51 protein-coding genes and 4 pseudogenes (2 of these 55 cut by a window edge) are annotated in these 57,671 nt (G+C 54.8%); 35 read left to right on the top strand and 20 right to left on the bottom strand.

Annotated features, from left to right (window positions below; genetic code table 11):
- Positions 1–445, top strand: a pseudogene (locus ACL2XG_RS02570) (tyrosine-type recombinase/integrase); its annotated part reaches 353 nt to the left of the window's first position; the annotation flags it as partial.
- 120 nt (positions 446–565) lie between these two features.
- On the opposite strand, the gene ACL2XG_RS02565 reads toward ACL2XG_RS02570, so the two are convergent.
- Positions 566–1,489, bottom strand: a complete 924-nt coding sequence (locus ACL2XG_RS02565; RefSeq protein ID WP_410014836.1) for a LysR family transcriptional regulator — start codon at positions 1,487–1,489, stop codon at positions 566–568.
- 243 nt (positions 1,490–1,732) lie between these two features.
- Between ACL2XG_RS02565 and ACL2XG_RS02560 the strand changes: the two genes are divergently transcribed.
- The 17 genes and pseudogenes from ACL2XG_RS02560 to ACL2XG_RS02480 all read left to right on the top strand — a co-directional run bounded on the left by ACL2XG_RS02560 (position 1,733) and on the right by ACL2XG_RS02480 (position 16,069).
- A complete protein-coding gene (locus tag ACL2XG_RS02560) occupies positions 1,733–2,620 on the top strand; it encodes an NmrA family NAD(P)-binding protein (protein ID WP_413722953.1) in 888 nt (295 codons plus the stop codon).
- On the top strand, positions 2,617–3,309 hold the full coding sequence (locus tag ACL2XG_RS02555; protein ID WP_413722954.1) for an SDR family NAD(P)-dependent oxidoreductase: 693 nt from the start codon (positions 2,617–2,619) through the stop codon (positions 3,307–3,309). The genes ACL2XG_RS02560 and ACL2XG_RS02555 overlap by 4 nt, the downstream gene beginning before the upstream one ends.
- Before the next feature lie 448 nt (positions 3,310–3,757).
- A pseudogene (gene tnpB / locus ACL2XG_RS02550) lies at positions 3,758–4,033 on the top strand (IS66 family insertion sequence element accessory protein TnpB); the annotation flags it as partial.
- Positions 4,034–4,216 (top strand): annotated as a pseudogene (locus ACL2XG_RS02545) (IS66 family transposase); the annotation flags it as partial.
- Positions 4,214–4,447 carry a TrbM/KikA/MpfK family conjugal transfer protein gene (locus tag ACL2XG_RS02540; RefSeq protein ID WP_413723445.1) on the top strand — a complete coding sequence of 78 codons (234 nt, stop codon included), beginning with the start codon at positions 4,214–4,216 and terminating at the stop codon, positions 4,445–4,447. The pseudogene ACL2XG_RS02545 and the gene ACL2XG_RS02540, both read left to right, overlap by 3 nt.
- Positions 4,448–4,534: 87 nt before the next feature.
- The gene (locus tag ACL2XG_RS02535) at positions 4,535–4,807 is read left to right on the top strand and encodes an antitoxin (protein WP_410014833.1); all 273 of its coding nucleotides are present in this window, start codon (positions 4,535–4,537) and stop codon (positions 4,805–4,807) included.
- The gene (locus ACL2XG_RS02530; protein WP_413722955.1) at positions 4,807–5,181 is read left to right on the top strand and encodes a type II toxin-antitoxin system PemK/MazF family toxin; all 375 of its coding nucleotides are present in this window, start codon (positions 4,807–4,809) and stop codon (positions 5,179–5,181) included. Before ACL2XG_RS02535 ends, ACL2XG_RS02530 begins: the two co-directional genes overlap by 1 nt.
- Positions 5,182–5,607: 426 nt before the next feature.
- Positions 5,608–5,772: an IS66 family insertion sequence element accessory protein TnpA gene (gene tnpA / locus ACL2XG_RS02525; protein ID WP_410014831.1), complete on the top strand. Its 165-nt coding sequence runs from the start codon at positions 5,608–5,610 to the stop codon at positions 5,770–5,772.
- 599 nt (positions 5,773–6,371) lie between these two features.
- Positions 6,372–7,400, top strand: coding sequence for an L-threonine 3-dehydrogenase (tdh, locus tag ACL2XG_RS02520; RefSeq protein WP_410014830.1), 1,029 nt, complete (start codon positions 6,372–6,374; stop codon positions 7,398–7,400).
- 70 nt (positions 7,401–7,470) lie between these two features.
- On the top strand, positions 7,471–9,888 hold the full coding sequence (locus tag ACL2XG_RS02515) for a GNAT family N-acetyltransferase (protein WP_413722956.1): 2,418 nt from the start codon (positions 7,471–7,473) through the stop codon (positions 9,886–9,888).
- A gap of 395 nt (positions 9,889–10,283) precedes the next feature.
- Positions 10,284–11,030 carry a GntR family transcriptional regulator gene (locus tag ACL2XG_RS02510; RefSeq protein WP_410014828.1) on the top strand — a complete coding sequence of 249 codons (747 nt, stop codon included), beginning with the start codon at positions 10,284–10,286 and terminating at the stop codon, positions 11,028–11,030.
- 71 nt (positions 11,031–11,101) lie between these two features.
- Positions 11,102–11,575: a PTS sugar transporter subunit IIA gene (locus tag ACL2XG_RS02505; protein ID WP_410014827.1), complete on the top strand. Its 474-nt coding sequence runs from the start codon at positions 11,102–11,104 to the stop codon at positions 11,573–11,575.
- Positions 11,572–11,859, top strand: a complete 288-nt coding sequence (locus tag ACL2XG_RS02500; RefSeq protein ID WP_410014826.1) for a PTS sugar transporter subunit IIB — start codon at positions 11,572–11,574, stop codon at positions 11,857–11,859. The genes ACL2XG_RS02505 and ACL2XG_RS02500 overlap by 4 nt, the downstream gene beginning before the upstream one ends.
- 75 nt (positions 11,860–11,934) lie before the next feature.
- Positions 11,935–13,293 carry a PTS galactitol transporter subunit IIC gene (locus tag ACL2XG_RS02495; RefSeq protein WP_413722957.1) on the top strand — a complete coding sequence of 453 codons (1,359 nt, stop codon included), beginning with the start codon at positions 11,935–11,937 and terminating at the stop codon, positions 13,291–13,293.
- On the top strand, positions 13,286–14,767 hold the full coding sequence (locus ACL2XG_RS02490; RefSeq protein WP_413722958.1) for an FGGY-family carbohydrate kinase: 1,482 nt from the start codon (positions 13,286–13,288) through the stop codon (positions 14,765–14,767). The genes ACL2XG_RS02495 and ACL2XG_RS02490 overlap by 8 nt, the downstream gene beginning before the upstream one ends.
- A 144-nt stretch (positions 14,768–14,911) precedes the next feature.
- Positions 14,912–15,772 carry a class II aldolase gene (locus ACL2XG_RS02485; protein ID WP_413722959.1) on the top strand — a complete coding sequence of 287 codons (861 nt, stop codon included), beginning with the start codon at positions 14,912–14,914 and terminating at the stop codon, positions 15,770–15,772.
- A 27-nt stretch (positions 15,773–15,799) separates the two neighbouring features.
- Positions 15,800–16,069 carry an HPr family phosphocarrier protein gene (locus ACL2XG_RS02480; protein WP_413722960.1) on the top strand — a complete coding sequence of 90 codons (270 nt, stop codon included), beginning with the start codon at positions 15,800–15,802 and terminating at the stop codon, positions 16,067–16,069.
- A 12-nt stretch (positions 16,070–16,081) separates the two neighbouring features.
- Here ACL2XG_RS02480 and ACL2XG_RS02475 read toward each other — a convergent pair.
- The 3 genes and pseudogenes from ACL2XG_RS02475 to ACL2XG_RS02465 all read right to left on the bottom strand — a co-directional run.
- Positions 16,082–16,288: pseudogene (locus ACL2XG_RS02475) on the bottom strand (integrase core domain-containing protein); the annotation flags it as partial.
- 223 nt (positions 16,289–16,511) lie between these two features.
- Entirely contained in the window at positions 16,512–17,297 is a 786-nt protein-coding gene (locus ACL2XG_RS02470; protein WP_410014821.1) for a class I SAM-dependent methyltransferase, read from the bottom strand.
- A 664-nt stretch (positions 17,298–17,961) separates the two neighbouring features.
- Positions 17,962–19,131 carry an MFS transporter gene (locus ACL2XG_RS02465; protein WP_413723447.1) on the bottom strand — a complete coding sequence of 390 codons (1,170 nt, stop codon included), beginning with the start codon at positions 19,129–19,131 and terminating at the stop codon, positions 17,962–17,964.
- Between the two features lie 142 nt (positions 19,132–19,273).
- Here ACL2XG_RS02465 and ACL2XG_RS02460 point away from each other — a divergent pair, with 142 nt between their 5' ends.
- From ACL2XG_RS02460 to ACL2XG_RS02440, 5 genes are all read left to right on the top strand, one after another.
- A complete protein-coding gene (locus tag ACL2XG_RS02460) occupies positions 19,274–20,272 on the top strand; it encodes an AraC family transcriptional regulator (protein WP_413722961.1) in 999 nt (332 codons plus the stop codon).
- Between the two features lie 484 nt (positions 20,273–20,756).
- The gene (locus tag ACL2XG_RS02455; protein ID WP_413722962.1) at positions 20,757–22,478 is read left to right on the top strand and encodes an IlvD/Edd family dehydratase; all 1,722 of its coding nucleotides are present in this window, start codon (positions 20,757–20,759) and stop codon (positions 22,476–22,478) included.
- Between the two features lie 86 nt (positions 22,479–22,564).
- Positions 22,565–23,257, top strand: a complete 693-nt coding sequence (locus ACL2XG_RS02450) for an RraA family protein (protein WP_410014818.1) — start codon at positions 22,565–22,567, stop codon at positions 23,255–23,257.
- An 89-nt stretch (positions 23,258–23,346) separates the two neighbouring features.
- Complete coding sequence (locus tag ACL2XG_RS02445) at positions 23,347–24,675, top strand: MFS transporter (RefSeq protein ID WP_413722963.1); 1,329 nt, start codon at positions 23,347–23,349, stop codon at positions 24,673–24,675.
- 120 nt (positions 24,676–24,795) lie between these two features.
- Positions 24,796–25,542, top strand: coding sequence for an IclR family transcriptional regulator (locus ACL2XG_RS02440; protein WP_410014816.1), 747 nt, complete (start codon positions 24,796–24,798; stop codon positions 25,540–25,542).
- Positions 25,543–25,689: 147 nt separating this feature from the next.
- Here ACL2XG_RS02440 and ACL2XG_RS02435 read toward each other — a convergent pair whose 3' ends face one another.
- From ACL2XG_RS02435 to ACL2XG_RS02410, 6 genes are read right to left on the bottom strand one after another with little or no spacing between them, the layout of a single operon-like run.
- Positions 25,690–26,460, bottom strand: coding sequence for an ABC transporter ATP-binding protein (locus ACL2XG_RS02435; RefSeq protein WP_413723448.1), 771 nt, complete (start codon positions 26,458–26,460; stop codon positions 25,690–25,692).
- A gap of 24 nt (positions 26,461–26,484) precedes the next feature.
- Positions 26,485–27,351: an ABC transporter ATP-binding protein gene (locus ACL2XG_RS02430; RefSeq protein ID WP_410014815.1), complete on the bottom strand. Its 867-nt coding sequence runs from the start codon at positions 27,349–27,351 to the stop codon at positions 26,485–26,487.
- Positions 27,323–28,228, bottom strand: a complete 906-nt coding sequence (locus tag ACL2XG_RS02425) for an ABC transporter permease (protein WP_413722964.1) — start codon at positions 28,226–28,228, stop codon at positions 27,323–27,325. The genes ACL2XG_RS02430 and ACL2XG_RS02425 overlap by 29 nt, the downstream gene beginning before the upstream one ends.
- Positions 28,225–29,280: an ABC transporter permease gene (locus ACL2XG_RS02420; RefSeq protein ID WP_410016806.1), complete on the bottom strand. Its 1,056-nt coding sequence runs from the start codon at positions 29,278–29,280 to the stop codon at positions 28,225–28,227. Before ACL2XG_RS02420 ends, ACL2XG_RS02425 begins: the two co-directional genes overlap by 4 nt.
- Before the next feature lie 2 nt (positions 29,281–29,282).
- A complete protein-coding gene (locus ACL2XG_RS02415; RefSeq protein ID WP_413722965.1) occupies positions 29,283–30,941 on the bottom strand; it encodes an ABC transporter substrate-binding protein in 1,659 nt (552 codons plus the stop codon).
- A 51-nt stretch (positions 30,942–30,992) separates the two neighbouring features.
- Positions 30,993–32,147: a mandelate racemase family protein gene (locus tag ACL2XG_RS02410; protein WP_410014812.1), complete on the bottom strand. Its 1,155-nt coding sequence runs from the start codon at positions 32,145–32,147 to the stop codon at positions 30,993–30,995.
- Between the two features lie 512 nt (positions 32,148–32,659).
- Between ACL2XG_RS02410 and ACL2XG_RS02405 the strand changes: the two genes are divergently transcribed.
- Together ACL2XG_RS02405 and ACL2XG_RS02400 are read left to right on the top strand one after the other, a co-directional pair.
- Entirely contained in the window at positions 32,660–33,733 is a 1,074-nt protein-coding gene (locus tag ACL2XG_RS02405) for a glycosyltransferase family 4 protein (protein ID WP_410014811.1), read from the top strand.
- Positions 33,734–33,738: 5 nt separating this feature from the next.
- Positions 33,739–35,895: a glycogen debranching N-terminal domain-containing protein gene (locus tag ACL2XG_RS02400; protein ID WP_413722966.1), complete on the top strand. Its 2,157-nt coding sequence runs from the start codon at positions 33,739–33,741 to the stop codon at positions 35,893–35,895.
- 51 nt (positions 35,896–35,946) lie between these two features.
- On the opposite strand, the gene ACL2XG_RS02395 is transcribed toward ACL2XG_RS02400, so the two are convergent.
- On the bottom strand, positions 35,947–37,491 hold the full coding sequence (locus tag ACL2XG_RS02395; protein WP_410014809.1) for a methyl-accepting chemotaxis protein: 1,545 nt from the start codon (positions 37,489–37,491) through the stop codon (positions 35,947–35,949).
- Between the two features lie 832 nt (positions 37,492–38,323).
- Here ACL2XG_RS02395 and ACL2XG_RS02390 point away from each other — a divergent pair.
- Genes ACL2XG_RS02390 through hxsC form a run of 5 tightly spaced genes read left to right on the top strand, consistent with a single transcriptional unit; the run spans position 38,324 to position 41,953 of the window.
- Positions 38,324–38,641 (top strand): hypothetical protein, encoded by a 318-nt coding sequence (locus tag ACL2XG_RS02390; protein ID WP_413722967.1) that lies wholly within the window; start codon positions 38,324–38,326, stop codon positions 38,639–38,641.
- Between the two features lie 49 nt (positions 38,642–38,690).
- Positions 38,691–39,074, top strand: a complete 384-nt coding sequence (gene hxsD / locus ACL2XG_RS02385; protein WP_413722968.1) for a His-Xaa-Ser system protein HxsD — start codon at positions 38,691–38,693, stop codon at positions 39,072–39,074.
- Between the two features lie 5 nt (positions 39,075–39,079).
- Positions 39,080–39,304 (top strand): hypothetical protein, encoded by a 225-nt coding sequence (locus ACL2XG_RS02380; protein WP_413722969.1) that lies wholly within the window; start codon positions 39,080–39,082, stop codon positions 39,302–39,304.
- Entirely contained in the window at positions 39,294–40,751 is a 1,458-nt protein-coding gene (gene hxsB / locus ACL2XG_RS02375) for a His-Xaa-Ser system radical SAM maturase HxsB (protein ID WP_413722970.1), read from the top strand. The genes ACL2XG_RS02380 and hxsB overlap by 11 nt, the downstream gene beginning before the upstream one ends.
- On the top strand, positions 40,748–41,953 hold the full coding sequence (gene hxsC, locus ACL2XG_RS02370) for a His-Xaa-Ser system radical SAM maturase HxsC (protein WP_413722971.1): 1,206 nt from the start codon (positions 40,748–40,750) through the stop codon (positions 41,951–41,953). The genes hxsB and hxsC overlap by 4 nt, the downstream gene beginning before the upstream one ends.
- Positions 41,954–42,132: 179 nt before the next feature.
- Here hxsC and ACL2XG_RS02365 read toward each other — a convergent pair whose 3' ends face one another.
- Together ACL2XG_RS02365 and ACL2XG_RS02360 are read right to left on the bottom strand one after the other, a co-directional pair.
- Positions 42,133–43,674 carry an MFS transporter gene (locus ACL2XG_RS02365; RefSeq protein WP_413722972.1) on the bottom strand — a complete coding sequence of 514 codons (1,542 nt, stop codon included), beginning with the start codon at positions 43,672–43,674 and terminating at the stop codon, positions 42,133–42,135.
- A 121-nt stretch (positions 43,675–43,795) separates the two neighbouring features.
- Positions 43,796–44,707, bottom strand: coding sequence for a LysR family transcriptional regulator (locus ACL2XG_RS02360; RefSeq protein ID WP_413722973.1), 912 nt, complete (start codon positions 44,705–44,707; stop codon positions 43,796–43,798).
- A 199-nt stretch (positions 44,708–44,906) separates the two neighbouring features.
- Between ACL2XG_RS02360 and ACL2XG_RS02355 the strand changes: the two genes are divergently transcribed.
- Positions 44,907–46,088 (top strand): epoxide hydrolase family protein, encoded by a 1,182-nt coding sequence (locus ACL2XG_RS02355; RefSeq protein WP_413722974.1) that lies wholly within the window; start codon positions 44,907–44,909, stop codon positions 46,086–46,088.
- Positions 46,089–46,179: 91 nt separating this feature from the next.
- Positions 46,180–46,830, top strand: a complete 651-nt coding sequence (locus tag ACL2XG_RS02350) for a glutathione S-transferase family protein (protein ID WP_413722975.1) — start codon at positions 46,180–46,182, stop codon at positions 46,828–46,830.
- 130 nt (positions 46,831–46,960) lie between these two features.
- Here the strand turns inward: ACL2XG_RS02350 and ACL2XG_RS02345 are convergent, their stop codons facing one another.
- Positions 46,961–47,617 carry a GntR family transcriptional regulator gene (locus ACL2XG_RS02345; protein WP_410014804.1) on the bottom strand — a complete coding sequence of 219 codons (657 nt, stop codon included), beginning with the start codon at positions 47,615–47,617 and terminating at the stop codon, positions 46,961–46,963.
- 212 nt (positions 47,618–47,829) lie between these two features.
- On the bottom strand, positions 47,830–48,714 hold the full coding sequence (locus ACL2XG_RS02340; protein ID WP_413722976.1) for a transporter substrate-binding domain-containing protein: 885 nt from the start codon (positions 48,712–48,714) through the stop codon (positions 47,830–47,832).
- Positions 48,715–48,921: 207 nt separating this feature from the next.
- Here ACL2XG_RS02340 and ACL2XG_RS02335 point away from each other — a divergent pair, with 207 nt between their 5' ends.
- Positions 48,922–50,358 (top strand): flavin monoamine oxidase family protein, encoded by a 1,437-nt coding sequence (locus ACL2XG_RS02335; protein ID WP_413722977.1) that lies wholly within the window; start codon positions 48,922–48,924, stop codon positions 50,356–50,358.
- Between the two features lie 414 nt (positions 50,359–50,772).
- On the opposite strand, the gene ACL2XG_RS02330 is transcribed toward ACL2XG_RS02335, so the two are convergent.
- From ACL2XG_RS02330 to ACL2XG_RS02310, 5 genes are all read right to left on the bottom strand, one after another.
- Positions 50,773–51,753: a dihydrodipicolinate synthase family protein gene (locus tag ACL2XG_RS02330; protein ID WP_410014801.1), complete on the bottom strand. Its 981-nt coding sequence runs from the start codon at positions 51,751–51,753 to the stop codon at positions 50,773–50,775.
- A 60-nt stretch (positions 51,754–51,813) separates the two neighbouring features.
- Positions 51,814–52,722, bottom strand: a complete 909-nt coding sequence (locus tag ACL2XG_RS02325) for a dihydrodipicolinate synthase family protein (RefSeq protein ID WP_410014800.1) — start codon at positions 52,720–52,722, stop codon at positions 51,814–51,816.
- Between the two features lie 24 nt (positions 52,723–52,746).
- Positions 52,747–53,808 (bottom strand): proline racemase family protein, encoded by a 1,062-nt coding sequence (locus ACL2XG_RS02320; protein ID WP_410014799.1) that lies wholly within the window; start codon positions 53,806–53,808, stop codon positions 52,747–52,749.
- Positions 53,798–54,913: a mandelate racemase/muconate lactonizing enzyme family protein gene (locus tag ACL2XG_RS02315; RefSeq protein ID WP_410014798.1), complete on the bottom strand. Its 1,116-nt coding sequence runs from the start codon at positions 54,911–54,913 to the stop codon at positions 53,798–53,800. Before ACL2XG_RS02315 ends, ACL2XG_RS02320 begins: the two co-directional genes overlap by 11 nt.
- 84 nt (positions 54,914–54,997) lie before the next feature.
- Positions 54,998–56,218, bottom strand: coding sequence for a D-arabinono-1,4-lactone oxidase (locus tag ACL2XG_RS02310; RefSeq protein ID WP_413722978.1), 1,221 nt, complete (start codon positions 56,216–56,218; stop codon positions 54,998–55,000).
- Positions 56,219–56,359: 141 nt separating this feature from the next.
- On the opposite strand from ACL2XG_RS02310, the gene ACL2XG_RS02305 reads away from it, so the two are divergent.
- Positions 56,360–57,298 (top strand): amino acid ABC transporter permease, encoded by a 939-nt coding sequence (locus ACL2XG_RS02305; RefSeq protein WP_410014796.1) that lies wholly within the window; start codon positions 56,360–56,362, stop codon positions 57,296–57,298.
- A gap of 2 nt (positions 57,299–57,300) precedes the next feature.
- A protein-coding gene (locus tag ACL2XG_RS02300) for an amino acid ABC transporter ATP-binding protein (protein WP_413722979.1) crosses the window boundary here: on the top strand, positions 57,301–57,671 show its 5' portion. 421 nt of this gene lie beyond the right edge of the window; 371 of the gene's 792 nt are visible here — the first part of the coding sequence; the start codon lies at positions 57,301–57,303; the stop codon falls past the right edge of the window.

The following is a 57,671-nucleotide window of genomic DNA, read 5'->3' as shown; positions in this document are numbered from 1 at the left end:
CCGCCTGCTTGCCAGCATGAGAAATCATATCTTTCCGGTAATTGGTCATCTGCCGGTAACAGAACTGAAACCCCGTCATTTCATCGATCTGCTGAAAGATATCGAGGCGAAAGATCTGCTGGAAGTCGCGTCCCGCACGCGGCAGCACCTGTGTAACGTCATGCGCTATGCCATGCATCAGGGACTAATCGAAAACAACCCAGGAGCGAGTCTGGACGGCCTAACTGCTCCGCCCATCAAGCGCCACTATCCCGCCCTGCAGCTGGATCGCCTGCCGGAACTGATGGAACGCATTGATGACTATCAGCAGGGACGGGAATTAACCCATCTGGCTGTTCTGCTGACACTGCATCTGTTTATCCGCTCCAGTGAACTGCGTTTTGCCCGATGGTCAGAGATTGATTTCAGAAACCGAATCTGGACCATTCCCGCCACCCGCGAAGCTTTTCTCCCATATTTGACATAGAGTTCAACAGCACGGATACGCTCTTCGAACGAATACATGGACTACCTCCAAAGCAGTCCAAGTTTCGTCCGCACTCCCCAACAGATGTGGTGTCCTTTGTCAGGATTGTGTAACAGGGCAAGCAACCACCGAAGAGACAAAATCCAGGAAAGCACGGGTTTTCGCCGGTAGATGATTGCGTGACGGATATAGTGCGTAAAGTGGAAAAAGTTCATCAGGCCATTCAGGGAACAGATTAACCAGTTTACCCTGTGCTAGTAGATGCTCAGCGCCCAACTCCATGACCTGTGCAATTCCATATCCTGCAAGACAGGCGCCATGCATAGTACCGACATTATTCACAATAAGCTGACCACTCAAATTCAGCGATTTTATCTCTTTACCACGTTGAAATTCCCAGGTAAAGAGTTTGCCCGTTTCGGGAGATCGAAACTGAATGCATGAGTGTTCGGGTAAAGCCAAATCATCAGGCGTCACTGGCTTTCCATGCTGCTTAATATATGCAGGTGAAGCAACCGTGAGAATACGGGTGTTTAGTAGTTTACGCGCTACTAACGTCGAGGATTTATGTTCACCAAAACGAATTGCCAGGTCAAACCCCTCTGCAACCAGATCGCCCAGCTCTTCACGAGTAGAAAGCTCAACCTGCAATTCAGGATATTGTTTTAGAAAACTTCCTAACCGAGGCCCAAGTATCAGTCTTGAAAAAAACGGATGCACATTGACCCGCAGGCGTCCGCGTACGGAAATACGACCATTGATCGCACAAGCTGCGGCCTCTTCCAGTCCGGCCAGTAACGGGGCGATTTGCTGATAGAAACGGTGCCCCTCATCAGTTAAAGATATTGCTCGGGTAGTACGTTCAAACAGACGGATACCAAGCCGACCTTCCAGCCGGACGATCGCACGACTTACGCCTGATGGGGACATATCCAATGCTTCAGCCGCAGCGGCAAAACTCCCACCATTTACCACAGCAGATAGTACGCCCATACCCTTTAACATGCGCTCGTCGAATGCCATTTTTTCTCCCTTTATTCTGACTGGTAAAGGCCTCGAACTCTATATAACCATGACATTTTGTCATGAGTTATCAGTTATTCATACCCTTTCGCGTTACATAATCCGGTGAGATCAATACCAATATACCGCCATAATTAATGATTTTTTGTCACTTCAAATGTGACATTGATGATATGGATTAACTAATTTTTGTACCGTAAACTTTCCACCATTCATTATTAATACACTCATAGAGGATCACCTATGTTCGTTATTACTGGTATTACTGGCCAGGTTGGCGGTGTGATTGCTCGCTTATTACTTTCAAAGAACCATGAAGTGCGTGCTGTTGTTCGCTCTGTGAAAAAGGGTCAGTACTGGGCCAGCCAGGGTTGTGATGTGGCGATTGCAGAAATGAATGATGCGGTAGCCCTGAGCAAAGCATTCACAAATGTTGAGGGTGTTTTCATTCTTTTACCGCCTAATTTTGACCCGTCTGCGGGTTTTCCAGAAAGTCGTGAAATCATTACTGCTTTACGTATCGCGCTGGAGGAAACTCGTCCTCAAAAGGTGGTGTGTTTATCCACCATTGGTGCACAGGCCACGCAGCCGAACTTGCTAACCCAACTGGGAATCATGGAAGACGTATTAGGCACATTACCACTGCCTACCGCATTCATTAGAGCTGCCTGGTTTATTGAAAATGCCGCATGGGATATCCCCTCAGCACAGGAGCAGGGAGAGATCCCGTCTTTTTTGCAACCGCTGGACCGGGCTATTCCTATGGTGGCTACTGCTGATGTTGGCTGCACTGCGGCTGCATTGTTGCAGGAAACATGGTCCGGAAAGCGGATCATTGAGCTTCGCGGACCAGAGAGTATCAGTCCAAACCAACTGGCCGCCAGCTTTACACGGCTATTGGGACGGAAGGTAAAAGCATATGCCGTACCTCGCTACGACTGGAATGCCCTGTTTCTTGCTCAGGGTATGCAAAACCCGTTACCAAGAATAAAAATGCTTGATGGCTTCAATGCTGGCTGGATTACATTTTCAGGCAGTCAAACCGAGCAGCGGGTGGGGATACTTGGACTAGAAGCCGTATTGAGCACATTGATTAAAAAACATTTTTCTGAACAACCGGAGATTTTATGAATACGTCGGAAAATCAACCTACCGCATTAATTATTGGGGCCAGTCGTGGCCTGGGGCTGGGGTTAACTGAACGCTTTCTGGAACGTGGCTGGCAAGTCATTGCTACTGAACGTGAGGGCTCAACCCGCCCTGAACTGCGTCAGCTCGCCGCGCGCGACTCACATTTGTCTGTTGAAACACTTGATATGAACAGCGATGAGTCACTTGAAGAATTGTATACTCGCCTGGCAGGAAAAACGCTGGATCTGCTGATGGTGAACGCCGGAACGGTGGGCTCTCCTGATGAATCTTTCGCTCAGCGGCTACTAACAGTAATGCGCACCAATGTCGTAGGTGCAATGTCTGCCTTACGCATTCTGTCACCGACGGTCCGGGCCGACGGTGTGGTCGCCGTTATGTCATCAGAACTGGCAAGTATTGCGGCGAATACGCAGGGTGGATGGGAACCTTATCGTTCCAGTAAATCGGCGCTGAATCAGTCACTGCGCAGTTTTATCGCAGAAAACCCGCAGACACCTTGGTCATTGACGGCGGTAGCGCCCGGTTGGGTACGTACTGAAATGGGTGGTCCTGATGCGCTACTGGACATCGAAACCAGTACACGCGGCGTAACAGAAATGCTGATGACCCGTTTTAACCAGCGAGGTATCGCTTTCCTTAATTACCAGGGCAAAACGCTGGAATGGTGAGTCATCAGCGCCATTAATGGCGTTGGCAGTTCATTACACTTTAAAGCTGAGGAACACTATGTCGACCCCTTCTTCCGACAATACTGCATTATCTGCACAACGGACCGTAGCAGAGAGTTTGCCGGACCGCGCTACCGCGCGCACCTAGCTGGCAATTCTTGCGCTAGCCGTCGGCTGTTTTACCTTTGTGAGTTCTGAGATGTTGCCCATCGGGCTACTTGGCCCGATTTCCGACAGCATCCATAGCCGGTCACACCCCGCCCGTCCCCACGCTTTTACCTGTCCATATCACCGAAAATCCCGTGACGCCTGCTGCCCCGCAGAGATCTCCGCTGGAGCACCCCTGTTCCTGTGAAATCACATTTCCCCGGGGACGGATGATGTTGACGTCACCTTCGGCCGAGTTGCTGACCGTCCTGGTTCGTGAGTTCATGCAAGGCCCGCAATCATGATCGGCTTACCGGCGGGCACCCGTATCTGGCTGGTCGCCGGCCAGACTGACATGCGAAAGGGCTTCCAGGGCCTGGCCGGCCAAGTCGTGTCCGCCCTCCGGGAAGATCCATTGTCCGGCCATGTCTTCGTCTTCCGGGAAAAACGAGGCAACCTGATAAAGGTCCTGTGGTCAACCGGTGACGGCCTGTGCCTGCAGGCAAAACGCCTTGAGCGCGGCCGCTTGGTCTGGCCGCAGGTCAAGGAGGTTAAAGTCTTACTGACGCAAGCCAAAAGCGCCTTCAAGGTGATAAAAACCCGGCGTAAAAAGAAAGCCTGCGCCCGCTGCGATGTCATCGTCCAGGCGCCGGCGCCGTCGCGTCCCATCGAGCGCGGCATCGCCGGACCGGGCCTGCTGGCGCGCGTGATGACGGCGAAATACGCCGGGCACTTGCCGCTATATCGCCTGTCGGAAATGTCATCTTCTGTGATGGCCGCTGATGCCTGTGAAGTCGTTTTATGTATGTACGGTAAAACGACGGGAAACGGCGGAGGAAGTGAAGGTCATCCCGCTGAACGCTCTTTCTTTCATATCGTAAAAAAGAACAAACACGGTTTTATCCCCAGCCATACAGCCGATGCCCGTAAAGCATTTTTGCTCGAATGCGAATCAGCGGACCCGGAAATTATCAGCCTAATCATCAGCTAATTTCCGATGATGAAATGTGTGACTTTATGAGATTTTATGCTAGAGTGCATATGAGATAAAGTTACACTGATAGCTTAGGAGAAAACTATGTCACTTACTCGTTTACGCCAGCAGGGGGGCGCCGTGGTTCTTACAATCCCTAGCGACATCGCCACTGATATGGGATGGCAAGTAGGTATAAAACTCGATGTAAAAGCTTCCGGGGACACGATCAGCATTAAACCGGCAGGCAGGGTAGCGCGCGGTCGCAAATCGCTCGCAACGTTGTTGCAGGGCATTGATGAGGAAGAAGTACGTGCGTTCAACGAAGCATCTTATGACGAGCTGAATTCTCATCCGGTCGGTAAAGAGGTGATTTAATGGTTCGCAGAAGAAGCGCCCCGGCGAAGGGTGAAATTTGGCATGCGAGCGGCGATCCGGTCAGCGGAAGAGAGTTTAAAGGCCCGCATTTTTACCTGATTATCACTGAGCAGGCGCTTAACAAAAAGTTGGGTACGGCTATTTGTGTACCTATCACCGGTGGTGGCGGGTTGGCTCGATCAGAAGCGGTTACCGTTTATTTTGATGGTGCAAGTACCGATACCGGCAAGATTACCGGTGTAGCGCTATGTTATCAGGTTCGATCCTTAGACCTGATTGAGCGTCAGGCAAAATATGCTGCAACGGCCGAATCTAGTATCGTTGACGAGGTTTTGGCAAAAGTTATTGATATTCTGGACCCTCAACTGAATTAATCTCAGCCAGAATATATCCCATTATAATACAATTTCCTCAGGCATCCACCTGGGGAAGCATGCATCTTCCACTAATTTAAGTGGGTTGCGCAACATCATGCCGCTGCCTAGCTTGTAAATGGCGCGTTCCACCGGAAGCGGTCATGTTTACTGCCTTGATCTGTCTTTATGGGAACGATTATGTGCTTTCACATACCCTATTCCAATCTTCGCTACGTGGTGGTCACTTTGGGGGTCTTGATAAGAGCAGTGTCCTGCTTTATATTATTTATTAGCCACTTACTGACAACGGCGATCCTAGTCAGAGGAGCCAAGATTTTAGAAAAGCCCGCGTCAGGGATGACCTGACGCGGGCTTTTTGTTTTTGATTTAGTAGCGATTTCGCGTTAGGGATCGGGCATATCGCCTCGCTGATAGATAGTCGCTATGAAATATTCATTTCACTCATTTACCAGCGTGAATTCAATCATGATAAAGCGGCACACCCGGACTGAACAGCAGCAGCATATTGATGCTTGGCAACACCGCGGATTAACTAAACAGCCTTATTGTGAACAGCAGGGTATGACATTCAGTAATTTTTATTGTTAGGTTCATATCTGGCAATGTTATGGATAAAAATTACCGCAGTGGGACCAACCGCAAAATACTTCCCCCACTCCATGCGCCTAACACAGTATTTTTCAACTGATTTATATAAGAAATTCGGTGATTTCATAAAAAGAAATCTATAAATCGCTAATTTCACCCCTGACAATGCAGCGTATTGGTGTCAAAAAATTATTTAGTTATCAAACGCGCCGTCGGAGATATGGATTTTCATGCCTTGAGTGCTAAATTAATTTTATATAGCAATATATTTCAATGGATTAAACTAATCTTCCTATTGAGCTCTACCATGAAGAAACCACCTGTAAATATACATAATTAGTATTATATGCTGAGATAAATGGAAAGGACCCATTACAGCGCAAGGCAAGAGGAAGAAGTTGATAATAGAAAATGACGTTCTAGTTTTTAGAATTGGCGATACTGATCAAGAACCACATGACATATATTTGCTACAAAACATATCCATTGCATCACAAAATCCACCAGCCTATTTAAAGCAACATAATGTTGCGATATTCGACAGCAGTAGTTTCAAAAAAATATGTCCCTTGTATCACAATGACTGTAGGAGACAGTATATGCGAGCGTTAGTTAAAGCAAATCCTCGCGCTGGGCTCTGGTTACAGGACGTACCGATCCCACAAGTTCGCGATGATGAGGTGCTGATCAAGATCCGCAAGACCGGTATTTGCGGAACGGATCTGCATATATGGAACTGGGACGAATGGGCCCAAAAAACGGTACCCGTTCCTCTGGTAACAGGCCATGAATATGCCGGAGAAGTTGTAGAAGTAGGCCGTAATGTCACGCAAATAAGCATTGGCCAGCGCGTCAGCGGTGAGGGACATCTTGTCGATCTCGGTTGCACCGCAGCCAGGGCAGGAAATTTTCATCTGGATCCTCATAGCTTGTCAGTAGGAGTAAACCATCCCGGTGCCTTTGCGGAGTATCTGGCGCTGCCTGCATTCAATGTTATTGCTCTCCCCGATGAGATTGACGATGAACTGGGGGCTATTCTCGACCCGCTTGGTAATGCGGTTCATGTCGCTCTGTCATTTGATTTGGTGGGCAACGATGTATTGATCATGGGTGCGGGGCCTATTGGGATAATGGCGGCCGCGGTTGCGCGATTTGTCGGCGCGCATCGTATATTCATCGCCGATATCAATGCCGAGCGCCTAGCGCTTGCGAACCGGATAGTCGACGCGATTACCCTGGATCCGGACAACACGTCGTTAACAGAAGTTGCTCAGCGTTACGGTTTGTCTGATGGATTCCCTATCGGTTTTGAAATGAGTGGTAGTAATGAAGCGCTGGAATCCTTAATCGGTGCCATGACTTCCGGTGGCCAGATAGCCTGTCTGGGATTGCCTACGCGTAAAGTGACATTGGATTGGAATACAGTAGTTTGCAAGAGCCTGCGTATCAAAGGGGTTTATGGGCGAGAAATGTTCGAGACCTGGCGCAAGACCCTCAACATGCTACAAAGCGGTTTGAACGTTAGGGATATCATCACTCACCGCTTGCCTGTCGATGACTTCCACGCAGGTTTCCAGGCGATGCAAGCAGGGACAGCCGGCAAGGTTATTTTGAATTGGTCTACTTAAGGACAGAGTCGTTACGGCTCTGTTTGTCAGAAAAATTATTTGCCAGTCCGATAAGCCAACGGAGGTTGCGATGACCATTACCCTTGATATTATCAATACCGTTAAAGACCTGGATCCGGCTGAGTATCGCGCGTTTTTTCTTCAAAGCAAGGCGCCCATGTTTTACGATCTGCGATTTCTTATCGCGGCTGAGCAGTCACCCTTGTTAAATGTCAGTAAAATCTTCTATGTGCTGGCGCGGGAGGAAAGGCGGCTGGTTGCGCTGGTCCCGATTTATCTGCAAGACTTTAAGTCTGTTGATCCGTTAGGGTTATTGGTTTCCTCCGCTAAGCTCTCGATAATACCTGAAGAGCGCGGACTGTTCAGTCATATCATGCATTGTACGGACACCACAATCCCGATGTTGGGCGATGCCCCTAGTCTGTATGCCCTAATATTCGATGCTCTTACGAGTATCGCACTGGCTGAGAAGGCGCGCTATTTCTGTTTTCTCAATGTGCAGGATGGCGTGCTTCTGCGTGAAGCTCAACGTTATGGGCTGAATATAAATTACATGGTGGATAAATATACACTCGAACTGGATGCTTTTGCGGATTTTGACAGTTTTGTGCAGGCTTTGCCAAAGGACGGGCGTCATGAAATGGTACGCCAGCTTCGTATCTTTAAACGCGGCGGTGCGCGAGTTCGAATACTGGCTCCTCCCTTTGATAATGAAATTGAGAAACTGGCCCGGTTGTGTTATTTGACAACCAAACGGCTGGGGACGCCGCATTATTGGCCAGAAGCACAATTGGCTGCTTTTTGCCGTCTTTGCGGCGATCTGGTTCGCCTTAGCGTCGTAGAACAGAACGGGCAAATTGTCAGCGGCATTATCTGCTTCGAGGAAGACGGAACTCTCCATGCCTGGTCGGCCGGCATGGATTACGAGCATTCCGAATTCAGCCCTTATACCCTGGCCTTCGCTGCCCTGTACCGCTATGCATTCGAAAGCGGAATTAATCTTATCGAGGGCGGCCGCTTGAATGCCCGCATCAAGACTCGCTTGGGATTGAAACCGAAACGGCTGTATTCCATCGTCAGCCAGGACTTGGGGATACCCGCCGCTACGCAGACTTCTGTGTCTCGACTGAAGCTGGCATCGCAACTGGATGGCGAGGTTCGTCTTGCTTCGCATCCCGCCTTTGATGAGTGGTACCTCACCAGCACCTGGAACGGTCGAGGCCCAACGCGTAGACCTGCCGGAATAGTACGCGCCGCGACTGAGGCCGATGTGATTCGCGCGATTGCATTTGCCAAGGAGCGAGGCATGGAAGTGAGCGTGCGTGGAAATGGGCATAACTACGCCGGTTGTTTTCTTCGCTTTGATTCGCTGATGTTGGACGTTTCCGGCTTGAAGGGACTTGATATCGATAGCCGGCGCAAGCGCGCCATCGTTGAACCTGGGGTCAGTAGCGGCCAATTGAGTCATGCACTGGCGGCTAAAGGTTTGGCTTTTCCCACAGGGCATGTAAAAGAAGTGGGTATCAGCGGATTCCTGTTGGGTGGAGGGCTTGGGATCAACTGCAGCCAATGGGGAGGAATGAGCGTGTTCAACGTACAAGCCCTGGACATTGTCACCGCGGACGGTCGTCTACGACATGTTTCCGAAACCCAGGAGCCAGACTTGTTCTGGGCCGCTCGTGGCGCCGGGCCCTGTTCGTTTTTTGCCGTGACTCGCTTTTACCTCAGTTGCTACTCGTTGCCTCGGGCAATAACCAACAGCTTATACACGCTACCTTTCACGCATTTGCACGATTTATTGGCGGGGCTTGACGTCGCATCTCCCCCTGCAAATCTTCAGGTGACGCTGTCTGTCAGCCCCACGACGACGGGTGGCATACCGGCAGTGCAGTTAAATATCTTGGCGTTCGCCGCTAGCCCGCAAGAAGCGCAGGCGCTACGCGAATCTTTTGAAGCCAGCCTGGAACTGCCGCTCACAGCCTTGGCCATCGACCAGCCCTCAAACTTCGAGGCCATTTACGAGCAGTTCAACGGCATGGTGTTATCAAAAAGGTTTTGTGCCGACAATATCCTTACAGATAACACGCAGGAATTGGTTTCCATCCTATCCCGGTATTTATCAGGCGCGCCTTCTCGGAGTACCCTTACAGCGATTCTCTGGCGGGGTGTGACCACCTATCCGCAAGCCGCATTTTCGGCACAGGGCAAGTTTTTTGTATCCACATACGCCCAATGGAACGATGCAAAAGATGACAATATCAATCGATATTGGTTAAAACAGATGTATGACGAGCTTCAGGAGATTGCCCGTAGCAGTTATATCAACGAGTACGATCTTGAGACAAGGGCGGCCGAGACCAGCAGGTGCTTCGCCGCTGAAAATTGGGAACGATTGCAAAGGCTCAGGCTTGAATACGACCCTGACGGCGTATTTGTTGACGTGCAACAATTGGGGGAGCATGGCGATCTGCCAGGAGCGAAAAACTAAATGGAATGTCGTCGCCTTGGTTCGCCGCGATGGCGTGGCTGATAAAAAGGGGTTTGCAACGCCCTATCGGCGTGTACATCAGCGCCGGCCGGTCGCCACCGCTGTCCGAGCCCATGAACAAATACGCGGGAGGCGCCCAGGCCTCCCCCGGCCGTATTTATTTCAGCGCAATGCGCGCGACACTATCATTCATGCGTTATTGGGGATGCTGATCCGAGTATTTTTCTGACAGCTGCCTTTCTGAATAAATGTGACTTATATCACCTTTTTTCGATCCTGATCCGGTCCCTGAAAATGTGACCCCTCTCCATCACATCATTCGCCGTTTTTCATATTATAGTCGTGAAGTTGTACATAATTGTCTATAGACAACTCAGGATGTTCAGGTGCGCGCCATGAAAGCTTTAAGTAAAAATTCCCAGATCCCACTTTACCAGCAGGTGGCGGAGTGGATAAGAGAAAGTATCTACACCGGAGAGTTGGTCGAGGACGACCGTATTCCCTCTGAATTCCAGATTATGGACATGCTGGAAGTCAGCCGGGGCACCGTAAAGAAGGCGGTCGCCCAGTTGGTGAAAGCCGGGACGCTGGTTCAGGTCCAGGGAAAAGGCACTTTTGTCAAAAAGGAGAACATCGCCTACCCGCTGGGTGAAGGATTATTGTCGTTTGCCGAATCGCTGGAAAGTCAAAAAATCAGCTTCAGCACCTGTGTGGTAACTTCACGAATTGAATCAGCAAATCGTTTTGTTGCTGAGAAGCTGCAAATAAAACCGGGGCAGGACATTTTATACCTTGAACGTCTGCGTTCTATTGGCGATGAAAAGGCCATGCTGATTGAGAACCGTATTAATATTGAGCTTTGTCCGGGCATTACCGAAGTGGATTTTAACAAGGAAAATTTGTTTCCAACGATCGAGCGCCTTTCTCAGCAAAAAATCCGCTACTCAGAAAGCCGTTACGCCGCCCGGTTGATTGGTAATGAGCGTGGTCATTTCCTGGATATCAGCGAAGAAGCGCCGGTATTACACCTGGAACAGCTGGTTTTTTTCTCCCGGACTTTGCCCGTAGAGTTCGGCAATGTCTGGCTGAAAGGTAATAAATACTACCTGGGCACCATCCTGCAGCGCCGGGAGGTGAGTTGAGGCGGTTTTGATAATTATCCAATCGTCATCAATCCAAGCCATTGTCGAGTAACGTGATTAATGAGGAATTTATGCAGGGCATTGAATTCAAATCCGAGTACGTTCAACGCATCCCTGCGGGAATGAGTGTTGATGCGCTCATCCGCCGACTGGCGCAACCGCTGATTGCCGATGGTCAGGTGGTCGGGGATTTTGCCGACCATGTCCTGGCGCGTGAAAAGAAATTCCCTACCGGCCTGCCTACAGATCCGGTTGGCGTAGCAATACCGCATACCGATCATCGTTATGTGCGCCGCAACGCCTTCGCCATTGGTATCCTGCCGGAGCCGGTGGCGTTCGCGGATATGGGCGGTGAGCCAGACCCGGTGCCGGTGCGCGTGGTTTTCTTACTGGCGCTGAGTGAAAGCAACAAGCAACTCAATGTGCTGGGCTGGATAATGGATCTGATTCAGGATGACGGGTTTATGCAGAAATTATTCGCCATGAGTAATGAACAAATTCACCAGGCTATTTTAGATAAACTCAATGAACGAGGTGAAATATGAGCCAGACTATTTTATTTGTATGCGCCACCGGCATCGCGACCTCCACCGCGGTGGCCGAAAAGGTAATGGAGTATTGTAAGGAACAAGGACTGGATGTCAATTATTCACAAACTAATGTCGCGTCCCTGCCGAGCAATACCGACGGGGCGACTTTAGTGGTATCCACTACCAAAGTGCCTTATGAACTGGATATTCCGGTAGTTAATGGCCTACCTATAATTACGGGCATAGGCGAGGATAAGGTGCTGGAGAAAATAGCATCGATCCTGAAAGACCAAAAATAATTAATTTAAACTATTCCGATTAATTTATAAAGGCGCTAACGCGAGGTCCCGTTACGTCTGCAACAGGGGTTTGCCATGAATGAAATAGCCCATACCCTATATACGGTCGTGCAATATATCCTGGGTTTTGGCCCGACGGTATTATTGCCGCTGGTATTATTTATTCTTGCTTTGTTCTTTAAAGTAAGACCGGCCAAAGCGCTGCGTTCATCCCTCACTGTCGGTATCGGCTTCGTGGGAATCTATGCCATTTTTGATATTTTGACCAGCAACGTGGGACCCGCAGCCCAGGCCATGGTGGAACGTACCGGTATCAACCTGCCGGTAGTGGATCTTGGCTGGCCGCCGCTGTCCGCCATTACCTGGGGATCGCCGATCGCGCCTTTCGTGATCCCGCTGACCATCCTGATTAACGTGGCGATGCTGGCGCTTAACAAGACGCGTACCGTCGATGTGGATATGTGGAATTACTGGCACTTCGCCTTGGCCGGTACCCTGGTTTATTACAGTACGGGCAGTTTCGTGTTTGGTCTGCTGGCCGCCGGCATCGCCGCGGTGGTGGTACTCAAACTGGCGGACTGGTCTGCGCCGATGGTGCAGAAGTATTTCGGTCTGGAGGGTATTTCATTACCGACGCTATCCGCGGTGGTGTTCTTCCCAATAGGGCTGTTGGTGGACAAAATCATCGAAAAAATCCCGGGACTTAACCGTATTCATATCGATCCGGAAACTGTGCAGAAGAAGCTCGGCATTTTCGGTGAACCGATGATGGTGGGCACCATCCTTGGCGTGCTGCTGGGCGTTATCGCCGGTTATGATTTCAAACATATCCTGTTATTGGGTATCAGTATCGGCGGGGTAATGTTTATTCTGCCGCGTATGGTCCGCATCCTGATGGAAGGCCTGTTGCCGCTGTCAGAGGCCATCAAAAAATACCTCAACGCCAAATATCCGGGACGCGATGATTTATACATCGGGCTGGATATCGCGGTGGCGGTAGGTAACCCGGCAATTATCTCAACGGCGCTGTTGCTGACGCCCATTTCGGTTTTCATCGCTTTTGTTCTGCCGGGAAATAAAGTGCTGCCGCTCGGGGATTTGGCGAATCTGGCGGTGATGGCGTCAATGATTGCGCTGGCCTGCCGCGGCAACATTTTCCGCACCCTGCTGGGGGCGATTCCGGTCATTGCCGCGGACCTGTGGATTGCCACCAAAATCGCGCCGTTTATCACCACTATGGCGAAAGACGTCAACTTTAAATTTGCTGATGGCTCTAGCGGGCAGGTTTCCAGTTTCCTGGATGGCGGCAACCCATTCCGCTTCTGGCTGCTTGAAATCTTTAACGGCAACATTATCGCTATCGGTTTGGTGCCGGTAATCGGCCTGGTGCTATATGGGGTGTTCCGAATGACGCGGAGAACCGTATATGCCTGATTCCAGCGCGGCTATCGTCATTGATATCGGTACCACCAATTGTAAAGTCACCTGTTTTTCCTGCCAGGATGCCACGCGGCTGGGGGCCAGAAAATTTGTTACTCCCAAACTGATATCGACGCAGGGCGCGGTTGATTTTGACGTCGACCAGCTGTGGCTGGAGATTAAGGCGGCAATGTCCGGCCTGGCGGCGGAATCATCGCTGCCGGTGGGACGCATCAGCATTGCCAGCTTTGGCGAATCCGGTGTGTTCATTGATGATAAGGGAGAAATCCTGACGCCGATGCTGGCTTGGTATGATCGCCGCGGCGAAGAATATCTGGCGGCGCTGAGCGAGGTGGAAAGCGCAAGGCTGTATGCCATCACCGGGTTACCTCCGCACAGTAACTACTCCGCTTTCAAAATGCGCTGGTTGCTGGATCGCTATCATTTACACGGACGGGAAGACATCTGCTGGCTGCATGCCCCCGAGTTACTGCTGTGGCGGCTAACCGGACAACGACGCACCGAGATCACGCTCGCCAGCCGCACACTTTGCCTCGATGTCAGCCACGGCGCCTGGTCGCGGGAAGCAGCCGATATTATGCAACTGCCGTTTGCCGCCTTTGCGCCGCTGCTGACGCCGGGGGAAGTTGCGGGCTGGGTCGCTCCCGAACTGGGCCGCGATCTGGGTTTCTGCGAACACGTCAGCGTCACGCTAGCCGGACACGACCACATGGTGGGCGCCCGGGCCCTGCAAATGAAGACGGGGGAAATATTGAACTCAACGGGGACGACAGAGGGCATTTTGCTGCTCAACTCCCGCCCCGCCTTGAGCGTACAGGCAAGCCGGGACAAACTGGCCAATGGCCGTTATTCGTTGCCGGATCTTTATACCCTGTTCGCCTCTTTGCCGGTCGGCGGTTTTGCCCTGGAATGGCTGAGCAACACCTTTCGTTTTACCTTCGGCGAAATCGAAGCTGCCCTGGAGCGCGGCTACCGGCATTATCTGGACGAGATGTGGACACTAGAGGATGTGCCGGTATTTATCCCCCATTTGCGCGGCTCGGGGTCCCCGCATAAGAACCGTCATACCCGGGGACTGCTGTATGGCCTGGGCGACAGTCTGTCCATCGATACGCTGGTCGCTGGTATTTCGCTGGGGCTGGCGATGGAATTCGTCAACTGCTTTGCCTGCTTTGGTGTCCCTACGGGGCAAACGCTGAAGGTGATTGGACCGGCCACAGGCAATCCGCTCTGGTTGCAATTAAAAGCTGATATTTTGCAGCGCCCGGTGGACGCCATTGCATTTGATGAAGCCGTCTCGGTAGGGGCGCTGCTCACCGCCTGTCCGACGCTGGCGCCGCCGGAGGTGACCGTCGCCGCGCGCTATCTTCCCAATATGCGGCGATACCGGGCGCTGCAAGGTTATCAATTACGCTGGCAGGAGTTTTATCGCTTCAAGCTTCAACAGGAAGGTGTTATTGCTGAATAAGCCTAGGTGGCGCGAAGTACCTAAGCAAATAACTTGAATAAAATAATGCCTTGAATAGTGCATTATTTTATGAGCCAGGAGAGGAATTGGGTTAGTAAATTAAAATTTATCTCTATGTTAGCAACACTAAATGAGGAAAATACTATGCCATTAGTTAATGGAAAGATCCTGCTCGACCGAATTCGCGAAAAGAAAGTGCTGGCGGGTGCTTTTAATACCACGAACCTGGAAACCACAATTTCTATTCTGAATGCCATTGAACGATCGGGATTACCTAATTTTATTCAGATCGCGCCGACCAATGCCCAATTGTCAGGTTATGATTATATTTATGAAATTGTTAAACGGCATGCCGATAAAATGGATGTCCCGGTAAGTTTGCATCTCGATCATGGTAAATCGCTGGATGATGTGAAACAGGCGGTGCGCGCTGGGTTCACCTCGGTGATGATTGATGGCGCGGCGTTTTCATTTGATGAAAATATTGCGTTTACGCGTGAAGCGGTTGATTTCTGCAAATCATTCGGTGTGCCTGTTGAAGCGGAACTCGGCGCCATTCTGGGTAAAGAAGACGATCATGTCAGCGAAGCCGACTGTAAAACCGAACCGGAAAAAGTAAAGGCGTTCGTCGAGCAAACCGGCTGCGACCTGCTCGCGGTCTCGGTGGGCAATGTCCATGGTTTGGACGATATTCCCCGTATCGATATTCCGTTGCTCCAGCGTATTGCCGTGGTGTCCCCGGTGCCGCTGGTTATTCATGGCGGTTCAGGTATTCATGAGGATATCCTGCGCAGCTTCGTCAATTACAATGTTGTCAAAGTGAATATCGCCAGCGACCTGCGAAAAGCGTTTATTACATCCGTGGGCAAAGCCTATGTTGATAATAACAATGAGGCTAACCTGGCCCGCGTAATGGCGCGCGCAAAATATGCGGTTGAAGAGGATGTCTACGCCAAAATCCTGATGATGAATAAAGGTCACCGCTATATTCGTAAAGCATCTTAAGGTTCACCGAAACCATCTGAGGATAGTATGATTAGGCAAAGCGTTAAAGTAATAAACAGTACGGGATTACATGCCCGCCCGGCGGCTTGTTTAGCCAAGATAGTAAAAAAATATCATTCATCACTTACCCTGATAAACAACGGGAAGGAAATCCCGATTAAAGGAATGATGAGTATATTAGGCGCCGGCGTGAAAGGAAATACCACGATTGATTTGCTGTGCGACGGTCAGGATGAGCATCAGTTTTTGGAGGAACTTAAAACGGAATTTGCCCGTGGCTTCGGTGAAAAAGATTAGTCATTTTAATCTTCAACTTGATGTGATTACCACCACTGCCGCATCTTCAACAAACTCGGGCGGGGTCATCCCGCCCAGGGCAGAATGAGGACGGTACCGATTATAGTGTACGCGCCAGGCTTCAATCTTGCACCGCGCATCGGCCAAGGACATGAACCATTTCTCATTCAGGCACCCCAGCCGGAGTCTGCCGTTGAACGACTCGACCGTCGCATTATCACCGCGCTGATGTTCGCCTGCCCAGAATGGGCGGGCGGGCAGTAAAGTTTCTTAATCATGAAGCGCCAGAATTTCCGCGGCTCCCATGGCATGGTCAAGACTGCTCAACCAGCCATGGCGGTTATAAAAATCATCGTCGGTCAGTTAGCTGTTCCATGGCGGCGCATCACTTTGCTGGATTTGATATTACATAGCTTCATTTCCTGTCATCCCCTATATCTCTCTACCCACGCGTGCATTCTATTATCGCTGCATGGGGTTGCTGCTGATAAGGTTGCAAAAAAGCCGTATCCTCGGCGGAGGTATTTTCCGCCCATATTAGCGGACGCCATAGTATATTGTTAAATCCAGCCGCGGCCAAGGTACTTTCAAGAGTATGAGCTGACCAATAGTAAGTTTGCAGGTCGATATCATAAGGCGGTTTATGAAGGTGCAACCCAACTTTGCTTCCATCAGCCCTGGCTTCTGTTTCAGTCAAACTGAAGCCGAATGGGAGGTAATACAACGGATCCGTATTGAAATCAGGGTGAAGTGGCAGAGTTATTAGTTTTCCGCCGGGCTTAAGCAGGGATGCAAAAGACATGAACAAAGTTGATAAATCTTCCAGGCTGTTGATATAAGGTATGACATAGATCGATAGTACAATATCAAAAGTGTTATTTAATGATTCATCAAGATGGGAAAGAAATGTGATACCCTTGCCATCCTTTTTTTCTTGATAAATGGCATGATCAAGCATACCTTTCGATATATCATAGCCAAACACCTCTTTAGCGCCATTATCTATCAGCCACCGCGCATAAAACCCCGGACCGCAGCCGAAATCCATAATTCGCTTGCCGCTTAATTTTCCTAAATGAAACTTTATGGTGGGTGTTTCCAATTGTGTCCGATAGGGTTGAAGAGAAAAAGAATCATAAAGTTCAGCATATTCATCAAAAGTTGCGGGGTCAAAAGTGGTCGCGGACTCTTGGCCTATATTGTTGTCTTGAGAATTGGAATCACTCATTTGTCCTCCGTAAAGCCCTAGAAGGGTGTTACATTTTTTTAAACAGTAGTCATCTCTAATTGACAAGATAATATGATTTAACAGAATTCATTTTTCTGGTTCACCCGAAGAGCGACATGTTATAAACTTAATACCAGTGGAGACAATGATAATGTTCATGAATAACATAAATTTTTTTAATAAACATTTTGATCAAGGTATCAAGCCGGCCTGATTTACATCTTTATATATAGAAGACAGATAACGCATAGATAACATTCATATTAACTGAGAAGGGAAGCAAATCAATTGCCATTTTTGATGGGCCTGTGTCAAAAAAAGCAATCTCCATGACACCTGTGCTATCAAAGGTGAGTGAAGCCGCTTCATGTCCCGTTGATAACTGGCGGGTTGTCAGGCTGTGCGTCCAATTCAGGCACCGGGTCGACCCCATCTCCCGCCACGACCCCGGGGCTGTGACATTTGCCAGGATTATAGTTAAAGTTGAATCGGCCCCGGTCGCGCTAGCGATAGCGATAGCGATAGCGATAGCGATAGCGATAGCACGGGGCCATTTTGCGCCGTCGGTTTACCAGCACCCGGTGGTGGGTGTTAAATATGTTCCGCAACCGGTGACGATCAGCGCCGGGATACCATCATTGACCCGCCCATGAGACTATGTTGGTCAAACGTGCGTTACTTGGCCGGCCGTCGCACCGTGCTGTGGCAACGCCACCCGAACACCCAGGGCAATCACGAGCGCAGCGAGCAGCATCACAGCGCCTGCGGCGATAAAGACGCCGGTGACGCCGCTAAAACCGAACACTATGCCGCCCACTGCGGCGCCGGCGGCTATTGACGATTGCACCGCCGCGACGACCATGCCGCCCGCGGTCTCCGCTTGATCGGGGACGGCACGCGCCACCCAGTTAGACCATGCCACCGGCACGCCGCCGAAGGCCAGCCCCCACAAAGCCACCAATAGCATCAGGCCTGTTTCGTGGACGGGGAGCCAGATCATGCCGAACGCCGCCACGCCCACCAGCGCAGGCATCAATACCAACGTAGCGCGCAGGCTACGTTCCATCAGCCAGCCGGCCAGCAGCGTGCCGACGAAGTTGGCGACACCAAACCCCAGAAGCATCAGAGACAAACCGTCAGCATCAATAGGGGCCACGCTTTCCAGCGCGGGGCGGATATAGGTGAACAAGGCATACTGGCCCGTATGAGCCAGCACGCAGCCCATCATTCCGATCCCAATGCCTGGGCGGCGGAGCAATTCCAGAACCGATGCGGTGCGCGCCATCTTGCGCGCAGTCATGCGGGGCAGCGTGAACAATTGGAAGACAAGTGTTAACCCGCCAACACCCGCCGCCGCCACAAATGCACTGCGCCAGCCATAGAGTCCCCCCAGATAGCTTCCCAACGGCACAGAAACCACCGTCCCGATCGCAATGCCGCTGAAGATGATGGATAGCGCCCGCGGCACTGATTTCGCAGGCACCAGCCGCATAGCCACGGCTGCCGCCATGCTCCAAAAACCGCCCAACGCGATGCCCAGCAAAATACGCATCACCAGTAACACTGTCAGGCTGGAGGACAACGCCACAAGCACGTTGGAGGCGATCATCAGCACGGTAAAAGCCAACAAGACGACGCGCCGGTCAAACCTACGCGTCAGACCGGGCACCAGCAGCCCGGCAAACAGGGCGATGACGGCGGTTACCGTCACCGCTTGGCCGGCAAGCGCCTCCGACACGCCGAGATCGGCTGCCATTGGCGTCAACAGGCTGGCGGGTAGATACTCCGCCGTCAGCAACCCGAACACACCCATCGCCAATGAAAACACGGCCATCCACGCGGGTGCCGCAGGCGCTACGCCGGCCGCACTGCCTGTGTTGGCGGTGGGTCGGCCATCAAAAACGTCATTACTCATCTCGAACATCCCTGGATATCGGTTGTAGCCGCAAGTCTAGCGGCGCAACACAGGATGATCTATGATGCTAAGTCTTGATGTTTTGCTCGAAACGCCGAAAATGACTGAACAAGAACAATTTGCCCTATCGTCAGATCTCATCAGCGAACTGCTGACCGGCATGCGCCTGCAGGGTGTTCAGTACCGTCGCATCCAGACGGGCCCCACCTTTGGCCTGGGTTTCGATGCCAGGCCGGGACATGCTTACTTCCATTTCCTGGCCGTCGGCAATGCCGTACTGCGCACCGATGATGGTACATTGCATGCATTGTCTGCGGGTAGCGCCGTGTTCATGCCTCAAGGCGAGGCTCATCAACTGCTGTCCGCGGCCGAAGTTTCATTTCAGGACATCGGCATGTTCGACGCGGCGCCCCTCGGCGAGGCCGTGAGCGGGGTGAACACATGCCCCAGTACGCATGCTACGCCCAGCGCGGTTCTCTTTTACGGCTGCATGGAGTTCGATCTCGGCGCCATGCAGGGACTCGGCAAGATGATGCCAAGCGTCATGGTGGCTGACACACAAGAGCAGCGCTACCCTGGTTTGCTGGCGATTCTTGACGCAATGAAACGTGAAATCTGCGCAGGCCGCATCGGCTTCGCCGGTATTCTGGCCCGGCTCGCTGAGGTGGCAGGAGCCATGATCGTGCGCGGCTGGATCGAATGCGGTTGTGAGAACGCCTCTGGTCTTGTCGCGGCATTGCGTGATCCGCGCCTGGCCCGCGCCATATTGGCGTTGCACCGCCAGCCTGGCCGTGCATGGACAGTTACAGCGTTGGCCGCGGAGTCGCATGTCTCTCGTTCTGTTTTCGCGCAACGCTTTCACGCCACCATCGGAATGCCGCCCCTGCGCTATGCCACGGAGCTGAGGATGCGTCTTGCCAGCCAATGGCTGCTTCACGAGAGATTGTCCATCGACGCCGTCGCCCAGCGTCTCGGCTACACCTCTCAAGCTGCATTCAGTCGCGCCTTCAAGCGCGTCATCGGCCAGCCGCCGGGCGCCAGTCGGCATCGGCTTACATAAGCAAGCGCTTTGGCCGCACTGGACTGACGTTATTTGCGCCGCGCGCACGCGAGGATAAGGCGGACTTTAATCGCGGGTGCAGACCAGACTTCAGGTATCATATTCATCACATAAGCGTGATTTCCGTCGCAAATCCAATATAAGAAGAAAATTTTTTGACTTTTATATATAAAAATCATTATGCATCTTTACGCGATTAACTCTCTGAATCAAATACTCTTTATTCGCACAACGCCTCTCAGACAATCACCGGATTTTTATATATAAAAGTCCGAGATTCGCCCTCGCACTGAAATGCCTTTTTTATCGCAAAACCGAAAAAAAGAGTGATGCCGCCCCCAGGTTGACTTGATCGGCAAGCCTCCTAGAATCCGTCATTATGTCAACACATTGAAGCCAAGATAACAGGTCGGCACGTGATAAAGACCAGTCATGATCGGCGGATAACCATGGGCGCCATTGCGCGAAACAGAGTGCATAAACGATGACGAACAAGAGACGAAGCCAGGAATGGTTTGGACGAACGGATAAATCCGGTTTTATCGCCCGCAGCTGGTTGAAAAACCAAGGCTTGCCTAACGATGTTTTTGACGGCCGGCCGGTTATCGGCATTTGTAATACGTGGTCGGAGCTCACGCCATGTAATGCGCATTTGCGCGATCTGGCCGACCAGGTAAAACAGGGCGTGCTGGAAGCCGGCGGCATTGCGTTCGAATTCCCGGTGATGTCGCTGGGCGAAGCGCTCATGAAGCCCACCACCATGTTATTTCGCAATCTTGCCAGCATGGACGTGGAAGAATCGATTCGCGCCAATCCCATAGACGGGGTCGTGCTGCTGGTCAATTGCGACAAAACCACGCCCGCCTGCCTGATGGGCGCCGCCAGCGTCGATCTGCCCACCATCGTGGTCAGCGGCGGACCGATGCTTAACGGCAAACACCACGGCAAAGATCTGGGTTCAGGCACCGATCTGTGGAAATTCAGCGAAGATTTACGCGCGCAAAAAATCACCCAGGAAGAGTTTAATCAGGCGGAAAACAGCATGTCCCGCAGCCCCGGCGCCTGCAACACCATGGGCACCGCCTCCACCCTCGCCTGCATGGTGGAGGCCCTGGGCCTGACGCTGCCGGGGGGCGCCGCCATTCCGGCGGTGGATGCCAACCGCCGGCGCCTATCGCGCCTCGCCGGCCGGCGCATTGTGGCCATGGTCGAGCAAGACCAGCGGTTATCGCAGATCCTGACGCGGCAAGCATTTGAAAACGCCATCGTGGTTAACGCGGCCATCGGCGGCTCAACCAATTTTATCCTGCACCTGCTGGCCATTGCCGGACGGCTGGGGGTGGAATTGACGCTGGATGACTTTGATCGCCTCAGCCAACGCGTGCCGCTGCTGGCTAACCTGAAACCCTCGGGCGACTACCTGATGGAAGATTTTTATTACGCCGGCGGGGTACCGGCGGTCATCAGCCAGTTGGCGCACCGGCTGCACGGCGAGGTGATACAGGCCAACGGCCTGTGCCTGACGGATAACTACCGTGGCGGCCGCAGTTATAACAATGCGGTGATCGCCGATGCCGCCGCCCCGGTGCAAGAAGACGCCGGCACCGTGGTGTTGCGCGGCAATCTCGCCCCCGACGGCGCAATAATCAAGCCCTCCGCCGCTTCACCTGATCTGTTGTGCCATACCGGACGGGCGTTCGTATTCGAGAATATCGAACACTATAACGCGGTGATTAACGATTTGACCCTGCCGGTGGAAAAAGACGACATCCTGGTGATGAAAGGCGCCGGCCCGCGCGGCTATCCGGGAATGCCCGAGGTAGGCAATTTCGGCTTGCCGAAAAAACTTTTGCTCGAAGGTGTGCGGGATATGGTGCGCATCTCCGACGGGCGCATGTCCGGCACCGCTTTCGGCACTATTGTCCTGCACGTCAGCCCGGAATCGGAGATTGGCGGCACGCTGGCCCTGGTGCAGACCGGCGATTTTATCGAGCTGAACGCCCGGGAAAAAATCCTGCATTTGCGCGTGTCCGAGGATGAGCTGGCCCGGCGCCGGCAGCGCTGGACGCCGACGCTGCCCGCCATCACGCGCGGCTATGCCAGTTTATATATCGCGACCGTGCAGCAGGCTCATCTCGGCGCCGATCTGGACTTCCTGGTAGGTCACTCCGGCGATCATATCGACCGGGAACCGCACCCCGAGTAGCGCCTGCGTATTACCCTCAGCCCAGGCCGCCATGACGGCGACCATTCCAACCCTTGCACTTGATGATGAATCGACTGGAGAGAACGATGAAAAACCATTGGCCTGATGATGCCGCCCTGTTTGCCCTGGCGCGTGAAAAATTATTCGTGGCGTTGGTGGGCGATATCCTGGATACCATGGGTTTGCAGCACCAGTATTTACATCCGCACTTGAAACCCGTCGATCCCGCCGCGGTGATCCTCGGTCGCGCCATGCCGGTACTGGAAGCGGATTTTTTCGATACGCAATATGAGGGTCATAATCCCCTGAGCGCCCAGCCATTCGGCCTGATGTTCCAGGCCCTGGACGACCTGCAAAAGGACGAGGTTTACATTTGCGCCGGCGGTTCCCATCGCTATGCCCAATTTGGCGGATTAATGGCGACCCGCGCCCTTTATTGCGGCGCCGCGGGCGCGGTCGTTCACGGTTTTCACCGCGATACCAACGAAATTCTGAAATTACGGTTTCCGGTAGCGTCTTTCGGCAGTTATGCGCAGGATCAAGGGCCGCGCGGCAAAGTGGTGGACTGGCGGGTACCGATAGAATTGGACGGCATCAAAGTGATGCCCGGCGACGTCATTTACGGGGACCGCGACGGCGTACTGGTGGTGCCTGCCGCCGCAGTGGACGATGCGTTCCACGGCGCATTCGAGAAAGCCAAAGGCGAAAATAACGTATTGGAGGCGTTACGGCAAGGTATGCGCACCACCGATGCCTTTGAGAAATTCGGCATTATGTAGCCGCCGCTTATTGCGGTAAGCCTATCCTTCTGCGAGACAATAAGCGGTTCACTGGGTGCCCTCACCTTTTATTGCCTGGAGTCTGAAAAATGGAAAGTCATATCCACCTCGAAGAAAAGGCGCTGATGAAAAAAATAAGCGTCAAAATTATCCCTCTAATGTTATTAATGTATATTATTGCTTATATCGACCGGCAGAATATCGGTTTTGCCAAATTACATATGGTTGATAGCCTGGGCTTAAGCGAAACCGCCTTTGGCCTGGGCGCATCGCTATTTTTTATCGGTTATTTATTTTTTGAAATTCCAAGCAATATCTTTTTGCATAAAATAGGTCCGCGTATTTGGTTTGCCCGCATCATGATCACGTGGGGTATCATTACCATTCTGCTGGCTTTTACCACCAGCGCCACCATGTTTTATATCTTACGGTTTTTAATCGGCGCGGCCGAGGCAGGACTGTATCCCGGTTTGCTTTATTATATGACCCGCTGGTTCCCGCTTGAATATCGGCCAAAAGTCGTCAGCTATCTCATTATGGCCAGCCTGTTTGCCAATCTGGTCGGCGCCCCGCTCAACGGGATGTTGCTCAGCATGCACGGCGTACTGGGGCTTGACGGCTGGCAGTGGATTTTTATCGGCACCGGCGTGCCGGCGGTGCTGTTGATTATTCCGGTCGTGATGTTTTTAGCCGAAATCCCTGAAAAAGCCAACTTCCTGGACGAAACGGAAAAGCGCTGGCTGGTCAACCGTCTCGACCTTGAGCGCGAGGCCCATCAGGATCATCGCATAACCGGCGTATTGCAGACGTTGATCGACCGCCGCGTCCTTCTGCTGGCGTTGGTGCTTGGGTTTATTTCCTTTGGCGCCTACGGCTTGAGCTACTGGATGCCCACTATCGTCAAAGGATTCGGCGTATCCGACTTGCATAATGGCTTTATTAATATGCTGCCCTGGCTGATGTCGATTCTGCTGCTGTGGTGGTTAACCGCGAAACCGGGTCGCACCGCCAGCCCGGTGCTCAACATTGCGCTGCCGATGTTCGTCGCGGCGGTGTTCCTGGTGGCCAGCGCCTGGTTTATCAACACGCCCGTACTGAGTTTTTTCTCGATTACCCTGGTGATAATGGCGATATTTTCCATCCAGCCGTGCTTTTGGAACCTGACGCGTTTTCTGAGCGGCAGCGCCGCGGCAGCCGGGCTGGCCGCCATCAATTCCCTGGCCAACCTGGGCGGATTTTTTGCGCAGAATACGGTTCCGGCGATCCGTGATATGACCGGCAGCAGCAGCGCCCCTATGTATTACCTCGGCGTTTGCATGGCCGTCGGCGGCGTGGTCACCTTGCTGGTTATCCGCTATTTGCGCCGCAGCGAAACGCCGCAAAAATCCACCGAACGGGCGGATATCATCCCGCGCTAGGCGCGGCGCCCTACTGCTGCGATTCTTGCCCGCGCGGATAGCAGCAGTTATTTTTGACAGCGCCAGCGGGGTTACCTAAGGTAGGATTTATCCTTTTGCGCCTGATAACCGAAAGCCACCATGAATACGCCCAGCCAGGAATACAAAGCGCCGGCCCTCACTCGCGGACTTAAAATTATCGAATACTTCGCCAAAACCGGGGCGCCGAAAAGTATGGGGCAATTGGCGGCTGAACTAGGGCTGTCATTCAATCACATTTATCGCATCGTGCAGTGCCTGTCGGCAGAAGGCTATTTGTATCAAGATGCCGCCCGGCTTTACCATCTGACCGATAAGGTGCAAGTCAAATACGCCGTCAGTCCAATCCAGCAATTCGCCCTTTCCGAGCAGTGCCAGCGCCTGATGCGCGATTTCTCCTGGCAAACCAATCAGCCCTGCCACTTAGCCTCGTTGAAGGAAGATGATTTTGTGGTGCTGGCGCATGCTTATCCTGAATTCTCCCCCGCCATTGGCGCCCGCGCAGGGGCTACCCTGAATGCGGTTAAATCCAGCTCGGCGTTGTTGTTCCTGGCAATGGCCTCCGACCAGGCCGCACTGCGCCTTATTCGTCATGCCCCGCTGGGACCGGAACTGCGGGCCAACCTGCATCAACAATTAGCGCAAATCGGCGAGCAAGGATTTTCCGAGATCAAACACGACCGGATAATCGGCCTGACATCGGTCTCGTTCCCTGTTTTGGGCCATGACGACCGGGCCGAGGCGGTGATAACCTGCCCCCATTTTGATCATGTGCCCGGTGATTATGATGAACTCAAAAAAAGCTTGCGCGAACTGGCCTCGGCATTAACCCAAATGTATCGCCGATAGACATCCCGGTCCTACTTTTAAGCGGCTTTTTAAGGGCCATATCCAGGACCCATTCCGGCGCGATAGAGAATTGCCCCACATGCCTGAATCCGACAATGTTATCCAGCAAGCCAAACCCCGCTGAACGCTGAAGGGAAGGTGCGGTCCCTATAACATCACTTTTTCCGCCATTTCCCTGCTGTAATTGCGGCTGGCATCGACCAGCACGCGGGTGTAATCCTGCTGAATATCGCCGCGCAGCAGCGCGTCGGTTTCCAGCGTTTCGAGGATTTTGCCGTATTGCATGACGGCAACACGCTGGCAGAGGTGGGCGATGACGCCCAGATCATGCGTCACCATCAAATAGGTCAGCCCTTCCTCTTTCTGCAGGTCGAACAACAAATTGAGGATTTCCGCCTGCACCGACACATCCAGCGCCGAAGTCGGTTCGTCAAGCAGCAGTACGCGCGGCTTGAGGATCAGCGCGCGGGCGATAGCGACACGCTGCCGCTGGCCACCGGAAAGCTGATGCGGATACCGCCGGCGGAACGCGCGGTTCAGACCGACTTTGTCCAGGATAATGTTAATCCGCCGATCACGCTGATCGATACGGTGGATTTGCAACGGCTCCTCAAGAATATCGCCGATCGTGTGACGGGGATGCAGCGAGCCATAGGGATCCTGAAACACCATTTGCACCAGACGGCAGCGGTCGCGGCCAATGCGGTGCTGGAGCGGCTGACCGTCGATTTCCAGCTCACCGCGCCAATGGGTAAACAGCCCGGCGAGACATTTCAGCACCGTGGTTTTCCCTGAGCCCGACTCCCCCACCAGCCCGAAGATTTCCCCTTCACGGACATCGATATTCACCTCCGTCAGTACCTGGGTGGTTTTCGCGCCTTCACCGAACGCAAGATTCAGATTGCGCACGTCGATCATGGTTTTCGTTTGCATTTCGGCTCCTTAATCGGTAAGCCAACTGGCCTGACGGTGCATCACCGGCAGCGGATAACGACGGTTATCCATGTCCGGCAGCGCGCTAAGCAAACCGCGCGTATAGGGATGCCGCGCATTATCCAGATCGGTGGCGGCAATCGACTCCACAATGCGTCCGGCATACATCACCAGCACGCGGTCGCAGAAGCTGCGCACCAGATTGATGTCATGGCTGATAAAAATCAGTCCCAGTCCACGGGTTTTCACCAGATCGTCGAGCAGCGCCAGCACCTGTAAACGCACCGAGACGTCCAGCGCGGAGGTCGGCTCATCGGCAATCACCATTTCCGGGTCAGTGATAAGCATCATGGCGATCATGATGCGCTGCCCCTGCCCGCCTGAAATCTCATGCGGATACAGATGATAAACACGTTGCGGATCGCGGATGCGCACCACATCGAGCATATTGAGCACTTTGCTTTTCGCCTCCCGATAGGAACACGTGTGATGCGAACGCCACGCTTCGGCAATCTGATCGCCGACGCACAGTACCGGATTGAGCGAGTATTTCGGGTCCTGCATAATCATCGATATGCGTTTCCCGCGCACCCGCCGCATCTGCCGCGGGCTGGCGTTAAGCAAATCGATATCACCGAATTGCATTTTTTCAGCGGTAATGCGTGCTTTTGCCGGATGAAGCTGCAACAGCGCCCGTCCGACGGTGGATTTGCCCGAACCGGATTCACCGACAATCGCCAGTTTTTCCCGCCCGAGTTGGAAGGAAACGCCGCGCACCGCCTGCGTTTCCTGACGTCCATTGACAAAGCTGACGTGCAGATCGCGCACATCGAGTAACGCCGGGGCGTCATTCACTACGGGGATCGAGGATGTCACGCAGGCCATCTCCTAAAAAGTTGAACGCCAGGCTGTTAATCATGATCGCCAGACCGGGAAAGGTCGCAACCCACCAACACTCCATCATGTACGTCCGGCCACTGGAAATCATTGCGCCCCACTCGGGATCGGGCGGCTGCGCGCCCAGGCCGAGGAACCCCAGGCCCGCGGCGGTGAGAATAATTCCCGCCATGTTCATGGTGATACGGATAATGACCGACGGCAGACACAGCGGCACAATGTGGCGCCACAACACCCGCGCCGGGGACGCGCCCAGCAAACGCACCGCCGAGATAAAATCGGCCTGGCGCAGCGAGAGCGTTTCAGCGCGGGCCAGGCGCGCAATCGGCGGCCAGGCGGTGAGCGTAATGGCGATCACCACGTGTTCCAGCCCCGGGCCGAGCGCGGCGACAAACGCCAGCGCCAGCACCAGGCTCGGAAAGGAGATGAAAATATCCGTCACCCGCATCAGCACCATATCCGTTTTACCGCCGAAATAACCCGCGGTGACGCCGAGCAGCAACCCGAGCGGCCCGACGGTGACGGAGACCAGCAGCACGATATAGAGCGTGATGCGCGAGCCGTAAACCAGCCGGCTGAAGATATCGCGGCCAAACTCATCGGTGCCAAACCAATGCGCCGCCGACGGCGGGCTGAGCGCGTTATTCAGGTCCTGCACCAGCGGATGGAACGGCGCGATCCAGGGTGCGAAGAGCGCCACAACCATCAGCAGCAGAACAATGGCGCCGCCGATAGCCGTCAGCGGGTTGCTCGCCATCCGCCACAAAAAATTGCCGATGCGGCCCAACGCCAGCTTCACGCGCCGGCGTTTTTCATCACCGGCGCTGAGCGCCGCAGAATCAAGGGATATCGTCATACTTTTGTCCTCGGGTCAAAAACCTGGTACAGCAGGTCAGAGAGCAGATTCAGCATCACGAAAATTAAACCGACCACCAGCACGCAGCCCATCACCGCGTTCATGTCGCCAAGCATCAGGCTGCTGGTGAGATACGAACCGAAGCCCGGCCAGGAGAAAACCGTTTCAATCAGCACCGCGCCTTCGAGCAGCGAGCCGTAAGCCAGCGCAACCACGGTCAGCAACTGGACCAGAATATTGCGGAACGCGTGATTCCACAGCACATGCCATTCGCTCAGGCCTTTCACCCGGGCGGTGATAATGAATTCCTGCGATAGCTGCGCCAGCATAAAGCTACGCGTCATGCGGCTGATATAGGCCAGCGAGTGAAAGCCGAGTAACGACGCAGGCAGGATCAGGTGATTCAGCGCGTCGCGAAATACCGTCCCGTTGCCGGCAATCAGCGCGTCGATCAGCATAAAACCGCTGTGGCGCGTGACCTGTCCGTCGAGGCTGAAATCCAGCCGGCCCGCGCCGCCCACCCAACCGAGCCAGGCGTAAAACACCAGCAGCCCCATCATCCCGACCCAGAATATCGGCGTGGAATAGCCGGCCAGACTGATAATCCGCACGACGTAATCCGCAAGGCTGTTGCGTTTTGCCGCTGCCAGCACGCCCAGAGGGATGCCGACGCCCGCGCCGAGGATGATTGCCAGCGTCGCCAGTTCCATGGTGGCCGGGAACACGCGCAAAATGTCCCGCGTCACCGGCTTGCCGGTCAGCAGCGCATTGCCCAAATCACCGTGCGCCAGGCCGGAAAGGTAAATGCCGAATTGTGTCCACAGCGGTTTATCAAAACCGAGCTGATGGTAAACCTGTTGATAAGTGCTGTGGTCGGCGTCGGGGCCGACAATCGCCAGCACCGGATCCACCGGCATTACGCGGCCAATAAAAAACGTCAGCAGCAGCAGGCCGAACAACGTCACTACGACCTGGAGCAGGCGTTTGCCGATCCGCCCCGCGGGGAAAGGCGCGCGCGCGGTTTGCTTTGTAACCGGCGCCGGAATGGGCATGGTCATAATCCCTTCCCTCCGGCTGGCTGCGCACCCGGCGACACAGGCTGCCGGCTCTCGTCTTTATAGACATCGCGCAAAAAGGTGGTGGCCGACGGATGCGGCAGATAGTTTTTGACGTCCCTGCGCACCACGATGGAATCGATCATTTGCGAAACCGGCACCAGCGCCGGGATCAGGGCGTCGTAGCGTTCCTGAATGGCAAAGTACTCCTGCTTTTGTTTTTCAGGATCACGTTCCAGCAGCGCCCGGTCGATGTCTGTATTGAGCTGTTTATCGTAAAAACCCGTGCGCCAGCCCTGGAAATTGGTGAGACGCGCCGCGTCGCTGTTATCCGGGTTATAGACCAGCGCGCGCAGGCTGGAATGCGGATGCGGTTCCACACCGCTGCCGCCGCGCCCGACCAGCATGGCGAACTTGCGTTCACGCATGGCGCCGTAGATCTGGTTGCCGGTGCCGGTGACTATTTTGGCGCGGATCCCCGCCTGCATCAGCGTGGACTGTACGGCAATCGCGATATTGAGAAACGGCTGATCGGCCAGCACCCGCAGCGTGGTATCAAAGCCGTCGGGATAACCGGCATCGGCCAGCAGCGCTTTGGCGCGCGGAATATCCAGTTTGTAGCCCGGATCCGGCAGGGTTGCCGGCATGCCGACCTGGATCGGCCGCTGGTGCACAATGCCGTAACCGGTCATCAGCGCTTTACCGATGCCCTGATAATCGATGAGATAACGCACAGCTTCGCGTACTTTCGCGTTGGCGAAATGCGGATCTTTCATGCTCATCGCCACGTAATAAATCGTGCCTTTCTTTACCTGCTCGACAACCAGCGCCGGGTCGTGGCTGAGCGCGTTGACATCGGCAACCGCCATGTTATTGGCGATATCCAGGTCGCCCTTTTCAATCATCAAACGCAGTGTTTGCGATTCCTGAAAATGGCGGAACACCACGCGGGATAGCCGTGGATTTCCGCGCCAGTACTGCGGGTTTCGGCTTATATTCAACACGTCTTTGGCCTGCCACCCGTCGAGGCGAAACGGGCCGGAACCCGCTTCATTGGTGGTCAGCCAGCGGTTGCCCCAATCGCCGTTCACCTCATGTGCCTGCACCGTTTTACGATCCAACGCCACCACGCTGCCGAGCGCGGCCAGCGAATAGATCACCAGTTTCGGGTCATTCGGTTTCGGCAGTTGGATTTCAACGGTATCAGGCGACGGCGCACGTACCATTTCATCGACGTTATCTTTGCTGAATCCATAGGATTTCCATACCGATGCCTGCGCCAGGTTCAAATGCAAAATGCGGCGCATCGACCACACCACATCGTCTGAGGTGACCGGATTGCCGGAGTGGAATGTCACGCCTGCGCGCAGATGGAACGTCAGAAGATTGCCGGCATCGTTGACCTGCCACGAGGTCGCCAGCGCCGGACGCACATGCGTCAGCTGTTGCGGATCGAGCTCAATGAGCGGGTCATAAAGGTTGACCACGATACCGACGATATCATTGCCGGTCATCGCTGCCGGATCGAGCGTCAGCAGGTTGTTCATATTCATGCCGACGATCAGCTGGTCGGGCGGCGTTTTCGCCTGCGCCGTCCAGCAGCTCATCATCAGCAGGAGCGCGAATAACCACGCCCCGGGGGGTGTGCCAGTGTTCATGATGTACCTTCCGGGTAGAGTCAGAGGTTTAGTATTTTTTCTGCCCGCAGGTCAGTCGCGGCTGACGGTATGCGTTTCTATGTAGTCAAAATTAATGTCCTCTCCGAGGCCGGGGCGATTGGAAAGATGGACAAAACCCTGCTTATCCATCGGGTCGACAATACTGTTCAGGTAGGCGGCGGGTTCGTCGTATTCGAGGAACGGATGCAACAGGCCGCGTTCGTACCACCGGCAATTGCGGATCGCGCCGACCACGGCCAGGCTGGCCGCGCCGTTGCCGTGCACTTCGCAGTCCATGCCGAACGCTTCAGCCAGACCGGCGACTTTCATGCACGGCGAGATCCCGCCGACGCCGTTGGCTCCGGCGCGTAGGATGTCGCAGGCGCCCGCCTTCACCCAGTCGGCGCGGCTGTGGTGTTTGCCGCCCAGGCTTTCCGGGCCGATCACATCGATAGCGAGGTTTTCCGCCAGCCAGGCATAGGAGGCCATGCTTTCTTCTTCCATCGGCTCTTCGAACCAGGCAAAGTTGAGTTTTTCCAGCGCCTTGCCGATGGTCAACGCCTGGCTGCGGCTGTACCAGTGATAACCGTCGAGCATCAGTTCGATGTCCGGCCCGACGGCTTCGCGCACGGCGGCGCAGGCTTTGATGTCCATTTTCGGGTCTGGCGCGAACGCCACCGGCGGCATCCAGGTATGCAGCTTGATGGCCTGATAACCGCGCGCCACCAGCTTCTCGGCAAACCGGGCGAACTCATCCGGCGTGGAAAGGCCGCCCTTCAGCTCATCACCGCACATGGTGCTGCCGTATGCCGGCACTTTTTCCCGGAATCCGCCCAGCAGTTTGTGCACCGGCATGTTCAGTTTACGGCCGATTAAATCCCAGAGCGCCTGCTCAACAAACGACAGCGCGCGTTCGGTCAGCTGGTGCGCGCTGCCGCGCTGCCAGTGCGCCAGATCCTGCCACAACCGTTCGCGGTCAAACGGATTCTGCCCCACCAATACTTTTCTAAAGAAAGCGTTGACCACGTGTGGCCGCACCACTTCCGGCGGCGCGAATGAATATCCGCAGTCACCCTCGTCAGTGGTCAGCGTCAACAACGCCATTTTTGCCTGACTTTCTTCACCCGGATGCGAATGGCCCGCGCTATCAGAAACGCGACGTGTCGGATACGTAAAAACAGAGACCTCAACTGACGTTATTTTCACAGCGATACCTACCATTTCTGGGAGAGTTAACGCCCGCCAGGGCGCGCCGGAGTTACGGCCACATTGAGTAATGTGAGCGCACTCACAATTTTATGAAACTTACAATCACAAATAATAAAATGGTATTTCATTATCGAAGTTAGTCAGTTTGTTTTCATATTTCCTCTGCCAGACGCCGAAAATTTCACCGTAAGTTTGGGCATCCGCATAGGGATATGTGAACAGCTTCACGAAAGAGAGGGGAAATGAGCGCGGCGCAGAAAATAGGCGTAGAGAAGTTGGGGGAATTATTGGCCGGCCTGATGTTGCCAAGGGCTTTCGCTACCGGGCTAGGATGCGCGCAGTTCGCCCACGATCCCGTCCCAACCCTTTGGCCGCGTTAGGGTTTTATCCGCGGCCGGCAAAATCCTGTTGCGGACTTGAAAATTTTGCGCACGCACCCTATTTTCTTTTTTGCTATCGCTGCGTTTGACGCGCCTTTCATCACTTATTGTTGGTATGGAGATAAGCTAATGAAAATTGCTCAAATTGCGCCGCTGTACGAAGCGGTTCCCCCCAAACTCTATGGCGGCACCGAACGGATCGTCGCCAATCTTACCGACGCATTGATTAAAAAAGGACATGATGTCACGCTGTTCGCTTCCGGCGACAGCCAAACCCTGGCGCCATTGCATGCCGGCCGCGATCGGGCGCTGCGTCTTGATCCCGCTCCGCTGAAATCGGATCTGGCCGCCCATTATGTGATGTTCGATGAGCTGCGCGAGCGCGCCGGCGAGTTCGATGTGCTGCATTTCCATACCGATCTGCTGCATTTCCCGTTCTTCGAGTCCGTGGCCGCCAAGACCCTGACCACGTTGCACGGCCGGTTGGATATGACCGATCTGCCCACGGCTTTCCATCGCTGGCGGCAATATCCCCTGGTATCCATTTCCGATTCGCAGCGCCAGCCGCTGCCGTTCGCCAACTGGGCCGGCACGGTATGGCATGGGCTGGATCCCGAACGCTATAGGTTCACCGCCGCTCCACGGGGGGACTACCTGGCTTTCCTCGGCCGCATCTCGCCGGAAAAACGCCCGGATCGGGCTATCGCCATCGCCCGTCAGGCCGGGATTCCGCTCAAGATTGCCGCCAAGGTGGATGATGCCGATAAAAACTATTTCCGCCAGGTGATTGAACCGCTGCTGCAGGGCGGCGGCGTGGAGTTTATCGGTGAAATCAACGACCGGCAGAAAGCGGATTTCCTCGGCCAGGCGCGGGCGTTGCTGTTCCCCATCGACTGGCCGGAGCCGTTCGGGCTGGTCATGATTGAAGCGATGGCCTGCGGCACACCGGTCGTGGCCTGGCGCTGCGGTTCGGTGCCGGAAGTGATCGAACCGGGTGTCACCGGCTTTATCGTAGAAGACGAAACGCAGGCGGTGGCCGCCTGCCGCGCCGTGGATACGCTGGACCGCTGCCGGGTACGGACAGAGTTCGAGCAACGCTTTTCAGCCGACGTCATGGCCGATCGCTATGTACAACTGTACCGCCGTTTGCGGCAGCCGGCCGCCAACAGCGATGCCCTGTTGCATGTGGAAAAGGCGGGGTAAGCGCCATGGAAAATCAGCCCCGCTCATCCTGCGACGTGCAGGAACAATCCCCGCACACGGAAGCGAAACGTCCCTCGCTGTATGTCCTTAAGGAAGGCGACAGCTTTCTGGTGACCGATGACTTCGGCGATATCACCGGCCGGAGCGACGGACTCTTTACCGATGATACCCGCCTCTTGTCCGGACTAGGGCTGACTATTGGCGATAATGTGCAGCCGGCGTTTCTCTCCTCGACCGTCAGCCGCGACAACGTATTCTTTACCGCGCATCTGACCAACCCGCCGCTGACGGTAGACGGCCAAACCTTGCCCGCCAACGCGCTGCATATCGAACGCACCTGCTTTTTGTGGCAAAACCGCTTGTATCTGCGCATCGCCATCCGCAATTACAGCGAATACGCGCTGAGTCTGCCGGTCGGCCTGCGTTTCGCTACCGATTTTCGCGACATCTTTGAGATTCGCGGAGCCCGGCGGCCGTTGCGCGGCAGCACGCTGGCGCAACAGCCCATTGAACAGGGCGTCGCCCTGGCCTATCAGGGACTGGACGCGGTTCGCCGGCAAACCGCGCTGACGTTTTCACCGCAGCCGGAGGCCTTGGGCGAAGGCCTGGCGCACTTTCAGGCACCCTTGCCGCCCCATGGCCACTGGCAATTGCTGATGGAAGCCGGCCGGCAAGCCAGTATCCCGACCGCCGGCCGTTTCCGGCGCGGCGCGGTGGAGGCGAGACGCAAGATGCGCCAGCGCCGGCGCCGGGGGGCGCAACTGACGTGCTCCCAGCCGCTGTTCCAGGCCTGGCTCGACAAAGCGCGCGCCGATTTGGCATTGCTGACCAGCGATTTGCCCACCGGCCCGTATCCTTATGCCGGTATTCCCTGGTTTTCCACGCCGTTCGGACGCGATGCCATCATCACCGCCCTGCAAACGCTTTGGATCGATCCGGCGCTGGCCAAAGGCGTGCTGGCCTATCTGGCCGGCCATCAGGCGGCGGAAGCGTCCACCTTCCGGGATGCCCAACCGGGCAAGATCATGCACGAGACCCGCAAGGGCGAGATGACCGCCACCAATGAGCTGCCGTTCGGGTTTTATTATGGCGGAGTGGATACCACGCCGCTGTTTATCATGCTGGCCGGCGCCTGGTATAAGCGCACCGGGGACGAGGCGTTTATCAGCCGGATCTGGCCGCAGCTGACCGCCGCCATCGCCTGGATAGAATCCAGGCTGGATGCCAGCCCGCTCGGGCTGCTCGACTACCAGCGCGGGGAGCGCAGCGGGCTGGCGAACCAGGGCTGGAAGGACAGCCATGACTCGGTGTCCCATGCCGACGGACGGCTGGCCGAAGGCCCTATCGCGCTGGTGGAGGTGCAGGGCTATGCCTGGCGCGCGCTGCTGGACATGGCGAGCATGGCGGCCAGACGGGGCGAGGCGGAACCCGCCGGGCGCTGGCGCGAACGGGCGGAACGGTTGCGCCAGACCGTGGAGCAGCGGTTTTGGCTGCAGGAGCGCCGTTTTTATGCTTTGGCGTTGGACGGCGCCGGCCGGCCCTGCCAGGTGGAGGCATCCAATGCCGGCCATCTGCTGTACGTCGGCCTGCCGGACCATCAACGCGCATCCCAGGTGATCCGCCGGCTGCTGTCGCCCGCCTTCAACACCGGCTGGGGCATTCGCACGCTGTCCGGCGAAGCGGCCCGCTTCAATCCGATGTCATATCACAACGGCTCGGTATGGCCCCATGATGTCGGTTTGTGCGCGGCCGGCCTGGCGCGCTACGGCGAACGCCAGGGCACGGCGGCACTATTAAGCAATCTGTTCGAAGCGGCCCTGGCGTTTTCCCTGCGTCTGCCCGAGCTGTTTTGCGGTTTTTCCCGCGCGGCAAGCGAGCAGCCCATCGTCTATCCGGTGGCGTGCCAGCCGCAGTCATGGGCTTCAGGTGCGGTATTCATGCTGCTGCAAGCCACGTTGGGACTGGAAATCGACGCCGACCGCCGCCGGATCCGCGTCAACCGTCCCGCATTGCCGGACGGCGTGGACCGCCTGACGGTGGATGACTTGCCCCTTGGGGAAGGCAGGGTATCGCTGGAATTCCGCCGGGTTGGAGGCCGCACCGTCGCTTTCCTGCAACAGCAAGACGGCATCGACGGAGTCACGCTACAATTCAATCAATAACCACGATGCCCGGCTCGCATCGAGACCGGGCATTGTCGTCTCTTACGGAAATTACCTGCCAGTATTAAAAAAGGCCACGGTTTCGGTCAGCCTACGGGTTTGCTCTTCCAGGCCACTTGCCGCTACCACCGCCTGCTGCACAAGCACGGAGTTCTGGTGCGTCACCGCATCGATTTGCACAACGGCTTCGTTAACATGGCTAATGGCTTTGCTTTGTTCATCCGTGGCGTAGGAAATTTGCGACATAATATCCGAAACCCGCTGCACGGCCTCTATCATGTCGTCGATATTGCTCCCGGCCTTTTTGATCTGTGTGGAGCCGCTGTTGACGCGAGCCATGGACTCTTCCACCAGCCCTTTTATCTCCTGCGCCGCCTGAGAGCAGCGTAACGCCAGGCTGCGCACCTCGCCGGCGACCACGGCGAAACCCCTGCCTTGCTCACCGGCCCTGGCCGCTTCCACCGCCGCATTCAGGGCAAGGATATTGGTCTGAAAAGCGATACCGTTTACCACTTCAATAATACTGGCTATTTTGATGGCGCTTTCAGAAATACCGGTCATGGTGTCATTCACGCTCTGCATCATCACGCCGCCGCGAGAAGCAATATCCACCGCGCCGCGGGCCAGTTCGCGCGCTTGCCCCGAATTCTCCGCATTTTGTTTTACGGCGGCGGTAATCTCTTCCATGCTGGAGGAGGTTCTTTCCAGAGATATAGCCTGCTGCTCGGAATGAGCGACTATCTCCTGATTTCCAGCGACGATATCATGGGTGCTGGCGTTGATGATATCAGCGCCATCGCGGATCTCTTCAATGACCGTGGTGAGTTGTTTGCGCATAACACCCATTTCATATATCAGGCTTGAACTGTCACTGGTTTTTTTATCCACCGCGTGGGAAAGATCGCCTGAAGCAATCCGGGCGGCGACTTCAACGGCATAGCGCGGCTCGCCGCCCAGGGTTCGCAATATACCCCGGTTGATCACATAGACGAGCAACGAGAGCAGAATGCTGATGGTAACGAATTCAACGATATTCTGATAAAGCGAAACCAGAAATGCCTCGTCGATATCATCAACATACAGGCCGGTCGTGATGATCCAGCCCCAGGGCGACCACGGAATGCTGTAGGCGATTTTCGGCTGAGGTTTCGTCTCGCCCGGACGGGGGAAAACATAGGCGGTATAACCGGCATTATTGTCCCTGGTGACGGCCACCATGTCTCTGAAAATATAGGCCCCGTTGGCATCAGCGATGTCAGACCCTTTGCCAATCAGCATTGCATTGATGGGGTGCATGATGACCTGCGCCTGGGTATTCAAAATCGTGAAATACCCCGAGTTACCATAACGCAGATTCTTGATGGTCTGGAGTGCGCGCTGTTGCGCTTCCGCTTGTGAGATCAATCCTTTGTCAGCAAGATCGGCCTGCATTTTCACTACGCTCTGGGCCAGTTGCGAGACATCCTGTATCGCATTTTTCCGCAGTGTCAGTTGGTCTTGTTTAATCGTCACCGAGCCAAAAAATAACGTTCCGGCCAGGCACACCAGCGCGACAACGAGCGGGAGCCATAGTTTATGGGCAAGTGATAATTTCATGGCATGATTCCCTGTGGTTTTATATGGCTGGCATCGCATCGTGCCCCGGAAGTCGGACTGCGCCTTCATATGTTTATCGGAAATAAAAAAAAACAAATTAATCGTTAAAAGTGATATAGAGGCTCAATATGTTAGTTTTTTGCTATAAGCGAATTAATTGTCTAATAATTAATGATATATTTTCGACCAGGTAATTAACGCGTTGATTTATTTAGATGTAAACACGCGCGTGATCACACTATTAATGGGCAAAGCGTGGGAAGAACGCAGGCTTGTTTGATTGACGCAGACATATTCACGGGTGCATCTTATTGACAGCCTGAGTTTGAAAAATTGCGATAAGATGTAAGCCATCGGCTCTCAGAGTGTAAAAATCTTTTGTCGGCGGGCAAGTTACCCAGGGCATCCGTAGTGGAATCGTGCATCTGCCACTGTTTTAGGGTGGGTTATTGCAAAAAAACCTAAACCTTGCAATGGAAAATCATCAAAACATGTGATGTAAATCACGTATTTTAATAGTTTGCTTTTCTGCACTAAAATTGGGATCAATTATTGCCAAGCGGTATTTTTGCCACACGTTGAATTAGGTTTTCGGCTGATGATAATGATAATGATTTAATTAAATGCAGTGTTAGAAAAATCAGTTTATAGCGCTTCCAGTATGTTTCACGTGTTAACCAACAGAACCAGGAATCACGTCCTCTTTGAGAGTGAATAAATATTGTCCTATATCAATTTTTTGCAATAAAAAGCGCAAGAAAAGTGAAATACATTGGAATATTATTTAATTGATTAATAATTTCCTTATGTTTTAAATTGGTAAGGATCAACAATGAAAGGATTACCAACAGTACCAAAGATCGCGTTAGACGAGGTTGAAGCAAGTAAAAAAATTAAACCGATTATCGCTGGGATAGTTGTTGGGGTTTTAGCGGGAAGCAGCTTGAACGCCATAGCGTCAACGGATGCCATTCCGGTGAACAATGGGGTTCAGGAAAGCATCAGTACCCGAACGAATCCGCAGGGTGGCATAGCCGTTATTTTGGATAGACCCGCGCTGGATGGGCAAGTTTTTGCAGCCCACTATAGCCATTCCAGCCACGCGAGCCATGCAAGCCATTACTCCTGCACGCCAGGCAAGACCTGTTAATCAGTCATAGCCAGCAGAAATGCTGGCTATTTATAGGAGTAACTAAACCATGGCGCCCACCGGTAAAGGTACGAATGCACTCGGTGATTTTTTTTATATCATCGCAGATAAGGGGATTTATTCCATTAATGCGATAATGAAAACATGTTATTCTTTGACAGACCGGTTTTATATTCATGTCACTAAAACTGCGGACAATCATCTTTTGATTTACTTTTATAATAAAAATACCGCAGCACCTACCAGCGATATTGAACGGGTAGTATATGAATTTCTGGATCTTCTGCATGAAAACCAGATGCGCCAGATCGTCCTAGCTGAAACAAAAGAAATTCATGCCGAAATCGTTAGGAAAGCCTTTTCGCCGGTGGTCACGCTGGTGCACAATGCGGCTCCCGGCGATAGCCTTCATATACTGACTTCCTCGGTCTAACGCTTATGCAAATGATACTGGATTCTGATTTTTATACGCAGCATGCCATTGATGAAATGGCATCACTATTTGCGGATTATTTATCAATAACAGCTCAAGCCGGGGATGGTATGCTGCTGAATTTCACCGTCACAAACGCACATGTCCAAGAGAGTGCCGAAATCATCAATACTTTTCTCAATAATGCGCTGATGCTCAGCATACAAGAACGATTCAATCATGAGCATTAAATTCGCAAGCGCTGAGAGTTTTTACCAGCCCCATTATCAGCTGTTGCCTTTCAGATTCAGCAAATTGGATGCTAAGCGATATTTTATTTCGACCGATTACGGTGAATGGATCTGTTTAAACGATGAACAGCTTAGCGTATTGGTCAATAAAAAAGAAATAACCGATAAAAAGCTCTACTATGAATTGCGATCGAAGCACATCATCATCAATGACGAGGCGTTAGATCCGATCCCTCTACTGGCGTCTAAATTTAAGACCAAAAAGGCCTTTCTCGAAGACTTTGCGCAATTGCATATCTTCGTGCTGACTGTGAGGTGCAACAACTCTTGCATATACTGCCAGGCATCGAGAAAATCCTGCCAGTCCGCCTCTTCTCGCTTTGATATGAGCGAAGCCGTACTTGACGCCAGTATCGATATGGCCTTGTCCATGCCCTCCGCCAAACTCACGCTGGAGTTTCAGGGGGGAGAATCGACGTTGACAATGCCGCTGGTCCGGCGGGCCGTGAAGCGTGTGCAACAAAATAATGCGGTGAAAGAAATCCAATTTGTTCTGTGCACCAACCTATGCGATGTAAATGACGAAGATATCAACTTTTTGATCGAGCATAATATTTCAATTAGCACCTCGTTAGATGGCCCCCAGTCCTTGCACAATGCTAATCGGAAATTTAGCCAGGCCGGCGCCTGGGAAGCGCTAATCGCTACCTTGGATCGCATTAAACAAAAAAATGCCTTCGCCAAGGTCAGCGCGCTGATGACAACAACCCGCCAAAGTCTTGGTCTGCACCAAGAAATAATTGATGAATATATCCGGCAAGGGTTTAGCAGCATCTTTATCCGTGAGTTGAATCCTTACGGCTTTGCTCAAAAATATTTCAACAAAATTGGCTATACAACAGACGCTTTTTTGGAATTCTATGAAAAATGCCTGGATTATATCATCCAGTTAAACAAAGACGGACAACCGTTTCGCGAATCCTATGCCAGTCTTATTGTGAAGAAACTTGTCACACCATGGGCGACAGGTTTTGTCGATTTACAATCCCCCTGTGGCGCCGGTTTCGGTGTCACTTTATATAACTACGATGGCAATATTTATCCCAGCGATGAAAGCCGTATGATGGCCGAGACCGGAGACCGGCATTTCAAGATGGGGCATGTGCTTGAGAATACCCGGTCAGAATTGTTTTTGGGGCCGGTAATGCAAGAATTGGCGTTATCGGGGATTAACGACAGCTTGCCAGTCTGCTCGGACTGTGCCTATGCGCCCTATTGCGGGGCTGATCCGGTTCGGCGCTACCAAGTCACGGCGTCCCCTTATGGGCGGCCGGGCAAGGACGATTTTTGTTATAAAAACCAAAGCATCATCAAAATGATTATCAAAAAATTGACATCAAATGACCTTCAAACCCGGCATATATTGCTGCAATGGGGTTTGCAATGAAGCCAGCCATCCCGTTAGATACCTGCTTTCTATTTACGCAGGCAGAATTGACCTACGGCTTGGTTCGGGAGCTATTCGGCAAAGTGGTCACGGGGTCTGATCCTATGACCGACCGCGATATCCTTTATTTAGCCACCGACGCCCTGCTCCCGTCGTTCCAAGACACGTGCCCGACTGCAGTGATTTGTGCGGCCGACGACTATCGCGCACCGGCGCTGTGGGAACATGGCCGGTTTCCCGTACTCCTGGTTAAACCTGGCATTGTCTTCTCTCCTGGAGACATTATCAGCATTAGCGTTAAAGGCAGAATACACCGCTATTATCGCACCGCTTCCCACAACAATGCCTTCCTGGTTACAGAACTCTGTAATAACTTATGCGTAATGTGTCCTCAGCCGCCTAAACCGGCAAGGATTACGGATCCCTATCAATTGGAAAACGACGTTACGGCCACGATAGATCTGCTGGATGACGACCATTTACCCGAGACATTATGTATTACGGGCGGCGAGCCAACGATGTTAAATGAGGGCTTAATCCGCATCATTGATAAGATCGCGCAGCGCTCCCCACACACCCTAATCCATCTTCTTAGTAATGGGCGCTATTTTTATTATGAGAATTATGTCTCCCGGCTTGCGGCCGCGGCTCGCGGCAACCTCATGGTCGGCATCCCGCTTTTTGCACATGTTTCAGATATCCATGATTATATTGTGCAAAGCCGAGGCGCATTCGATCAAACGCTGGCTGGGTTGCTTAACTGCTATAAGCAAGGTATTCCCATTGAACTGCGTATTGTGTTACATCAAAAGACCATTGAATATCTCCCAGATTTAGTAGAATTTATTTCGAATAACTTATTCTTTGTTAAACACGTGGCGTTGATGGGTATGGAAAATATGGGCTATGCCAAACTTAATTGGTCTGCCCTTTCTATCGACCCGTGGGATTACAAGGATATCCTGTCGGCAGCGGTCGATATTCTCCAACGCTGTGGCATTGAGACCCGCATCTTCAATTTGCCGCTTTGTGTGGTAAATAGCGATGTGCATGATATTTGCGCCAAAAGCATCAGCGATTTCAAAAATATCTATCCGCTGGTATGTGCTCAATGTATTAAACAGAACAAATGCGGTGGTTTTTTCGCTTCTGCTACCGACAAGTTCTTTCTCACTCAACATATCACGCCATTCTTGGCGTAAGGGCATTGCCTTGTGTGCCGTTCAGAGCAGCACAGGGAAAACGGGTATGGGATACGCGCCCTGGGCTATGGTTTTTGGGAGCAGGTATGATACCCGTTTGCCCTTTAAGCCATTGGAATAATGGCAAGACGATTAAGAGCGGGAGTCGGGGCTAAAACCATGCAACCCGCGGCGGGCCGTTATTCCGTCAGCGTCCGATCCGGGCACGGCGTTCCCGCGTCCCGGGGTGAAAGCAGGATAAATACCGAGACCGCGGCGGCCAGGGTGACGGTCATCAATACATAGAGCAGCATGGTGAATGCGGTGTCATAGGCCATGGTCAGGGCGTCGCGTCCCAGAGGGGCGAGCATGCGCGTTGCCTGATCGAGGTTGCCGGTGGCGAGCTGGCGCGACGCCTCGACGAGAGGCTGATGTGCGCCATCGCCGGCGCCCGCCCGTGTCACCGCCAAGAACACAAAAGCCGATAGCAGCGCATTCACCATGGCCAAGGCGATACCTTCACTGGCCACCTTGGTGGTGTTGAAGATGCCACTGGCCATACCGGCCTGGTCCCGCGGCACGACGGTCACCGACAAGCCGTCCATCAGGCCCCAGGGAATGCCGGTCCCGAGGCCGATCACCAGCAGCGGGCCGGTCAACGCCAGCATTGAGCCGCCGGATCCGACCCGGCTCAGCCAGAACAACCCGCCGGCGGCGACGAACAGGCCTGCGCTTGCCAGCCAGCTTGCGGGTATCGTCCGGGCAAGGATGGCGGCGCCGGCGGGAACGATAAGCATGGGCGCGGAAAGCGCAAGCATCAGCAGACCGGTTTGTATTTCGCTGTAACCCTCCACGCCGATGAAACGCATGGGGAGCACGATAAGCAGGACGACATACGCATAGCAGGTTGCGATGGGCAGGATCTGAACGCCGACGAATCTTCCGTAGCGGAACAGGGAGAGTTCGAGCAGCGGTTGTTTAATGCGGGTCTCTATCGTTGCGAAGAGGACAAACGCAGCGATGGATAGGGCAAACGCGCCGAGCACGATCGCCGCGGACCAGCCGCGATCGGGCGCTTCGTTCAGCCCGAGCGTCAGGAAACCGAGCGCGGCGATAAAAGCCACGGCGCCGGCGCTGTCGAAGCGGGAACTGCCCGGATTGCGCGTTTCTTTCATCACGCCTTGGGCGATAACCAGGGCAATCACGTCCAGGATCGTGCCCGTCAGGAAGATTGAGCGCCAGCCGAAATGTTCTATCAGGCTGCCGGAAACGATCGGCCCCAGGGCAAGACCGATGCCGAACGTGGTACCGATCATACTGAACGCCCGGGTCTGCGCATGGCCGGTAAACTCCTGCGCCAGCGCGGCCGAGCCGCCGGCCAGGGCCGCGGCGGCTCCCGCCCCCTGTAGCGCGCGCAGCAGGTTCAGCGTAGTGATATCAGGTGCAAAATCGAGCGCAAGGGAGCCCATGGCGAACAGCGCTGCCCCACCCATAAAAACGCGCTTCCTGCCGTAAACATCCGCCAGTGCGCCTGCGGGGAGCATAAAGCTGCCGAAGGTGAGCATAAAACTATTGGTGATCCAGCTAAGTTGGGCGGCGCTTGCCGAGAACTCAATCCCGATGGTATGCGTGGCCAGCGCCGCGCCGGTAAAGCTGAGCGGCAGGGCCAATGCCGCCAGGCAAACGGCAAACAGCACCAGCGGGCCGCTGCGGGCGTACGAAGACGCAGGGCTTGATGACATGATAAACACCTCGTATGAAAGGGACGATATTGTCCTTCACCGCGACGATAGGCGTTGTTGATTCGGAGATAAATACCGGCAGCGGCGCAGCTGTGTCTCCGGTGAGGAGACAATCACGCGCTTATTCCGCGGTCGCTGAACGCATAAGATCGGCCAGGTGATCGAGTACCACGCGCGTTTTCAGCGGCATTCGCCGGCCAAGGGGGAGAAGCGCATGCACCGGGGGTCCCGCAACGGATGCCGCCGGCAGCACCCGCCGCAGTTCGCCGCAGGCGACGTAGGGGTCCCCGACGCGGTCAAAAACCTGCGCAATGCCAAGCCCGCCCCTGGCGGCATCCACCAGCGACCTGCCGTCGGACACAATGGCGCTGATATTGGGGGAAAATTCCCGCACGCGGCCCTCGTCAAAGATATGCCATTGTCTGAGCTTGCCGGAGGCAGAACGGAAAATAACCGCTTCGTGGCGCATCAGCTCGCTGACGGAACGGATTGAGGGCCGGCCGTCGAGATAGGCCGGCGCGGCATACAGGCACAGGCGCAGGCCACAAAGTTTTCTTACGGTCATTTCACCGTCCGCCGGCAGTTCTCCCACCCGCACCACGATATCCCATCCTTCGCCCACGGCATCAGTGGCCTTATCGGTGAGTGAAATATCCAGGGTCACCAGGGGATAACGCGCACGAAGCGCGGGAAGCGAGGGAAGAATAAATCCGCCGAATCCCACGGGAATGTCCAGTCTGACCCGGCCGGCGGGATGGTCGCGGCGGGCGGCCAATGCCGTTTCCGCTTCGTGTAAACCGCCTAATGCCGCACGGGCCGCTTCAAGATAGGTATTGCCATCTTCGGTCAAGGTTACCGATCGGGTGGTACGCTGAAAAAGCTTGGTCCCGAGGCGCGCCTCCAGGCGCTGCACCGCTTTACCCACGTTTGCCTTGCTGGTTCCCAGCTGTTCGGCCGCCCGGGTAAAGCTTGCATGCTGGGCCACGGCCACAAAGGCGGCGATATCCTGCAGTGAGGGAGAAGATTGCGTCATGATTGATCTTCCGGAAACGATAACGTCCTAAATTAGGGTATCGCCGTCGTTTAGTAAATGGTTATCCCAACGGCATTGTCGCTCCCGGAGCTACAGAGCGTCGCTTTTACCGGCGTTTATTTCCCCGGCGCGACCGGTTATGTTTTCCGTCATCGAAACGCCGCGCGTCTGCCGGCGATCGCCTTAACGGAGCCCTGTTATGCAAAACATCACTGAAAGCGAGCTGAACACTACCCTTTCGCCTTTCGTTATCAACATCCCCCAGCCAGTGCTGGACGACTTAAAGCGCCGCCTGGACGCGACCCGGTTTCCCGAGCGGGAAACCGTACCCGATGCTTCCCAGGGGCCGCAGCTGGCGCGGGTCAGGGAACTCATCGAATACTGGCGCACGCGGTATGACTGGCGCCGCGTGGAGCAACGCCTGAACCGGTATCCCCAGTTCAAAACGAAAATCGATGGGCTCGGCATTCATTTCCTGCACGTCCGATCCCGTCATCCGCATGCGATACCGCTGATCATAACCCACGGCTGGCCGGGTTCGGTGCTGGAATTCCTGGATACCATCGACTTGCTGGTCGATCCCACCGCGCACGGCGGCCGGGCGGAAGATGCCTTCCATCTCGTTATTCCCTCCCTCCCCGGCTATGGCTTTTCAGACAAGCCGGCCGAGACCGGCTGGAACCGGGACCGTATCGCCAAAGCCTGGCATGAACTAATGCACAGGCTGGGCTACGCCGAATATGTGGCCCAGGGCGGCGATTGGGGCAGTCATATCACCATTGCAATGGCCCGGCTTGAACTCCCCGGCTTGCGCGCCATCCATACCAACCTGCCGCTGGTGGCGCCGAAAGAAAAACCGGCGAACCCGACGCCTGATGAACAGCGAGTGTTTGATCAGCTTGACGCGTTCGCTCGGGATGGCTCCGGCTATTATTGGGAAATGGTCACGCGTCCCCAGACTATCGGCTATGCCCTGGCGGATTCCCCCGCCGGACAGTTAAGCTGGATTTACGAAAAATTCGAGTCTTGGTCGGACTGCGACGGCGACCCGGTAAGCGCCTTTGGTTACGATAAAATCCTCGACGATGTGACCTGGTACTGGGTAACCAACTCGGGCGCTTCTTCTGCGCGCATGTATGCCGAACATCCGCACCTGGATTTCTACTCGCTGCCGGTGCGGATCCCGGTCGGCGTATCGGTATTCCCGCGCGAGATCTGGACCGCGCCGCAATCCTGGGCGCAGCAAACCTATCCGAACCTTATCTATTGGAATAAAACGACGCGCGGCGGCCATTTCGCGGCATTCGAACAGCCGCGGATCTTCGCGGATGAAATACGCGCGGCCTTTCGCAGCCTGCGCCCGGCGCACGCGCCCCGCTGAGCAAGACCGGGTTTTGCCTCACGGCCCGTTTATCCGGCACGCGGGCAACCCTCTACATCCCATAACGCCGCAACTATCCTAGGATCACCCAATGAAACTGTATATCGCTGATAAAACCTGCTCTGAAGCCGTCCAGATTATCGCCAACGAACTCGGCCTCGAGCCTGAGCTTATTCACTTCGACGTGTTCGGCAAATCCACCTCGAACGGCGATGACTTTACGCAGCTCAACCCCATGCAATACGTTCCTCTGCTGGTTATCGATGAAAAAGAACATCATCCGATTTCCGAGACAATCGTGATTATTTCCTACCTCGCCGACCAGTATCCCGCGACCGGACTGATCCCATTGCGCGGCACGCTTGAGCGCGTCAGGTACGACCAGCTCCTGGTGTTTATCGCCACCGAAATCGCCCAGAAACATATCCCTCTGATGCGCAAACTGATGACGGAACAAGGCATTGCCTGGACCAGCGGCAAAATCGCCGCGGCCTACAGCATCCTTGATGACCGTCTTGCCGACGGCCGCGCTTTTCTGACCGGCGAGACAATGACGGTGGCGGATGCCTATCTCTGGGCCACATTCTGGGGCGATCGCTCGGGGGTCGACATCAGCCACCTTAAAAACGTGGCGAGCTGGAAAGATCGGATGGACGCACGGCCATCGGTGCAAAAGGCGCTCAGCGACGAGCAACGCCTTGTCAACGCGCACCGCGCCGCACTGACCGCACCGGCGGAATAAGGCAAGCGGGCTCACTTCGCCGTGGTCCAGGCACGGCGTAATCCTTATATTCGCGCCGGCCGGCGGGCCACGAGCACGGCACGGCGCGCCGGCGAATTACGAGGAAAGATAACCAGGGCGGCGGCGGAAATCAGCCCGCCCAGTCACTCATTAAATGGCTCAGATGATCAGTCATCAATTGAGTGGTTAATTCACCATCCCCGGATAACATGGCATCAAGGATAGGTTGATGCTCTTGCGCGGATTTTACCAGCCCGCCACTTTCACGCAGCGCCTTGAGACCATACTGACGGGACTGATCGCGCAGGTTTTCAACAATAGTCACCAACGGTTCATTTTCGAGCAGCGACAGCAGGCCAAGATGGAACTGGCGATCCATTTCCAGATAACCCGCAATATTCCCTTCCTTGGCATACCCCACCATGTCGGAGGCAATATGTGAAAACTCCTCCCGGCGCGCTTCCACCCGCGGCCTGAGCCTAGCAAGTTTGGCCATCGACGGCACTTCAAGCAATAACCGCAGCTCATAGACGTTATGACGCTCTTTATCGCTGAAATGCACCACGCGAAAACCGCGATTACGCACCGTTTCCATCAATCCCTGGTTAACCAGCGTCAGCATGGCCTCGCGAACCGGGCTATTGGAAACGCCTAATTCTTCGGCCAAGGCCGAGGCGGAATAAATTTGGCCCGGCGCCAGATCGCCGGAAACCAGACGCAATTTCAAAATGGACAGCGCCTGATCGCGCAGATTGGCTTGCCGCAGTATAGGATGTTCCTGTTCCATATAAACCTCAGACTGACATCTTAGTAGTCGATAACATGCTACATTTTAGCCCGAATGAAGGTTCTACTCAATATAGATTCTATTTTCTTATGACCCGGCCGCTAAATTGTTGCTCACCGTGGCGGTAACAGGGCGATGACATAACATTTCCTTATTATAATAAGTAATAGTTATCTGCCTAATCGTTAAACTTCCCATCCCTGGGAGCCTCATCAGAAACTGTATTTCGGCGGCGTTGACCCTTCCTGGTAAATTTCCGCGCTTTTGACGGCGCCGAAGGCGGTATCGTTCTTTTCTAGGATCTTGGCGTATTCGCCGTTCTGAATCAAACGATCGTAGGCGGCTTTCAATGCTTGCAGCAATTGAGCCGAATTCGCGTTGCGCGCCACCGCCGTCGCGGTCGGTCCCCCGCCGATTTCGCCCGAGGCGCTAAGTCCCGCATCGACGCGTATCGATTCCTGCGCCCCGCCGCGGTTAATCAACACGCCGTCGACCCGGCCGCTGTTAAGGGCCAGCACGGCATTATTAATGGATGGAAATGCGCTGACCACTGACGCCTTGTCCGTACATTTCAGCGCGGCGGAGTTGAGCGTGGCCAGCTCAGCGGAACCGGCCATGGCGCCGACTTTATGGCCGCAAATATCAGCCAGCGCCTTGGCCTGGAAGGGCTGGCCTTTTTTCACCAGGAAAGTGCTGTAATCCTGCCAGTTAGTCACAAAATCGGCGACTTTTAATCGTTCCGTCGTGACATAGAACTCGCCATAGGAGATATCGTATTTATTCGATTGCAAGCCGGCCAGCGCGGTGGCGAAAGGGATCAGGCGAATATCGGCCTTCAGACCCAGTATGGCGGCAACCGATTGCGCGAGATCGACATCCATCCCCTTAAGCACGCCGCCTTCTTTATAAGCCAAGGGTTTTCCGGTGTCCGGAACAGCGATGCGCAGTTCGCCGGCGTCCTTTATCGATTGCGGCAGCTGCGCAGCCACGTCATCGGCCTTGCCAATCGCCTCCTGAGACCAGGCGCCGGCGGCGGGAAGCGCGCCTGCCGCCAGCGCGGCAATCAGGCACAAAAGTCGTGAATAATTGAATTTCATATAACTCTCCTGGGATGAATTAAGGGCGCGACGCGGGCTTGAACACTCACTGAACGTTGACAATAGCGTGTTACACGTAATATATTACCCGTAACACTTAGCTGCTGCAAGCGCGATGTTTATCCCGCCGTCCGGGCCAGGGTCCTCCAGGAACATCCTCTGCGAGGCAAGTCAATTCAACACGTAAGCGATTGAGGTGAAATAAAAATGGTTAAACCGGAATTTGATGTTGTGATTATCGGCGGCGGCCCATCAGGCTTGTCGGCGGCCTGGGAGCTGAGGGACAAGAATATTCTGGTGCTGGAAAAATCGCATCGTCTTGGCGGACGTCTCTACTCGGTATCACGGGGAGACTATTGGCTGAATCTCGGCGGTCACTTGTTTCCACCGCCGGGATCGCATATGCGCAACATCCTTCATTCCATAGGCCTGGATATCATCAAGATCCCCGGCAATAAATTCGCGATTTATTGGGGCGGTAAAGTGTATAAGCCCAAAATGGTTTCCGCCCTGCCGCTGACCATGCCGATGACCCTGCGTGAGCGTTTCGCCCTGGCGACCAAAGGCATGCGGATTCTAAAGGCGGTGAAAGGCTGGCAAAAAGCGATGGCGCCGGTATATGGCGAAAGTAACCAGCGCCGCCGGGCGCGGGTCGCCAGCTATCTGTCGGATAAATCCTTTCGCGAATTTATGGGACCGCTGCCCAAACGGCTTGAAGCGCTTTTTCAATCTGCGGCCCGGCGCGCGGCGGCGGAAATGGAAGACCAGCACGCGGGGGTCGGCGTTTCGCTTTTTGGCGCCGTATGGGCCGGTAAAGGCGATGCCATGGCGCTTAATCTTGACGGGGGTTCGGGCCGTTTCGGCGAGGTAATGATGGAATTGCTGGGCGATCGCGTGCGCTATGACGCTACCGTGAAATCAGTGAGTAAAACCGGCGACCTGGTTACCGTGGTCTATGAAACCGAAGGGCGTGAACATAGCGTAACCGCCGCGGAAGTGGTGGTGGCGGTGCCGGCTTACCAGGCATCTGACATGGTCCGCGATCTACCCGATGATGTTCGCCAGACCCTTATAAGCGTTCAGTACGGTCCGTTCCCCACCATGGGAATCATCACCGACGAGCCGGGCCCGATGCCCTATGACGATATCTATGCCATCACCACGCCGGATGCCTCGTTTGACATGTTTTTTAATCATGCTAATCCGCTGAGAACCGGCCCGCGCAAACCGGGCGGCAGCCTGATGGTTTATTCCGGCGGTACCCCGGCGCGCGAAATGCTTAAGCTGACCGATGATGAGATTCGTGATCGTTATCTTGCCGATATCTACAAAATGTTCCCGCAATTGCAGGGGCATGTGAAGGAAACCATTGTGCAACGCTGGGTGCCCGGCAATACGTATCGCCCGGCCGGGTTCAATTTTGCCCCCATGCTCGCCTACTGCGAACGCAACGACGTCAATATCCATTTTGCGGGCGACTACTTTGCCGAAATCGGCAATATGGAGATCGCCACCGGCTCCGGCCACGAAGCGGCGCGGCGCGCCCGCGTGCACCTGATGAGCCAGGCGCAAAAAAAGACGCAGCTGAGCATCGTCGAACGGGACCGTATCGCCACCGCCGGGCAGGTGAAGGAAAATGTCTGAATAAAGCCGCGCTCCCGTTTCGCATCGGCATTATTGGGGCGGGCGTGGCGGCAGAACCCCTGCCCGCGAGTTAACGCGGGTCGAAGGTGCGGTCGTCTGCGCCGTTTTCTGCCGTGACATGGACAAAAGGGCGGCCTTGGCGGCCGCTTTTTCAATAACGCAGGCCTGTCACCGCCTGGACGCAGGGCCCTGCCCTCAGTGAGGCCGATCGGGCGCAGGCCACGGTCAAGGTGGTGGATGCGCTTTACCGCCCGGCCGCCACGCGCGTCTGCCGCAAGCACTATAGCGCCCCGCATGCCGGCTCCCGGTTTCCCCTAAAGCCGGCCCCACGTCAGCGTAAATAATCCCGTGGCGCGCAAAAAAAAGCGTGGTTTTTACTGCCAACCACGCTTGAATAGAGCGATTGAACCCAACCTAAGCGGCGCGTTCCATGCCGTTTTTATAGCGCTGTACCGCGCCCGGCAATTGGCTCCATTCGGTATACCATTGATTGAACAAGCGGAATTGCGCCTCCACGTAGCCGCGCTGACTGTCGGTAAGCGCGTCGGTCCGATTGAAATGCAGCGCGTACTCTTTATTCCCCTTCAGTACCATCATATATTTGAAGAACAGCACCAGATCCGGACCGGCATCGAATGACGACAGAATCGCCAGCGCCTGTTCAAGCTCCTGCGCCCGTTGGCGCGCGTCGCTATCACCGGCCGCCGCCGCCTGAGAAAGATGACACAGATGCAGCACTTCTTCGGGCAGCACGTTGCCAATGCCGGTGATGGCGCCGGTGGCGCCGCAGTTGACGAAGCCATGCACCACGGCGGTATCGACGCCAATCATCAGCGTGACGTCATCGTCGCGGCTGGTGATATTCTCCGCGGCGTAACGCAGGTCGTCCATGCCCCCGAACTCTTTAAAACCGACCAGGTTGGCATGTTCACCGCGCAAGGCGAAAAACAGATCGGCGCGGGTGGCGAAACCATAATAGGGACTGTTATAGATAACCGCCGGCAGCTCCGGCGCGGCGGCAAGGATGGCTTTAAAGTGTTCTTTTTGCGCCGCGATCACCGAACCGCGCGATAGCACCCGCGGAATAACCATCAGGCCTTTGGCCCCAACGCTCTGCGCGTGGGCGGCATGGGCCACCGCAGCGGCGGTATTCACCGCGCCGGTGCCGACGATGACCGGAATGCCGGCCTGGGTCAGGCGCTCCACCCCTTCCATGCGCTGCGCGTCGGTCAGCAATGGCCAGTCGCCCATCGAACCGCAATAGACCACCGCCGACATACCCGCGCCGATCAATTCCTGCGCTTTACGCACCAGGGCATCAAAATCGGGCTGCCTGGCCTGCGTGCAAGGCGTCATCAACGCCGGGATCACCCCGGAAAATATATCTGCTTTCATACTACCTCTCCAATGATGGTTCTTAACGGACGGCGTAACGGGATTGCCGGTGCCGTTGGGTTACCGGCGCGCCGCGCCGGTCAGCAATGCCGGATCTATGGCGGAAATGGCCTGCCTGAGCGCCGCTTTCTGCACGGTGGAATAAGGCGGAATCGGCGCGCGCACCGGCCCGACGCTCAGCCCCAGGATTTCACAGGCGGCCTTGATGCCGCTGTTGTAGCGGCCCGCGCCTAGCAGGCGGATCAGCGGATACACTTGCCGCCAGAGATCCGCAACCGCCTGGTCGTCGCCGCTTTCGCTCGCGCGCTGTAATTTCACCAGCCCCGGCGCCATAAAATTGCCGGTGCCCATCACCATGCCGGGCGCTTTCAGCATCAGCGCGGGCAGCATCAGCACGTCTTCGCCGTTGAAAAAAGTGATTTCATCGGCATGATCCATCAGCAGCGCGCTCATTTGCATGATGTTGGCCGACGAATCCTTGACGTATTTGACCTGCGGTATCTCCCTGGCCAGTTTTAGCAGGAAATCCACGTCGAGATGCAAGCCGGTGGCCGGGGGAAAGTTGTAAGCGCAAATGGGCAGGCTGGTGGCCGCGGCGACTTCGGCGTAATACGCGAACGCCTCATCAAAACCGATAGGCTCATAGTATGGGGTCGCCAGCATGATGGCGGTGGCGCCCACGCTTTCGGCGTGCCTGGAAAACGCAATGGCTTCCCGGGACGAGGTTGCGCCGGTATGGGCCAGTACCGTGGCCTTGCCAGCCGCCTGCTCGGCCACGATCGCGACTAAACGTAATCTCTCCTGGTGGGAAAGGACAGAAAACTCGCCGGTACCGCCGGCAGGAACAAAACCATCGACGCCGTCAGCGATATTTTGGTCTACGAGTTTGCGTAGCGCCGCTTCATCGATACCTTCACCGTCAGCGGTGAACGGCGTAACAATAGCGGACAGTACTCCCTTAAGGATCATAAGCTGAATCTCCATTGATAAAAGTCAGAGGGGCGGAAAACCATCGGCGAGCTCGTCTTCCGAGTCCGCCGCAATAGTCAGAAAGCCGTTGATATAGGCACGCCCGGTCAGCGCCGGCGTAATAAACGTACGCGGGCCGGCGCCGCGCACCTGCGCAGCCGTTACCGTAAAAGTGGAACCGATAATGCTCTGCGTGGTGACGGTATCCTGCGGCCGGACCTTGCCTTCGGTGACCAGTTTGGCGAACAGCGCGCTGGTCCCGGTACCGCAAGGAGAACGGTCTATAACGCCCGGCGGCGCCACCACCACGATTTTCGCCCGCAGGTGTTGCGCGGGATCGCAGCGGTAAAACAATACCTGATAGACATCCAGCGCCGCGCCGGTAAGCGGATCGGTGACGCCTTCCCTGGTATAGGCCTCGCGCAGCAGCCGGGCCAGGCGGACAATTTCAGTGGCGTTGTCGCGATCGAGCGACAGGCCGATGCTCTCGGCGGCCACAGAAATATAATAATCGCCGCCATAAAGCAGCTCGACCTGAACCAGACGGCCTTCCAGCCGGCATTCCCCCCGGCCGACCACAAAAGATTCAACGTTGGTAAGCGTTACGGTCGTGAATTTTTCGCCCTCACGCCTGGCCGTCACGCCAACCGGCCCCGCTGGCGTGCGAATGCGAAATGACGTGCTGTCCGCGCGCTCGCGCCACAGATTGGGCAAAAGATTCAGCTCGACTATCACCGAGGCGAAGCCAATCATGCAGTGTCCGCACATCGGCGGGTACGAACCGGGTTCCAGGATCACCGCCCCGATATCGCAGCCATCTTCCTGCGACATAATCGGCACTACGGCGCAGGTGAGCCCGCCGCCGCGCGGCTCGTGCACTAGACGGCGCCGCCAGTGGTCGGCCCGGTCGCGCAGCCAGCGCCGCGCGCCGTCAACGGTTGCCGCCTGCGCGGGCAAATCAATACCCGAGAGCACGATGCGCGTCGGATTGCCGCCGGTGTGCGAATCCACCGCGAATATCACCTGCCGATCCCGGCGGCTAAGCCAATCGATGGCGCTTTGCGGCAAGGCGCGGTTATCGGCCATGGTTTTCCACCCGGAACAGCGGCGCGCCTAATGACCGGGCATCAACGGCGATCCCTAATCCGGGCGCGGTGGGCGCTTTGCCCCGTCCCCGCACGGAGCGCGGGGCATAACCGGCGACATGCTCAAGCGTCCAGTCGTTGAAAAAGGAGGCGTGCATCAGCGCATCCGCGCGGGTACTGGCGGCAACGTGCGCTACTGCGGCGGTGGTCACATCGCCGCCCCAGACATCCTCAATACAAACCGTCATGCCTAAATCCTGCGCCTGGTCACGCATACGCACCGCGCCGGTGATGCCGCCTACCCGCGCCAGCTTGATATTGACCGAGACTGCGCCCGCGTCGTATTTCGCCCGGTACAGCTCCGCGGCATTGATCACCGATTCGTCCATCACCAGCGGCAGCGAACTCATGCGCTGCACCAGCGCGCAATCGGCGGTATCGCGGCAGGGTTGCTCGATAAAAATATTCAGGCCGGCCAGTTCCCGCACCGCGATCGCCGCCGACTGCAGATTCCAGCCGCCGTTGGCGTCGGCGACGATCGTCACATCATCGCGACAGGCTTCCACGACGCTGCGGGTCCGCGCGGCATCATCGAAAGGATCGTTGCCCACTTTTAGTTGAAAACGGCTGATGCCCGCCTCCCCGCGCATGCGCACAAAGGCGGCCATGTCGCCGGGGGATGATAGGGGCACCGCTTCATATAAAGGAAAATCCGGCTGGGTCACGCCGCCCAGCAGCGTGGCGATCGGCAGGTTCGCCATTTTGCCCAACACATCCCAACAGGCTATATCGATGGCGCTTTTGGCGCTGTTTTGACCCAGCAGGCAGGCATTCATGCGTTGATGGATGACCGCCAGGTTGGTGGGGTCCAGCCCCAGCAGCGCGGGCGCCATAAGGCAAATTCCCGCGCGCGTCCCTTCGGCGAAATCCGGCAGATAGGTGCCGCCGAGGGTGCAGCTTTCCCCCCAGCCTTCCAGCCCCTCATTGGTAATAATCCGCACCAGCGTGGATGCCTGTCGCTGAGCGGCGCGGCCTTGGGACATCACGTATTCGCCATGGGCGTAGGTCAGTTGATAGCCGTAAACTTCAATTGCCGCGATCTTCATTGTGCTCTCACTTATAGTGATTGGTTATGGGTAATATATTACATTCAACGTTAAGTCTGTCAATGCGCTTTTTCAAACACGGCGTTATGCAAACAGCTCGGCAAAATGCGGATTCAAAAACAGATCGAGCGGGTCCATCTGCCGGCGAATTTGTATAAAACGCGAGTAATCGGGGTAAAGTTCGCTCACCCGCCGGCGGTCGAGAAAGTGCAGCTTGCCCCAGTGCGGCCGGGCCGAAAGCGGTCGCAAAGTCTGATCCACCGCCTGCAAGAAGGGAAAATAATTGCTGCCTATGGCGCCTGAAACGGAGATGGACGTGCTGTCACGGCCGCTCTGCGGCGAAATATAGCCGGTATCGGCTTTCTGCCAGCGGACCTGCAGCGGCGAGATCTCATGGGGAAATCCGCTGCGCATCAGATATTGCATGCGTTCGACCGCCTCCCGCGCATCGGCGGCGTCCACCATGTACTCCAGTTCATGGAATTGCGCATCGGTAGTGCCATCGGGATAGATGCGATACGCCCGATCCGTGCGCCGATTCATTGCGCCCTGAGGGAGGTCGGGTCCATCGGCGGACACTTCCCGCAGCAGTTTGACAAAGCAGTGATCGGCCGGCACCTCGCCCAGTTGGTACATCTGGGCGGAATGCGCGCTGGGCATCCACCAAAAAGAAAAATGCCGGTATGCGCCGAGCAGGTAATCCCACTGGCGCAGCACCTCCGACATGGGCAGAATGATATTTTCCTCTTTTAGCCGGTAGGCTGGGACCAGTTGTAAACCGACGCGCACCACCGGCCCGAGCAAACCGAGCGAAACCTGGCCTGCGCGCAGATAATCAGCGGTTTCACCATCGATATCCACCACCTCCCCGAGCCCATTGACGATACGCAGGCTGACCACCTTTGATGACAGCGACCCAAAAGCGGTGCCCGAACCTTTGGTGCCGGTGGCGACGGCGCCGGCGATGGATTGCACGTCGATATCCCCCTGGTTTTCAAGCGACAGTCCCGCGGACCACAGCGGTTCGCCGAGGGCGGCAATGGAGGAACCCGCCGCGACCTGCGCCTGTTGATGCCCCTTATCGATGGCGATGACGCCGCTCAGCGCGCTGAGATCGAGCAATAAACCACCCGTGCGAACGATAGGCGTAAATGAGTGGCCACTGCCGGCAACCCGCACAGGCTGTCCTTGGCTTACCGCCTGGCGAATGCCTGCGATTGCCTCCTCTTCGCTTGCCGGCCGGAAACAGTTGTCCACGGTGAAGGTTTGATTGCCACCCCAGTTGGTCCATTTGAATTGAGACATCGTCATCACTCCCATTTTTGCGCGATTGAACTTGACGGATAAAAACTAAACTAACATTATGTAAACGGCTACCGGTTATCGATTACCGCAAAGTCTCACATACATCCATAGCGAGTTTCAAGTATGTTTAGGGGAACGAAAGTGACACAGACACAATTGTTAAATCGGCAGGTAGTGGGAGACATCGGAGAACATCAGAGCATGCCCGTGGTGCCGTTGAAATATCATGGGCGGTGGATTGCGGCGGGACTTCTTATCATTGTGGCGGCGGGGTTGATCGTTTCACTTATCACCAATCCGCGTTATCAATGGCAGGTGGTTTCCCAATACCTTTTCGATGCTTCGATTCTCTCTGGCCTGATGGCAACCGTCTGGCTGACACTCGCCGCCATGAGCATCGGCGTGGTATTAGGTACGCTGCTCGCCCTGATGCGCATGTCAAAAAATCCGGTGCTCAACAGTATCTCCTTTATCTATTTATGGATGTTTCGCGGCACGCCGCTGCTGGTGCAACTGATATTTTGGTACAACCTGTCCGCGCTTTATCCGGAGATTACCATTGGTTTTCCGTTCGGGCCCAATCTAGGCACCTTTGACGCCAATCAGTACATTACGGTCTATGCCGCGGCGCTGCTTGGCCTGGGGCTGAATGAAGGAGCCTATATGTCCGAGATCGTGCGGGCGGGCTTGAATTCAGTGCCTGGCGGACAACGGGAAGCGGCGGAAGCGCTGGGCATGTCAAGCTTTCGCGTGATGGTGAAAATCATCCTGCCGCAGGCGATGCGCATTATCATTCCGCCAACCGGCAACCAGCTGATCGGCATGCTCAAGACCACTTCCCTCGTCAGCGTGATCGCCCTGCAGGAATTGCTCTACTCCGCGCAGCTCATCTATACCGCGAACTTCCAGACCATCCCGCTGCTGATTGTGGCCTCGCTATGGTATCTGGTGCTCACCTCTGTTCTTTGCGTGCTGCAGCACTATACCGAGAAGCATTTTTCCAAAAGCGATCATCATTCCCAGGCGCTGCCAGCGCCGGCGGACGAGAAACTTGACGATCACACAGTAAGGAATGCCTGACTATGCCTTTTTCCCCATCTTCCCCGCACGGACACCACTTTGCGGTAGTGGCGCGCGGCGTCGAGAAATCATATGGCCATCTGCCGGTGCTCAAGGGCATTGACCTGACCGTCGAATACGGCAACGTATGCTGCATCCTCGGACCTTCCGGATCGGGTAAAAGCACATTTCTACGCTGCATGAACCATCTTGAGCGTATTGAAAAGGGGTTATTGCAGGTCGGCGGCGAAACGGTCGGCTATCGCGAACACAACGGCAAGCTTTATGAGATGAAAAAGTCCGAAGTGGCCCGGCAACGGGCCGATATCGGCATGGTTTTCCAGAGCTTTAACCTGTTCCCCCATATGACGGTAATGGAAAACATCATTGAAGC

Source organism: Sodalis sp. RH24, from assembly GCF_047324145.1.
Lineage (GTDB): Bacteria > Pseudomonadota > Gammaproteobacteria > Enterobacterales > Enterobacteriaceae > Acerihabitans.
This window is presented reverse-complemented; position numbering and strand designations above follow the sequence as displayed.

Bases quoted from the DNA above. Each gene is read 5' to 3' on its own strand.
- ACL2XG_RS02565 (WP_410014836.1), bottom strand. From the start codon at position 1,489: ATGGCATTCGACGAGCGCATGTTAAAGGGTATGGGCGTACTATCTGCT.
- ACL2XG_RS02560 (WP_413722953.1), top strand. From the start codon at position 1,733: ATGTTCGTTATTACTGGTATTACTGGCCAGGTTGGCGGTGTGATTGCT.
- ACL2XG_RS02555 (WP_413722954.1), top strand. From the start codon at position 2,617: ATGAATACGTCGGAAAATCAACCTACCGCATTAATTATTGGGGCCAGT.
- ACL2XG_RS02540 (WP_413723445.1), top strand. From the start codon at position 4,214: ATGTCATCTTCTGTGATGGCCGCTGATGCCTGTGAAGTCGTTTTATGT.
- ACL2XG_RS02535 (WP_410014833.1), top strand. From the start codon at position 4,535: ATGTCACTTACTCGTTTACGCCAGCAGGGGGGCGCCGTGGTTCTTACA.
- ACL2XG_RS02530 (WP_413722955.1), top strand. From the start codon at position 4,807: ATGGTTCGCAGAAGAAGCGCCCCGGCGAAGGGTGAAATTTGGCATGCG.
- tnpA (WP_410014831.1), top strand. From the start codon at position 5,608: ATGAAATATTCATTTCACTCATTTACCAGCGTGAATTCAATCATGATA.
- tdh (WP_410014830.1), top strand. From the start codon at position 6,372: ATGCGAGCGTTAGTTAAAGCAAATCCTCGCGCTGGGCTCTGGTTACAG.
- ACL2XG_RS02515 (WP_413722956.1), top strand. From the start codon at position 7,471: ATGACCATTACCCTTGATATTATCAATACCGTTAAAGACCTGGATCCG.
- ACL2XG_RS02510 (WP_410014828.1), top strand. From the start codon at position 10,284: ATGAAAGCTTTAAGTAAAAATTCCCAGATCCCACTTTACCAGCAGGTG.
- ACL2XG_RS02505 (WP_410014827.1), top strand. From the start codon at position 11,102: ATGCAGGGCATTGAATTCAAATCCGAGTACGTTCAACGCATCCCTGCG.
- ACL2XG_RS02500 (WP_410014826.1), top strand. From the start codon at position 11,572: ATGAGCCAGACTATTTTATTTGTATGCGCCACCGGCATCGCGACCTCC.
- ACL2XG_RS02495 (WP_413722957.1), top strand. From the start codon at position 11,935: ATGAATGAAATAGCCCATACCCTATATACGGTCGTGCAATATATCCTG.
- ACL2XG_RS02490 (WP_413722958.1), top strand. From the start codon at position 13,286: ATGCCTGATTCCAGCGCGGCTATCGTCATTGATATCGGTACCACCAAT.
- ACL2XG_RS02485 (WP_413722959.1), top strand. From the start codon at position 14,912: ATGCCATTAGTTAATGGAAAGATCCTGCTCGACCGAATTCGCGAAAAG.
- ACL2XG_RS02480 (WP_413722960.1), top strand. From the start codon at position 15,800: ATGATTAGGCAAAGCGTTAAAGTAATAAACAGTACGGGATTACATGCC.
- ACL2XG_RS02470 (WP_410014821.1), bottom strand. From the start codon at position 17,297: ATGAGTGATTCCAATTCTCAAGACAACAATATAGGCCAAGAGTCCGCG.
- ACL2XG_RS02465 (WP_413723447.1), bottom strand. From the start codon at position 19,131: ATGGCCGTGTTTTCATTGGCGATGGGTGTGTTCGGGTTGCTGACGGCG.
- ACL2XG_RS02460 (WP_413722961.1), top strand. From the start codon at position 19,274: ATGATGCTAAGTCTTGATGTTTTGCTCGAAACGCCGAAAATGACTGAA.
- ACL2XG_RS02455 (WP_413722962.1), top strand. From the start codon at position 20,757: ATGACGAACAAGAGACGAAGCCAGGAATGGTTTGGACGAACGGATAAA.
- ACL2XG_RS02450 (WP_410014818.1), top strand. From the start codon at position 22,565: ATGAAAAACCATTGGCCTGATGATGCCGCCCTGTTTGCCCTGGCGCGT.
- ACL2XG_RS02445 (WP_413722963.1), top strand. From the start codon at position 23,347: ATGGAAAGTCATATCCACCTCGAAGAAAAGGCGCTGATGAAAAAAATA.
- ACL2XG_RS02440 (WP_410014816.1), top strand. From the start codon at position 24,796: ATGAATACGCCCAGCCAGGAATACAAAGCGCCGGCCCTCACTCGCGGA.
- ACL2XG_RS02435 (WP_413723448.1), bottom strand. From the start codon at position 26,460: ATGATCGACGTGCGCAATCTGAATCTTGCGTTCGGTGAAGGCGCGAAA.
- ACL2XG_RS02425 (WP_413722964.1), bottom strand. From the start codon at position 28,228: ATGACGATATCCCTTGATTCTGCGGCGCTCAGCGCCGGTGATGAAAAA.
- ACL2XG_RS02420 (WP_410016806.1), bottom strand. From the start codon at position 29,280: ATGCCCATTCCGGCGCCGGTTACAAAGCAAACCGCGCGCGCGCCTTTC.
- ACL2XG_RS02415 (WP_413722965.1), bottom strand. From the start codon at position 30,941: ATGAACACTGGCACACCCCCCGGGGCGTGGTTATTCGCGCTCCTGCTG.
- ACL2XG_RS02405 (WP_410014811.1), top strand. From the start codon at position 32,660: ATGAAAATTGCTCAAATTGCGCCGCTGTACGAAGCGGTTCCCCCCAAA.
- ACL2XG_RS02400 (WP_413722966.1), top strand. From the start codon at position 33,739: ATGGAAAATCAGCCCCGCTCATCCTGCGACGTGCAGGAACAATCCCCG.
- ACL2XG_RS02395 (WP_410014809.1), bottom strand. From the start codon at position 37,491: ATGAAATTATCACTTGCCCATAAACTATGGCTCCCGCTCGTTGTCGCG.
- ACL2XG_RS02390 (WP_413722967.1), top strand. From the start codon at position 38,324: ATGAAAGGATTACCAACAGTACCAAAGATCGCGTTAGACGAGGTTGAA.
- hxsD (WP_413722968.1), top strand. From the start codon at position 38,691: ATGGCGCCCACCGGTAAAGGTACGAATGCACTCGGTGATTTTTTTTAT.
- ACL2XG_RS02380 (WP_413722969.1), top strand. From the start codon at position 39,080: ATGCAAATGATACTGGATTCTGATTTTTATACGCAGCATGCCATTGAT.
- hxsB (WP_413722970.1), top strand. From the start codon at position 39,294: ATGAGCATTAAATTCGCAAGCGCTGAGAGTTTTTACCAGCCCCATTAT.
- hxsC (WP_413722971.1), top strand. From the start codon at position 40,748: ATGAAGCCAGCCATCCCGTTAGATACCTGCTTTCTATTTACGCAGGCA.
- ACL2XG_RS02365 (WP_413722972.1), bottom strand. From the start codon at position 43,674: ATGTCATCAAGCCCTGCGTCTTCGTACGCCCGCAGCGGCCCGCTGGTG.
- ACL2XG_RS02360 (WP_413722973.1), bottom strand. From the start codon at position 44,707: ATGACGCAATCTTCTCCCTCACTGCAGGATATCGCCGCCTTTGTGGCC.
- ACL2XG_RS02355 (WP_413722974.1), top strand. From the start codon at position 44,907: ATGCAAAACATCACTGAAAGCGAGCTGAACACTACCCTTTCGCCTTTC.
- ACL2XG_RS02350 (WP_413722975.1), top strand. From the start codon at position 46,180: ATGAAACTGTATATCGCTGATAAAACCTGCTCTGAAGCCGTCCAGATT.
- ACL2XG_RS02345 (WP_410014804.1), bottom strand. From the start codon at position 47,617: ATGGAACAGGAACATCCTATACTGCGGCAAGCCAATCTGCGCGATCAG.
- ACL2XG_RS02340 (WP_413722976.1), bottom strand. From the start codon at position 48,714: ATGAAATTCAATTATTCACGACTTTTGTGCCTGATTGCCGCGCTGGCG.
- ACL2XG_RS02335 (WP_413722977.1), top strand. From the start codon at position 48,922: ATGGTTAAACCGGAATTTGATGTTGTGATTATCGGCGGCGGCCCATCA.
- ACL2XG_RS02330 (WP_410014801.1), bottom strand. From the start codon at position 51,753: ATGAAAGCAGATATATTTTCCGGGGTGATCCCGGCGTTGATGACGCCT.
- ACL2XG_RS02325 (WP_410014800.1), bottom strand. From the start codon at position 52,722: ATGATCCTTAAGGGAGTACTGTCCGCTATTGTTACGCCGTTCACCGCT.
- ACL2XG_RS02320 (WP_410014799.1), bottom strand. From the start codon at position 53,808: ATGGCCGATAACCGCGCCTTGCCGCAAAGCGCCATCGATTGGCTTAGC.
- ACL2XG_RS02315 (WP_410014798.1), bottom strand. From the start codon at position 54,913: ATGAAGATCGCGGCAATTGAAGTTTACGGCTATCAACTGACCTACGCC.
- ACL2XG_RS02310 (WP_413722978.1), bottom strand. From the start codon at position 56,218: ATGTCTCAATTCAAATGGACCAACTGGGGTGGCAATCAAACCTTCACC.